A 52,867-nucleotide genomic window follows, 5' to 3' on the forward strand; every position below is an offset into this window, starting at 1 on the left:
ACTTCGTGTCGGGCAGACCCCGTGACCGCCAGCGGGCACTTCTCGTGGCCGCTACCGGGCAGCTATATGGCCGCCTCCGGGCAGTTTCTCGAGACCGCTTTCAATCGCGGACGGCAATTGCCCGCACCCACTCGCCGGCCAGGACGCGGCAGCGGAGCAACCCTTCACGCACGCGAAGGCCGTCGCCGTGACCACGCCGGGGCTGCTCCGCATCGGCGGTGTCCGGATCGACGTTGGTGTCGGCGACGACGTCGTGCTGCTCGGCGACGAGGGTCAGGTCTTGATGACCATGACACGGACCAGCACGCCCACGACCGACTCCGAGCCGGTGGCCGCTCGCCCCGCCACGCCCAACGATCTGATCGGCGACTGGCGCTTGACCTACCTTGCGGCTGAGCCCAAACGCACCTTCGGCGACATCTCGGTGCTGCGGATCAGGGCGGGCGATGGCGGCGACAGCCTCGACTGGACGGTGGCATCGGGCTGCCCAATCCGCCAGGGCACCCTCCGCATCACGACCAGCGGTGACCAACAGCAAGTGGCTCCCGGCCGGTCCGAGACGGCGCCTGCCGCGGCGGCGGTGTGCGACCCCAAGGCCGAGGTGCTGCTGGCGGCGCACTTCATGGCCGGTGCCACGTCATACGGGATGACAGCCGACGGGCGGCTCGTGCTCGAAGGCAGCGGGGCGCCGGTGCTGGCGGTCTTCGAGCGCACCTAAAAGTTGGGGCCAACGGGGTGTCAGTCTGCTCCGTCATACTGACGCTTGCCTTTTCGCACCCGACCCCGGAAGCCGTATGCCTGCCTCCTCCCGTCCCAAGCCCGCCTCGCCGAAGGCGTCCAAACCACCCAAGCGCAAGCGGCGCTGGCTGCGCCGCACGCTGTGGACGCTGTTCACGCTCGGCCTGATCGGCACCGCCGGCCTGGTGATCGCCTATGCCATGACGCCGATCCCCAAGCCCAATGAGAAGGCGCTGCAGCAGTCCTCGACCATCTACTACAGCGACGGAAAGACGGTCATGGACCGCTTCGCCAACGTCAACCGGCAGATCGTCGGCCTCGACAAGGTGCCCAAGGACGTCCAAGAAGCATTTCTGGCGGCCGAGGACCGCAGCTTCTACCAGAACAACGGCATCTCGCCCAAGGGCATCGCCCGCTCGATCTGGGTCGGCCTCAAGGGCGGCCCGCAACAAGGCGGGTCGACGATCACCCAGCAGTACGTCAAGAACTACTACTTGACCCAAGACCGCACGATCACCCGCAAGGCGCGCGAGATCCTCATCTCGATCAAGATCGACCAGCAGGTCTCCAAGGACCAAATCCTGGCCGACTACCTCAACACCATCTACTTCGGCCGCGGGGCCTCGGGCATCCAGACCGCGTCCTTGGCCTACTTCGGCAAGTCCGTCCAGAATCTCGACGTCGCCCAGGGCGCCCTGCTCGCCTCGGTCATCCGCGGCCCGTCCTATTACGACCCGCGCCTGGGCGCCGAGCAGCTCGCCAACGCCAAATCGCGGTGGGCCTACGTGATGGACGGCATGGTCAGCCAGGGCTGGCTGACCCCAGCCGAGCGCGCCGCCGCCAAGTTCCCCGAGACCAAATCGCTGACCAAGTCGAGCACCGCGACCGGCCCGGCCGGCTTCATCTCCGAGATGGTGCGCGCCGAGCTCACCACCAAGCTCCAGCTCACCGACGCCGACCTCGACCGGGGCGGCTACCGCATCGTGACCACGATCGACAAGCGTGCGCAGGATGCCGCCGTTGCCGCCGTCCAGGCCCGTATGCCGCAGGGTGTCGACGACCTGCACGTCGGCCTGGCTGCCATCGCCCCGGGCGACGGCGCCATCCGGGCGATGTACGGCGGCGCGCGCTACGGCTCCGGTGATCTCGGCTATTTCAACACCGCCACCCAGGCGGGCCTTCAGGCCGGGTCGACCTTCAAGGTCTGGACCCTGGTCGCTGCTCTTGAACGCGGACTGCCCCTCTCGACCCGTTTCAACGCCAGCAGCCCGCAATTCTTCGAGCAGTTCAAGTCTGGCGAGGCCGGCGCGAGCGCCGCTGCCGCCGCGGGCGAGGTCCAGAACTTCGGCAACCACAACTACGGCGTGGTCGACATGGCGACCGCCACGGCGTTGTCGGCCAACACCTACTACGCCCAGCTCAATATCGAGGTCACGCCCGAGCGCACCCGCGAGGCCGCGCTCAAGGCCGGGATCATTGCAGCCGCGCCGCAGAAGGAGCTCGGCACCAACTACGCCAATGTCTTCGGCACCGACCTCGTGAGCGTGATCAACCAGGCCAACGCCTACGCAACCATCGCGGCCCAGGGCAAGAAGGCCAACCCCTACCTGATCGCCAGCGTCAAGGCCACCGGCGAGTTCGCCCTCAACTACAAGGCCAAGCCGTCGGTCAAGCAGGTCTTCGACCAGAACGTCATGCGGGACGCCATCCAGGCGATGAGCAAGGTCGTCCAATCCGGCGGCACCGGCGCCGCGGCCGGCGCGCTCGGCCGTCCTGCAGCCGGCAAGACCGGCACGACCACCGACAACTACTCGGCGTGGTTCGACGGCTTTACCCCGGGCCAGCTCGCCGCGGCCGTCGGAATCTACAAGGGTGACGGCTCCCTGACCGAAGCCAACCGGATGAACAGCATCCCGGGTGTGGGCGAGTTGACCGGTGGCACCGTCCCCGTCGGCATCTGGACCGACTTCATGCGCGGCGCCCTCGAGGGTCAGCCCGTTGCGGCTCTGCCGCCGGCCGGCAATGTTTCGGGGGGCACACCGACCATCGCCACCGCGGTGCCCTCCTCGTCCTCCTCCTCGTCTTCGTCCTCGTCGTCCTCCTCGTCCACCGACACGAGTTCGTCCAGCAGCGGCACCGACACGGCGACGACCACCGGCACCGGGACGACGACCGCGCCTCCCACCTCGGAAACGACGTCGGCGCCGCCCACCTCGACGGCACCGACAACCACGCCGCCGCCACAGACGACGGACACCCCGAGCAGTTCGTCGGGCCCGATGCGTCCCGACGAGACCTCGACGTCGACCGGCTGATGCGGATGCTCCCCGACGTCCTGCCCGCGCCCGCGACCGCCCTCATGGGCGGGCCGCCCGGCCGGTATGCCTCGCCGAACGGCTGGTGGCGGCGTATCGCCCTGCGGCTGGTCGCCCTCGTCTCGGTCCCGATGATGCTCGCGGTCCTGCAGCGCGAGCACTGCATCCGCTTCGGCTGGAGCGGGGACGATCAGTTCTTCCGGGAGTGCTTCTCCGACCTGCCGGCGCAGTACTCCATCGGTGGGCTGAACACGGGTTTCGGCGGCTACCTGGCCGGGCAGGCGCACCTGACCGAGCCGGTGCTGTCCGGCTCGGTCATGAGCCTGCTCGGGGGGCTCGCGCCGGGCGGGAGCGCGCTAGAGCAGTCGCGCTTCTACTTCTTCTACTGGGTCGCCCTGATCACGCTGCTTCTGGCCGCGACCGTCTGGTGCGTGATCCAGCTCGCCCCGGACGACCTGCAGGCGGCGGCCCAGACGGCGCTGTCGCCGGTCATCGTGCTGGCCGCCGTGCTGTCCACCGATGCGCTCGCCGTGGCGCTCGTCGCTGGCGCCCTGCTGGCCTGGCGCCGCGACAAGCTCACCCTCACCGGCATCCTGCTCGGGCTCGGGGCGCTGACACGCGGCTATGTGCTCTTCGTGGCGATCGCGCTCTATCTGGCCGCCTGGCGTTCGGACGATCTCGCGCGCGCCTACCGCGCCCTGCTGGCCGCGGCCACGACCATGCTGGTCGTCGGCGCAGCCTTCGCCATCGTCGCCCCGGATGCGCTCGCCGCGTCCTATCTGAGCTGGTGGAGCGGCGGGGCGGGCTATGGCTCGCCCTGGTTGATCCCGGCTATCGCGACCTACACCCTGCCCGCCTGGGGCGTGACGCTGCTGGCACTGGCCGGCTGGGGCATCGCGGGCTTCGTGGGCTGGGTCTTCGTCCGAGACGCCTATCGCCCGCCGACCTGGGCGCAAACCGCCCTCGTCGTCACCGCGATGGGCCTGATGGTCGGCAAGGCGATGCCGGTCCAGGCTTCCCTCGTGCTCGTGGTGCTGGCTGCTGTGTCCGGCATCCGCTGGCGTGACTCGCTGATCTGGGCCGGGGCCGAAGCCCTGCACTTCGTCGCCATCTGGCTCTATGTCGGCGCCCTGACCCATGCCGACCGCGCCCTCCCCGGCCCCTGGTATGCCGCCTTCCTCCTGATCCGGATCGCCGGCATCACCTGGCTGGTGACCCGCGTCTGGGACGCCTCGCACTACCCCTCCCGTCACCACGCCCGTGACGTCCCAGCGCGCAGCGCGGGAACGGCCGACGCGGAGCTCGTCAGCCCCTGACCCGCCCGCCCAGCGTCGCGCGATTGGGACGTATGCCGATCCCTCCGTTACCCTTGGCAGGTTGCCCGCGCGAGTGCGCGGCATACGACCCTCCTGTCACGGACCGACCGTGACCGCTCTCAGACCAGAGGAGGCGGATTCTCCGCATGCGTCAATACGAACTGATGGTCATCGTCGACCCCGAGGTCGACGACCGCCAGGTCGGCACCACCATCGACAAATTCCTACAGGTGGTAAAGAACGACGGTGGCACCGTCGACAAGGTCGACGTCTGGGGACGTCGTCGCTTGGCCTACCCGATCAAGAAGAAGGACGAGGGCAGCTATGTCGTCGCCAACTTCACCTCCGAGCCCGCGACCGCCAAGGAGCTGGACCGTCAGCTCGGGCTGTCCGAGTTGATCATGCGCACTAAGCTGCTGCGCGCCGACGCCTGATCCTCGTTAGGACACCCACATGGCAGGCGAGACCACCATCACCGTCATCGGCAACCTGACCGGTGACCCGGAGTTGCGTTTCACGCCCTCGGGCGCGGCCGTCGCGAACTTCACCGTCGCGTCCACGCCGCGCACCTTCGATCGCCAGAGCAACGAGTGGAAGGACGGGGAGACCCTGTTCATGCGCTGCTCGGTCTGGCGCGAGGTGGCCGAGAATGTCGCGGAGTCCCTGCACCGGGGCACCCGCGTCATCGTCTCCGGTCGTCTGAAGTCGCGGTCCTACGAGACCAAGGAAGGCGAGAAGCGCACCGTCATCGAGATGGACGTCGACGAAGTCGGCCCCTCGCTGCGCTACGCGACGACCAAGGTCAACCGCACCCAGCGCAGTGGTGGCGGCAACTTGGGCGGTGGCGGCGGCCAGCAGGAGGACCCCTGGGCCGGCGGTGGCAACACCGGTGGCCAGGGCGGCAGCTCCGGCGGCGGCTGGGGTAGCAACTCCGGCGGCGGCTCCGGCGGCCAGAGCGCGGGAGGCAACTCCGGTGGCTGGGTCTCTCCTTCCGGTGGCAACTCCGGCAACTCCGGTGGCGGCAATTCCGGGGGCAACTCCGGCGGCTGGGGCAACGCCCCGTCCTACGACGAACCCCCATTTTGATGTTGTTTTGATTTCTCGCCTCATCGGCTCGCGGGATCTGCTCGCTTCGCGTCGCAGTTCCCACTCGCCGATCGTCGAGAAACCGCGAGTCGGTTCGCGTCGTGGTCACCTCGCCGCTGCGCGCTCACCGCTCACCCACGTGTAAGTCACCCATCCCGAGTCAACCGCTCGGGCTCTTCACCTAAGAAGGAGAGCACCACGATGGCAAAGCCCGTTGTGCGTCGGCCCAAGAAGAAGGCCAACCCCCTGAAGTCCGCGAAGATCGAGAACATCGACTACAAGGACGCCGCGCTGCTGCGCAAGTTCATCTCCGACCGCGGCAAGATCCGCGCCCGCCGCGTGACCGGTGTCTCGGTCCAGGAGCAGCGCCTGATCGCCAACGCTGTCAAGAATGCCCGCGAGATGGCGCTGCTGCCCTACAGCAGCTCCTCGCGCTGACGCCCGGATCGAAGGAGAAACCCCAGATGAAGGTCATCCTCACCCACGAGGTCACCGGCCTCGGCGGCGCCGGCGATGTCGTCGACGTCAAGCCCGGGTATGCCCGCAACTTCCTCTTCCGTCGTGGCCTGGCCACCGCGTGGAGCGTGGGCGCGCAGAAGCAGATCGACGCGATCGCCAAGAACCGCGAGACCCGCGCCGTGAAGTCCCTCGAAGAAGCCCAGTCCATCAAGGGCAACCTTGAGGCCAAGACGGTCACCATCAAGGCCCACGCCGGCAAGGAGGGCCGCCTCTTCGGCGCCGTCTCCACCGGTGACATCGTCGCGGCCGTCAAGGCCGCGGGCGGTCCGGACCTCGACCGACGCAAGGTGGAGGTCCCCACCCCCATCAAGGCGACCGGCACGCACAAGGCGACCGTCCGCCTGCACGCCGATGTCCTCGCCAACCTGACCTTGGACGTCGTCGCCGGCTGACCCGGCATACGGCACGTATGCCGTGCACGCGAGGCGCCCCGACAGCGGCTACACCGTTGTCGGGGCGTCGCGCTACTCTCCGACGCATCCCCTACGACGAGGACTGCCCATGGATATCACCGCGGCCGAGCTGATCGCCGAGATCGAGGCATCGCCCGACGGCCCCGGCGTCGGGGCGTTCTTCGACCTCGACGGCACGATCGTCCAGGGCTACACCGCCACCACCTTGTATGCCGATCGCCTCCGCCGCGGCGACGTCGGTCCCCTGGAGTTCGCCAAGACCCTCGTCGCCGCGGTGGACGGCAGCGTGCTCGGGGGTGACCCGCAGATCATGGGCGAGGTCAGCTTCGCCGGTCTCAAGGGCCGCACGGTCGATGAGGTCGCCGAGTTCGGGCAGCGGGTCTTCACCACCAAGATCGCCGGCACCATCCGCCCGGAAGCACGCGACATCGTCCGGGCCCACCTGCGCAAGGGCCACACCATTGCCGTTGCCTCGTCCGCCACGCGGATGCAGATCGAGCCGGTCGCCAACGACCTCGGCATCCCGCACGTCATTTGCACCGAACTCGAGGACGAGGACGGCGTCCTCACCGGCAAGACCACGACGGGCATGCTGTGGGGCGAGAACAAGGCCGGTGGCGTGCGCGCCTTCGCCAAGAAGCACAAGGTCGACCTCGCATCGAGCTTTGCCTATGGCAACGGGCAAGAGGACATCGCCTTCCTCGCCACCGTCGGGCGTCCCCATCCGCTCAACCCGCATCCGGTGCTCCGCAAGGCTGCCGAGCTCGCCCATTGGCCCGTCGTGGTGCTGCGCGACCCCACCTCCGCGGGCCTGCGGTCGTATGCCGGCACGCTCGCCGCGATGGGCGGCATCAACCTCGGCCTCGGCGTCGGTGCAGCCGTCGGCGTCCTTCGGCGCAGCCGGCAGGAGGGCATGAACGCGGGCGTCGCGCTAGCGTCAAAGCTCGGCTTCGGGCTGGCCGGCGTCGAGCTCAACATCCAGGGCGAAAAGAATCTCCTTGCGGCCCGACCGGCCGTCTTCATCGGCAACCACCAGAGCTCGCTCGACCCGCTTGTCGCCGGCGCCCTGTTGGAGAGGGACTTCACCGCGGTCGCCAAGGCCGAGGCCAAGCGCGACCCGCGGATGTTCCTGATGAATCTCATCCTCAACCCGGCCTTCATCGATCGCGGCGACAACGCCAAGGCGGTCGCGACCCTGGCGCAAGTCACCGAGCGAATCCGCTCGGGCACATCGCTGTTGATTTTCCCCGAGGGCACCCGCTCGTCGACCCAGCGGCTCGGGCGCTTCAAGAAGGGCGCCTTCCACATGGCCATGGAGGCGGGGGTGCCGATCGTGCCGATCGTCTTCCGCAACACCGGCGACCTGATGTGGCGCCGCTCCCTGGTCATCAACCCCGGCACCGTGGATGTCGTTGTCCTGGAACCCATTCCGACCGACACGTGGACCAAGGACACGCTCGATCAGCACATCGCCGAGGTGCGTCAACTCTTTGTCGACACCCTGGACAACTGGCCCACCAAGGAGAATGCATGAGCGCGCGCAAGCCCAAGGTCACCGTCCTCGGCGGGGGGTCGTGGGGCACCGCGGTCGCGTCGATCGCGGCCCGCAACACCGAAGTCCTGCAGTGGCTGCGCGACCCCGACATCGCCGAGGCCATCAACACCAAGCACGAGAACCCGCGCTATCTGCCCGGCATGACGCTCACCCGCTCGCTGCGGGCGACCGCTGACCTCGATCAGGCCGTTGCGGCTGCCGACGTCATTGTCGCCGCCGTCCCCTCGCAGCACCTGCGCGGAGTGTTGGAGTCGGTGGGCGAGCATGTGCGCCCGTGGATCCCGGTCGTCTCGCTGGTCAAAGGCCTAGAGCAGGGGACCTCGAAGCGGATGACCGAGATCATCAACGAGGTGCTCCCCGGCCATCCGGCTGGGGTGCTGTCCGGGCCCAATATCGCCAAGGAGGTCGTCGCCGGGTATGCCGCGGCGGCCACCATCGCGATGCCCGACCTGACGACGGCCACGATGCTGCAGGGGCTCTTCCATGTGCCGTGGTATCGGGTCTACACCAGCGAGGACGTCCTCGGCGTCGAGATCGCGGGCGCGCTGAAGAACCCGTTGGCGATCGCGGTCGGCTTTGGCGACGGTCTCGGTGCGGGCGACAACACCCGCGCCATGGTCATCACCCGGGCCCTGCACGAGTTGACCCGGTTGGGCGTCGCGATGGGCGGGCGGCCCGAGACCTTCACCGGCCTGGCCGGCATGGGTGACCTGATCGCCACCTGCACCAGCCCGCTCTCGCGCAATCGCACGGTCGGCTACGAGCTCGGCCGCGGCAAGACCCTGGACGACATCATCGCCGGGATGAATCAAGTGGCGGAGGGTGTCAAGAGCGCGGGCGTCGTCGTGTCCTTGGCGCGCGCACACGGCGTGGACACCCCGATCTTCGACGAGGTCGACGCCGTCATCAACCACGGCAAATCGGTCGAGTCGACCTACCGAGGATTGCTGCGCGAGGCACCCGGGCACGAAGTCCACGGAGAGGGGTGGTGACCATGGCGGGCGAGCGAACGGCATACGACCCGTCGCGGGCGAACGCGGAGGCGTGGGCGCACGCGAGCGAGTGGGGCGCGGCGCGTCGGATGAACGACCTCGAGACGCTGATGTGGCGCAGTGAGCGCCACCCCGCGCATTCGTCGACGACAGCGGCGCTGCTCATGCTCGACACGGCCCCGGACTGGGCGCGGTTCCGGGCCGCGCACGACTGGGCAGGTCGGCTGATCCCGCGGATGCGGCAGCGGGTCCAGGAGTCGGCCCTGCCGATCGGGGCACCCGGGTGGGTGAGCGACGACAACTTCGACCTCGACTACCACCTGCGCCGGGTGCGGGTGCCCGCCCCAGGCGGTATGCCGCAGTTGCTCGCCTTCGCGCAGAGTGCCGCGATGGTGCCCTTCGACCGGAGCCGGCCGCTGTGGGAGGGGACCTTGATCGAAGGCCTGCCGGATGGCAAGGCGGCCTATCTGCTCAAGCTGCACCACTCCCTGACCGATGGCCTCGGCAGCGTGCAGTTGTTGTCCCTCTTGCAGAGCCGCACCCGCGAGCACACGCCCGACAAGCCGGTTGCGCGCTCGGCCGAGGGCGCCGACCCGAGTGCCAACGACCTGGCGATCGACACCATCAACCATCACGTGCGGGCCATGCCGTCGGCGGCGTCGAAGCTGGTGTCTGCCGGGGTCCAGGCGATCACGAATCCGCGCGGCACCACCGACTCCGCCCTGCGTTTTGTCGCGTCCGCGCGGCGCACGGCCATCCCAGCAGCCAAGGGGTCCCCGCTGTTCGAGGGCCGCACGGGTGCGGCCTGGCGCTTCGGGGTGCTCGAATGCGAGCTGGCCGACCTCAAGGCCGCGGCCAAGGCGGCCTCCGGCTCGGTCAACGACGCCTATATCGCCGCGCTCCTGGGCGGGATGCGGATCTACCACGAGCAGCACGGCCTCTCCCTGCGGTCGCTGCCCATGGTGATGCCGGTCAGCCTGCGCCGCGACGACGACCCGATGGGCGGCAACAAGTGGGCGGGCGCGATGTTCGCGGGGCCGATGGGCATCACCGACCCCGCCGAGCGGATCGCCGTGCTGCGCGGGCTCGTGCTCTCCTTGCGGGTCGAGCCGGCCCTGGACTCCTTCTCCTTCCTCGCGCCGATCGCCAATCTGCTGCCCTCGGGGGTCGGGGCAGCCGCCGCCAAGGTGTCGGCGTCAGCCGATATGTCGGCCTCGAATGTGCCCGGCTTGCCCTATCAGACCTATATGGCCGGGGCCAAGGTGGAGCGGGTTTTCCCCTTCGGCCCCCTCCCAGGCGTCGCCGTCATGGCCGCGATGGTCACCCACGGCGGCACGTGCGGCGTCGGCTTCAATATGGACGGCTCGGTCATCCACGACACCGACCGGTTGGTTGAGTGCATGGGCGACGGGTTCGAGGAAGTCCTCGCCCTCGGCGGCTGAGGCCGGCGTCCGGGTACGGTCGGCGGATGCGCATGTTCGTGGCCGTCATCCCGCCTGCGGAGGTGATCGAGGATCTGGAGGAGTTCCTGGAACCGCGCCGCGAGGCGGGCCCCGACCTGCGCTGGACCGATCCCGAGCAGCTGCACCTGACGCTCGCCTTCCTTCCCGAGGTGAGCCCGGCCAGCGTGGACCGGCTGATCTATGCCCTCGGTGAGCGGCTGGCCAGCGTGCCGGCACTTGCCGTCCGCCTGGCCGAGGGCGGCGCCTTCCCCAATCCGTATGCCGCGCGGGTCCTCTTCGCCGGCGTCGCCGGCGCCGAGGGTCGGCTGGAGTCGCTGGCTCGCGCTGCCCGGGGTGGCTGCGTGCGCGCCGGCGCGGGGGTCGACGGTGGCCGCTTCCATCCCCACGTCACGATCGCTCGGTCCAAGCGTCCGCTGGAGGCGACCCGCTGGATCCGTGTGCTGCAGGCCTACGACGGTCCCGGGTGGGTCGCCGACGAGGTCGCGCTGATCGAATCGCATCTCGGCGAGGGCCGCGGCCGGCGCCCACGGTATGAGCGCGTGGCCACCGTCCCGCTCGCATCGGCGTGACCCGCTCCGGCAGGATTGACCCATGACTCGACACGTCGCCGTCGCCGCCACCGGACCCGTTGCCGTCGACGCCGGGCTCACCGCGGTGCGCGCGGGCGGCAACGCGGTCGACGCGGCCATCGCAGCGATGTGCGTGGCGATGACGACCGAGCCGGGGGTGGTCAGCCCGATGGGCGGTGGGTTCGTCACCATTTGGCCGGCCGGCGAGGAGCCCGAAACCATCGACGGCAATGTCGCGATGCCGGGCCGGGGCCTGCCCGAGGACCGCTTCGGCCAGGGCCTGCGTCAGTTCGACCTGGCCTACGGCGGTGGCATAACGATCTTCGGCGGCTGGGGATCCGCGGGCATCCCCGGAGCCTTGTCCGCACTGCAACTCGCGCACGACCGTCATGGCAGCGGCGCTTGGGCGCAAGCCATCGAGCCAGCGGAAACCGCTGCACGCGAAGGATTTCGGCTCGGCTCGGCGGCCGCGAGCTATCTCGCCCTGACCACCGACAACCTCTTCGGCTGGGATCGTGAGACGACAGCGACACTGACGCGCGCCGACGGCACCCACCTGCAGGCCGGTGACAAGATCCGCGATACCGCACTCGCCGACAGCTGGGCGCGCATCGGCGAGCATGGCGCCGGGGATCTCTACACCGGGGAGATCGGCCGACGACTCGCGGACGCTTGCGCCGCCAATGGCGGGCTGATCACTGCGGAGGATCTCGCGGCATACGAGCCGATCGTCCGTCAGCCGCTGCGAATGTCGTTGGGGGACTGGGATATTGCCACCAACCCGCCGCCGAGCATCGGCGGCCCCATGCTCGCCGTGATGCTCTCGGAGTTGGTTCGCCGCGGACGCATCGAGTGGGCTGACATCATCGAGGTCCAGCAGGCCGTGCTCACCTATCGATCCACTGTGCACGACTATTCGCCGGACCTGGAGGAGGACGGCTACCTGATGCTCGAGACGGTGCGCGAGGCCGGGCTGAAGGGCCTCTCGACGTCCCAGTCGACCGCACACGTCAGCGCCGTCGACAGCGACGGGCTCGCCTGCGCCATCACGGCATCGAGCGGATACTCTTCCGGCGCAACGGTTCCCGGCACGGGGTTGCTGCTCAACAACTGCCTCGGCGAGCCCGAGCTCAACCGGCTCGGACTGCACGCCCTCACACCCGGCACGAGGCTCGCCTCGAATATGGCCCCGTCGGTCGGCCGCAGCGCCCGCGGCGACGTGCTCGCGATCGGCAGCCCCGGGGCCGACCGGATCACGACCGCATTGATGCAGGTCCTGGCCCGCCACTGCCTCACCGGCCTGCCGCTCGGCGAAGCGATCGCGGTACCGCGCGTGCACGTGCGGGTCGTCAAGGACGAGCCGACCCGGATCGAGTTCGAGCGCGACCCCGCGGTTGCCGAGGCCGTGGCCAACTTCGGGCTGCCCGGCCACGAGCACGAGCCGCAGGCGATGTTCTTCGGCGGCGTCGGCGGTGCTGCGCGCAGCGCGACCGGAGTGCTGTATGCCGCGGGCGACCCTCGCCGCGAGGCGGCCACGGGCGTGGCCTGATCCGCGTTGAGCCGCGTTGTGGGCAGGCGTGACCCGGCTTGTGCGACGGCCCGGACTCGATGTGGGACCCCGGTGAGCCCGCCGGAGCCGGATCGTTAGCTCGGCCGGATCCGGGTCCGGCTAGCCCCGGCTACCCCGCCGCGACCGCACGCGGCGTGAACGGCCGCCCGCCGAGGATCAGCCGCCGCGCGATCACCCGCAACTCGGCCTCGTCCTGATCGGTCAGCGGCGATTGGTTCTCGGCCTCGATCGCATCGCGCAACTGCCGGAACCCGCTGCCCACGATCTCGCGGAAGACGCCAAATCCTTTCTGCGTCAACACCAGTCCCTCCGGATGGGATTCCACCAGTCCGTCAGAAGCAGCATCCGCAACCGCCGTCTCCAGCACCCGCAGCGGCACCTGCAAGGCGATGGCAACATCGGCCATCGGCGCAAACCCACCAGCCGCCCGCTGCCCCTGCGCGACCGCCCAGACCACCCACCGCCGCATCGCGTCCACCCCGGATCGCGACCCAGCGACTCCAACCACTGATCGGTCAACAGCCGTGCTCCGCTGACCAGTCGCGCCTCCAATTGCTCCGCCGAGGTGCGGGCATCAGGCACGCCAAAGCCGGGACCGACCGCCGCCGCCGAGCGGTCCGTGAGCGGCACCGTTTTGAGCACTAGCCCGACGGCCAAGGCAATGAAGGCGGAGGGCATGGCATACCGGAAGACATCGGAGAGGGTGCTGGCATACGCACCGACGATCACCTCCCGCACAGCCGCTGGCGACCCATTGCCACGACACGTGATCGGTCAAGAACCCGCCGAGCATCGGCCCGATCACGGTCGACACTCCGAAGACCGCGCCGATGGCCCCTTGATGACAAAGATCACGATCGCCGTCAAGAAGACGAGCTTGCGCCCGAAGAGATCGCCGAACTTGCCCGCCAGCGCGGTCGCGACCGTTTGTGTGAGCAGATAGGCCGTCACGACCCCAGCTCATATGCTCCGACCCGCCGAGGTCACCGACGATCGTCGGCAGCGCCGTCGCCACGATCGTGGAGTCGCGCGCCGAGAGCAGCATCCCGCCCGCGACAGCGGCGAACGCCAGGTTGCGGGCGCCAGGCCCGAGCGCAGTGGGTTCGTCGATCGTCAGGTCAATGTCATCGGCTCGCGTCGCAGCGGCGGTCATGTTGGCGCAGTGCTGGCCCGCTGCGTTCGGCCAAGTCGGCGCTCGGCCAAGTCGGCGCTCGGGGCCGCGCTCCCCACCCGGACCTATGCCTGGCGTGCTCGCCTACTCCACGACGCTCGCCAGGCGCTCCAGCGTGCGCGTCATATTGCGTCGTGTCAGGTCCTCGAGGCGGCCCACGACCACCCGGCTCGGCGCAGCCTCGGTCGAGGTGTCCCACGTCTCGGTGACCCGAGTGCCCCCCTCGACCGGCTCCAGGTCATAGCGCCAGGTCCGGCCACCGACCAGGTGACTCAAGACTCCGGAGGCGAGCGTGCGCCACGCGATCACCCGATCCGGCTCAAAGGCGACAACCTGATTCCGGGTCCCATAGCCGACACCCCAGTGCATGTCCATGCCGAAGCTCTCGCCGAGGGCGAGTCGGCGACCTGCCCGCCGGGCGGCGAGCACGGTGCCCGAGCCGTCGAATTCTGGATGCCGCGAGGGGTCGGCGAGCAGGGCAAAGATCGCGTCGGCCGGAGCCTTGATGACGCGATCGACAGTGACACGTTTGGTGAACATGGGGGCCTTCCTGAAGGTCAGACGCTCGGCCCGGTCAGGCTATCCGGCCTGCCGACCAGGGCCGGCCACCCAGCACCCGTCGGCTCGCCACGGCCACTAGGGTGAGGCGGCATGCGCTCGCTCACCATCGTTCCCGTGCCCGGCCAGGGAGCCGAGGATGTGCTTATCGGGGCTGATGGAACGGCATACACCGGCACTGCTGACGGCTCGGTGTTCGCGGTGTCGCCCGATGGCAATCGGATCCGGCGCGTCGGCGCGACCGGCGGGCGCCCGCTCGGACTGGAGTGGCTCCCTGACGGCCGGCTGCTGATCTGCGACGCCAAGGCGGGTTTGCTCACCATGACCCTGGACGACGGGCGTGTCGACGTTCTGGCTGACGCGGTCGACGGGTCGCGGATGCGCTTCTGCAACAACGCCGCCGTGCTGGATGACGGCACGATCTGGTTCACCGACTCCAGCACGAAGTGGGGGATCGATGACTGGAAGTCCGACCTGATCGAGGACACGCGGACCGGACGACTGCTGCGCCTGACGCCCGGTGGCAAGCCCGAGGTTGTGCTGAACGGGTTGAGCTTCGCCAATGGCGTCGCTCGATCCGGCGGCGGTGATTTCGTGGTGGTCGCCGAGACCGGCCATCGCCGGCTGCGCAAGGTGATGACCGATACCGGTGCGGCCAGTCCCTTCGTCGACGACCTGCCCGCCCACCCCGACAACATTGCCCTCGGCACCGACGGCCTGATCTGGGTGACCTATGCATCGCCGGCCGACCCCGCGCTGGCGTTCCTGCAGACCAAGGCCAAGCCGTGGGTCAAGGCCGCGGTGCTGCGCGCACCCGAGGCGCTCAAACCCAAGCCGAAGCGCACGGCGCGCGTGGCGGCATACGGACCGGACGGCACGCTCGCGCACGACATCGAATGCGACGCCACCGGGTGGCACATGGCCACCGGTGTGCGCGAGCATGACGGCCGCGTCTGGCTGGGCAGCCTGGTCGAGCCGGCCCTCGCGTGGTTCGCCCGGTGAGCCTTGGCTCCCCTGATCCTGAGCGACACGCTCGAGCTCAGCGCCGACCTCACTCAGCTCGGCGACGCGGCCTTCGACCGCGAACCGCTGGGCGGCGGCCCGCTCGTGCGGCTCCTGCTCACGCGTCCGGGCCAGGCCCGTCACCTCTCCGTGATCGCCAATGACGGCGGCCGGTTGGCCGGATGGATCATTGGATCGCACTCGGGCACAACGGGTTTCATCGATGCGTTCGCCGTTGGGCCGAGTCATCGGCGGCGCGGCGTCGCCACGGCACTGCTCGCCGAGCTTGAGTCGCGCTTGCGGTCCGTCGGTGCTCACGAGTTCGCGGTGGGTGGCACCGACCGGTTCTAGGCCTGGCCCGGCGTGGACTCCGGCTATGCAGAGGCGCACGCCCTGCTGGCGGCTCGCGGCTACCGCGTCGTGGACCGGATCAGCAATATGGACGTCGCCCTCGACGGCGATTTCCGTATGCCGTCCCTCCCCCTCGCGAGTCCGCTCGGCCCGGTCTCGGCCCGGCGAGCGACCGCAGCCGACGCGGCGGCGCTGGCCGAGTTCGCGGCTCGGGATTTCCCCGACACGCCCTGGCAGCACGAAGTGCTCGTCGCCCTCGCCCACGACCCGCCGGGAGTGCACCTGGGCACGCTGCCGGACGGTCGGGTCGTCGGCTTTGCGTGCCATGGCACCTATCGACCGGATTGGTTCGGGCCGCTGGGCACCATGGGAGACGTTCGCGGCAGTGGTCTCGGGGCGGCCCTGCTGACGCGCTGCCTCGCCGATCTCGCTGCGGCAGGCCACCCCGAGGCCCAGATCTGCTGGATCGGACCGGCCGACTTCTCTACCCGAACGGTCGGGGCGCGGATCCGGGCCAGTTCACCGTCTTTGGGCGCACCCCCCATGGTGGGCCAGCCGGTGCGGCTGAGAGGGTGCCCTCATGACGGCGCTCGCTGTTGTCCCACTGCCACAGAGCGTGACCGAGACCGGCGAGAGCTGGCGGCTCGACAGCGACGTGACCATAACGGCGACCGGTCCCGATGGCCTGGTCGCACCCGTCGCCGAGCTACTCGAAACCTATCTGCGCGGGCCGGGCGTCAACGTCCGCCGCACCAGCCAGACGGGTGCCAGCGGCATACGGATCGTGTTGACGCACAACGGATCAGGCGATGAGTCCTATCGCCTGACGACCGGCTCGGCAGGCTGCGTCATCGCGGCCGGCTCCCCCGCCGGGCTCGGGCACGGCATCCAGACGTTGCGCCAACTCCTGCCCGCTGCCTGGCTCGATGCGGCGGCACCGCGAGGGACGGCAGAGGTCCCGGGCGTCGTGATCGAGGACGCCCCGGCCTATGAGTGGCACCGCATGCCGGCGCGTACACCCGTGCCGAGTTGACCGACCTGGTCGCCTGCGCCGAGGCGCGGGGGATCGTGATCGTCCCCGAGATCGACCTTCCCGGGCATACGACCGCGGCCCTGGCGGCCTATCCGGAGCTCGGCAACACCGACGTCTCCGGGCCGCATGGCGTCTCGTGCGTGTGGGGTGTGCACGACACCTTTCTCAACCTCGATCCCGCGACGCTGGGCTTCTGCGAGGACGTGCTCGCCGAGACGCTCGCGATCTTCCCCTCCCCGTGGATCCACATCGGTGGCGACGAGTGCCCGACCACCGAGTGGGAGCGGAGCGCGGCGGCTCGGGCGCGGTGTCGCGCCTTCGGGATTGACGGCGTCGAGCGGACCCAGGCCTTTGTCACCACGCGCCTGACCGACTGGCTGCGCGCGCGTGGACGGCGAGCCGTCGTCTGGGACGAGGCTGCCGATGACGACCTCGCCCGCGACGTCATCGTCATGGCCTGGCGGCACCGGCGCTTCGGGCTCGGCGCGGCCGCCCGCGGGCACGACGTCGTCATGACCCCTTGTGACGCAACCTATTTCGACTGGTATCAGTCCGACGCGGCGGGTGAACCGCCGGCTCAGCCGGGCGTCACAACGCTTGCCACGGCATACGGCTATGCGCCGCGGCCGGCCGAGGCACCCCGCGAGGTGCGCGAGCGCATCATCGGCGCGCAAGGCGCACTCTGGGGCGAATATCTGCCGACCACCGAACGCCTAGACGACATGGCCTTCCCTCACCTGTCTGCACTCGCCGAACGTGCCTGGCGCGAGCAGCCGACGACGTATGCCGATTTCACCCACCGCGCCCGCGTGCAGTTGGAGCGCCTGGCCGTGCTCGGCATCCGCGGCAGGACGCTCCCCGGTGCATAGCGCCCGGCGCCCGGCGCGCCTGTGGTGGTTGGGGCTGCCCGCGGTGCCCGTGCAGGGGTGGTGGCTGCAACGGACCATTCCGCGCTTCGCCGATGCCGATGCCGATGGCGTGAGCGGCGTGGTCGGCACTGGTCCGCGCCGGATGCGGGTCGTCGCGCTCGGTGACAGCGTCACGGCCGGCTATGCCATTAGGCACCACCGGCTTTCGGTCGCGGGCCAGCTCGCACTGCGGATGTCTACGCGCTTCGACGCGACCGTCGAGTGGCAGTCGTGCGCCGTCAGCGGGGCGACGGCCGGTGAGGCGTTGCGCCTGGTCCGGAGCGAGGCGCTCGGCGACGCCGATCTCGTTTTTGTCTCCGTCGGCGTCAACGATCTGAAGAATCTGCATCGCGCCGCCCGCTTCCGTCGCGAACTCGGGGCACTTCCCGACGCGACGCTGGCGGCCGCTCCGCGCGCGAACGTATGCCTGCTCGGCATCCCCCCGCTCGATCACTTCCCCGCCTTCCCCAGGCCGCTCGCCGACGCCCTCGGCTGGCGGGGCCGGGTCTTCGACGCCATCGGTGTCGAAGAGGTTCGGCGCCGGGACCGGGCCCTGCGCATCCAGGCCGACGGTCCGCTCGGGCCGGAGATGTTCGCGGCCGACGGCTTCCACCCGAGCCCGACCCTGCACGCGGCCTTCGCCGATGCTGTGATGCGGGAGCTGGAGCAATTGGACTAGCGCGGCGGACCGAAACTCGTGGTCCAGTCCGGCCCCGTCCATTGGTCGTAGACCTATGCCATTTCTTAGGTTGAACAGTTAACTTCAGCCCATGGACTCAGTTTTCGACACCATCGCAGGCCTGCCGATTCACCCGCTCGTCGTCCACGCCGTCGTGATGTTGTTGCCGCTGAGTGCGATCGGGCTCATCGCCTGCGTGCTGCGCCCGGCCTGGCGCCAACGCTTCGGCATCCTCGTCGTGCTGGGCGCCCTCGGCGGCGCCGTGGCTGCGTGGGTCGCGGCGCAGTCCGGCGAGCAGTTGGCCGCTCGTGTCGGTGAACCAGCCGATCACGCAAAGTGGGGCGATCGCCTCGTGCCGTTGGCCTTTGCCTTCGGTCTGATCACGCTCTTCTGGTATGTCGCGCAACGGCGCTCGGAATCCGGCACAGGGGCGGGGCGGGTCCTGGGGATTGTCGGCGCGCTGCTCGCCCTCGGCGTCATGGGCGTGACCGTCCTCGTCGGTCACACCGGAGCCACCGCCGCGTGGGCTGGCAAAATCACGTCGACCCCCAGCGGTGCCGGGGCCTCTTCGACGGCCACCTCATCGAGCACACCATCCCCGTCCAGCACGTCGCCGACGAGTTCATCGACCACGTCGGCCCCGTCGTCCTCGTCCAGCTCCGCGCTGACCCTGGCCGTCGTCGCCACGCACAAGACCCAGGCGGACTGCTGGGCCGCGATCAACGACAAGGTCTACAACCTCACCGACTGGATCGGCCAGCACCCGGGCGGCGCCGAGAAAATCATCGGCCTGTGCGGCACGGACGCGACGAGCGCGTTCGCGGCGCAGCACGGGAGTCAGCGAGAGCCTAACGAGCGCCTCGCCCAGTTCCTGGTGGGCACCTTGGCCGGCTGAGCCGCCGGCCGACGCGATTGCCGGCCCCAGGCCGTGGTCGGGGCCAGGTCGTCCAGGGGGCGCTGCAGCCAGAGCACGTCGTGCCAACGGGCCGAACTTCCACCCGATTTGCCGATACACCCCAGCGTCGACAAAGCCCATGCTGCGGTGTCGAGCGACGCTCGCCGGGTTGGGCAGTGCGACCCCCGCGCACGCGGTCCGGAATCCTCGGTCGGCCAACTCCGGCAAAAGCACACGATAGAGTTGCGAGCCCAGCCCGCGTCCACGAGCGTCGCCCGCGAGGTAGACACACGTCGTCGCTGGTCACCAGGCGGTCAGGCTCGACGGCGTGAACTCGATGACCGTGGAGAAGCGCGACGCCATCGCGTCGATCTCCGTGCCGAGCGCGGCGATGCCATCGGCGTACTTCTCGAGATAGGGGTCGCGAATCTGCTCCAACCACTGCGTCGACGTTCGCTCGCTCCTCACCGCGGTGCCACCCAGGATGACGATGCCGTCTCCGGTCGCATCGGCGTGCAGGTGCAGAAGAGCCGACGGCGAGTGCTGCAGATTGCGCAGCTTGACGGCGGACGGCTCGCTCATGATCACGGCGACCCCGTCCAGCCACAAGAACCACACCGGCACGGCGTGCAGTCGGCCGTCGGGGCGCACGGTGGTGAACCAGCCGATGGTGTCGGTGTCGAGCCGCCGGGCGACGGCATGCGCCGGAGCCTGCGAGGAGCCGAGATCGAGGGTGGTCACCGGATAACGGTATGCGGCGTGTAGACCATTCGTCGCGCCAACCGCTCCTCGTCTTTGGCGCCTAGGCTTCCTCCGTGGAGGTGGGGGACGCGGGTGTGGATCGCGCAGCCGTCAGGGCGCGCCTGACCCAAGAGCGGGACGCACTCGGGGCGATGGGCCGCGACCTGGCAGCAAGTTTCGAGGACATCGTCGGCGCCGCGAAGGACAGCAACCTCGATGACGAGCACGATCCGGAGGGCAGCACCATCGCCGCCGAGCGATCGCTCGTCGCCTCGCTCGGACGCTCGGCTGCGGAGGCGCTCATCGAGATCGAGCAAGCCCTCGCCCGCCTCGACGACGGGACGTATGGCGTGTGCCTCAGGTGCGGCGCCGCGATCAGTCCCGGCCGCCTCGACGCCCGCCCCGCCGCCGCGCTGTGCATCACCTGCGCTGGGCGGCCTCGCTGATTGTCCTCGTGAATGCGCTATGCCGCACCTCCCACACACGCGTTGTTCGGGCGCACATCGGGTGGGGAAGCACAGTACGACAGCTGGCCGGGACCCGGCGAAGCGGGTTTGGCCTTCCCGCCGGTCCTCGCCGAATCGCGCGGATCGCGCCGGGTGAGTCCCGGGATCCCGTCGAAGTCACGATCGGTGGAGACGATGGTGTCGAAGCCCGCAGCCAGGGCGGTCGCGGCGTGGACCGCGTCCCGACCGCGAACGTGGCTGCGCGCCATCAGATCCCGAGCCGCACACAGGATGTCGAGGTCGAACGCGTGCCACACGACCAGGCGCTCTACCTGATCAAATTCGCGGATTGCCGACTCTTTGCCGACCATGCGAAGCCGGGAAAGAGGAACTCCTGGCCACCTTCGACGCTCTGGTGAATCTGCGCCCGGCCGGCCGCGCCATCGGCTAGCACGGCACGGCAATCAGCCCGCAGCGGGTGTTTTGCGCCGACCGCCAACACAAGGACGGCCGGGTCGAGAAATACGGGCCTCACGGCGCAGCGAGCTTGCGCTCGATCTCGCGCGTGGACGCCGCCTTGAGGTCGCTCGGGTCTTCACCCGGGGCCGCGCCGGCCGGCCCGGGTCACTGGCGCTCGGCGAGGGTGGCGAGTCGATCGATTGAGGCGCGCAGATCGGCCGATGTCGTCTGCCGGTGACGGGGCCAGCGGGCTTCGTCGGTGACGCCCGTCCAGTCATACGTATGCCGTACCAGCGTGCCGCCGTCGGCGAGCGGCTCGAGATCCCAACGCCAGATGTGGCCGGGCGGCTCGTGGCCGGCGTCGGCGGTGAGCCACGCGACGGTGCGGCCCTCCTCGAAGGCGACGATGCGGTTCTCCTTGGACTTGCCCTTGGTGGTCCGCATCCCGAAAACGTCGCCGACGGCCCGCACCCGCGCGGAGGTCGTGGCGACGTCGAGGTTGTCATTGCCGTCCCACTGGGGCTGGCGCGCCGGGTCGGCGATCAACTCGAAGATGGTCGCCGCCGGCGCGTGCACCTCGCGTTCGGCGATGACGATGCGTTCCTCGGTGTCCATGCGGCCATCCAAGCACGGGTTCACAGGGTGATGCTGACGACGGCCCGGCGCTTCGACGGGCGGTGGACGACTTCGAACCCGGCCGCGAGGTAGACGCTCAGCGGCCCGGGATGTTCCTCGCCCCACGTCGCATCGGGCACCGTGATCGGGTAGGCCTCCAGCCGCCGGGCCCCGCGCTCGCGGGCGAAGTCCACCGCGGCCGCGGCCAGCGCGCGGGCGACGCCCTGACCACGTGCGCCGACTCGGGTCAGGATGCAGGTCACCGCCCAGACGTCGTTGTCGGTGCGGTCTTCGGCGCGTCCACGCCAGGCCGTCTGGTTGGAGTTGCGCACCAGCCCGACGTATGCCGTTCGCGGCGCCACTGCGCACCACCCCACCGGCGCACCGGCGAGCCGGGCGATCAGGCCGCTGGTGCCCGGAGACTCCGGGTCGCCGCATGCGCTCTGGTCGCGCAAGGCGGCGATCCGGGCCTCGACCGGGGTGTTGCCGAAGGCCTCGCCCGGTGCGAGCCGGTAGCGCTGGCACTGGCAGTCGGCGGCGTTGCCGCGCGCGTTGAAGATGGTGGTCAGTTCCTCGCAGCTGGCCTGGTTCGCCGGGGCGATCTCGATCGGCATACGGCAATGATGCGGCACGCAGCCTCAGCCTTCTCCGATCCGCGCGGCCAGTTCATCCGCGGTGAAGCCCACCTGCTCGCGCAACTCGGTGGGCCAGGTCTCGTCGGCATAGGTGCTGGTCAGATACAGGGTGCGCGTGTGGGTAAGAACCCGTGCCGGGGCGCCACGCAGGCGTCGGACCGCCCACGCAGCTGCCGTGTCTTTAGGGAGCAGGCGGCCGGTCTCGGCGGTGTACCAGATGCGGGCGCGACGGCGTCGCCTACCCTCGGTGTGATGAGCAGCGAACTGGCCCGCGCGGCCTACGAGACCTTGGAGCCCTATCACGTGCTCGCCTACTTCAACCCGTATGCCGGCGCCGCTGCCCGGCGCGCCGGGTTGGACGAGCTCGGGCTCTATGTCGGGGCGCGCGGGGCACCGCTGGGCCGGTGCCCGTCGGCGGTGGTGACCGCGACCTTCGCCAACTTCACGCCGGCCTATGTCCACCATGGCTGGAGCGGGGCCCTCAGCGTCGGCCTGTCCGCCGCCGAAGCCGCCCGCACCGAGGCTCTCGACCACGCGCTGCGCGATGCCCTGGGCGAGCGGATCGACGCCCCGGAGCTGCGAACGATCGTCGGCGCCGTGCGCGTCGGCATCGTCGAGGCTCCGTATGCCGGCCGCCCCCTCGCCGCCGCCTGGGCGGCCCACCCGTGGCCGGACGAGCCGCACCTGCAGCTCTGGCACGCCATCTCGGTCGTGCGTGAGCACCGCGGCGACGGACACCTCGCCGCGCTGACGCTCGCAGGCTTGACGCCCGTGGAGACCCTTGTGCTTCACGAAGCCCCTCACCCCAACCCGGCGGTTCGCCGGCGCACGATGGGCAAGAAGGGCTTGTTGCGCACACGCGGATGGACCGAGGACGACTGGGACGCAGCGTCGGAATCCTTGCGGGAGAAGGGGATCCTCGATGCCGAGGGGGCGATGACGGCGGCGGGGAGCGGCCTCTACGACCGCCTCGAGGCACAGACCGACGCCGCGGCCGCGACGCTGTGGGCCGCCGTCCCCGAGGCCGACGAGACGCTGCGCCTGGCGCGTCCCTTCGTCAAGGCCGTCATCGACATCGGCTATCTGCCGGGCACCAAACCGCGCGCCACGACCCCCGACTGACGTCCCGACGGTCGGCCGTCGTCGGCTGGCTGACAGGATGGTCGGGGGCGGACGCCCGTTCGGTAGGGGCCGGCGTGCGGCTGCCGCAAGCTGCCGCCGGGCCCGCTCGATGGCAGCATTTTGTCCTCACGACGTCGGAAACTTGTACCTTCGGCGGACTGTGGGCACCGAGGGGCGGCACCAGAGAGGCGGGATGACGTGGCAGGGATTGGCGGTTTCGCGCGCAATGGCGAGGGCGTGACGATCGGGCGCACGGCGGCCGAGGCCGTCTGGCTGCCGGCGGCCGGCGAGGTGCTGAGCGCGGTGGCGGGCACGGCATACGGGCTGATCACGCAGGCGGATTTCGCAGCGGCGATCCAGGGCCGCACCGGGGTGAGCGCCAACCCGGCGTTGGCCAAGTGGCTCGGGCCGTTCCTCGTGCGCGCCGCGCAGGAGTGCCTCGCCCTCGGCCGGCCGCCGCTCGTGGCGCTCCTCGTCGAGGCCGACAGCGGGCGGGTCGGACTGGCGTATGACGGCGTGGCCGCCGCGCTCGGCCTGCCCGAGCCTGCAGGCGCTCGGGAGCGGGAGAAGCTGGCCGCCGAGCACCGCATCGAGTGCTACCGCTGGGCGGGCGCGCCCGAGCCGGCCGGCGGCTGGTATGCCCGCACATCCCCCTCATCCGGTCGCGCCGCGGCACCCCGGCCCACGCCCTCCGGAACGCGCGCCGCGTCCTCGGCCGCGCCCCGGCGCACGCTCGCGCCAGAGGCGCCGCCGGCGACCTGCCCGCGCTGCTTCATGCAATTGCCCGCGACCGGCGTCTGCGACGACTGCGGCTGACCAGCCCCCCTGCGCGGGCCGGGACCGACTGATGGCCGGCACCGCCCTCGCCGACGCGCTGCGCGGGTCCGGCCAGAGCTCAGTTGTGGGTCACGACGGGCGTGCCCACGGGCGCCCAGTCGAAGACCCACTTCGCCGTCGGAATCGGCAGGTTGACGCAGCCGTGGGAGGCGGCATACCCCCAGGTCTTGCGCCAGTAGGCACCGTGCAGCGCCTCCCCGCCATTGAAGAAGGAGGACCAAGGCACGTCGGGGGTCTCGTAGTCGGTGCCGTCGGCGTTCTGGCCGCGCATCGTCATCATCGGGTTCTTCCAGTAGATGTGGAAGACGCCGATGTCGGTGGGGGTGGCCGGGGCCCCGTTGACCATCTTGATCGGGCCTAGCGCGACCGTAGCCCCGACATAGGCGGTCATCGTGTGCCGTGCGAGGTTGACGTCGATCCACTTCTCGCCCGGGATAGCCGGATAGGCGAGATTCTCCGCGCCGGCGGCGATGGTCTTCTGCGTCCACGTCGCCGGAATTGCCTTGGTGGAGAACGTCTCCGAGGCGCCCTCGCCGCTGCTCAGCGACGCGGTCAGGGCCTTGGCCACGGCCGCGGCGTTGGTCACGGCCCGGCCGTCCTTGGCCGGGGTGATGACGCGCACGAGCTTGCCGGCGGAATTGACATAGCGCAGGCCGTTGCTGGGCGCGGCGTCGGCCGACTTGGCCTGCGCGGTGATCCAGGCGGTGATGCGCTTGCCATCGACGCTCACCTCGCCGGTCGTTCCCGCCGCCGGCAGCGTGACCCAGGACGCCTTCTCGCGCGATGTTGCCCGGAAGACCTGGCTGCCGTCCTCGACCTCGACCTCGGCGTGGGCGATGGCGTTGGCCTTGGCGGCCAGGTCCTTCCCGTCCGCCGTCGTGACGTCGGGCTCCTGCTCGACCACGGTCGTCGACGCGGACGCGGAGGTCAGCGTGCGGGCGGCAGTCGCGGCGATCCCGTCGAGCCCGTCGACCTCGAGGACCTGGCCCGAGGCGCCACGGGTGGCGGCGAATGTGTGCCCGTCCTTGCCCAGGCTGACCACGGCGTTGGTCGGCGTGCGGGCGTAGGTCTTGCCGAGGGACGCGACGAAGGCGTCATACGCGCTCGCGTCCTGGGTGGTCACGACCTCGACCGGGCGCGCCTTGACCAGCGCCTCGGCATACGCCGGCCAGTCCTGATTGGCGGCGAAGACGCGGGCGACGGTCGCGTCGATGTCGATCGTCGTGCCGAGGTCGGTCAGGGCGACCTGGCGGGTGGTGTCGGGGAGCTTGAGGGCGACGGTGACCGCGTCGGCCTTCGCGCGCAGCGCCGCGGCGACCTCGTCGCGGGACATGCCGGCCACGTCGATGCCGACCACGCTGCTGCCCGGCAGGGCGCGATCACGGTAGTGAAAGCCGTATGCCGTGGCTGCCGACCCGATCGCCACAGGCACGGTGACCGCGAGGGCGGTCAGCACCTTTGTGCGCCTCTTCACCTTCGACATTCCTTCCCCGAGTGTTCGCGAGGTGCACTCCCTCCGGCGAACCCCCAGCCAGTATGACGGCGCGTTCCACGGTTCGCACGTCACCACGCGCGCTCGGCCATTGGTGTCCCGCCCGGGTTGCCCGCCCAGGGTGAGCGTGGTGACGTGGTCGGGGGCGGGTCACGGGTTGCCCGCCCAGGGTGAGCGTGGTGACGTGGTCGGGGGCGGGTCAACGGCATACGACCTCGGTAGCGTGGACGCCCTGACCGGCGAGGCGCCCTGAGCGGAGGGGCTGCGCGGACGGCGCCGGTGTGGTAGTCGTGGGACATGGCAGCCGTCATCCTCTATGCCGAGTTCACAGCCAAGCCTGGACAGGAAGAGATCGTGGCCGATCTCATCGCTGGGCTGGCCGACGATGTCCACCAGGAGCCGGGTAATGAGGTGTTCACGGTCTACCGTGAGCGCGACAACCCGGCCAAGTTCTTCGTCTTCGAGCGGTATGCCGATGACGACGCCTTCGCCGCCCACATCGGCGCCCCCTATGGCGCAGTCTTCAACGGCAAGCTGGGGGATCTGATCGAGGAGGACGGCTCCCAACTGACCTTCTTGACCGAGTCGCCGTGACCGGTACTGGTTACCAGACAGTAGGTGCGTCGAATCGGGCGCTATAGCGCCCGATTTGCCTCACCTACCGGCTGGTAGATCCCGGGCCGTCGCCGTTGCTGGCGTGCCAGACTCGATGTGGTGACCACACCCGCCGTCGACTTCGAGTTGACCATGGCCGAGTTGCGCGCCGTGAGCGCGTATGCCGTCGCGTGCGCCGAGCCGGCGCTGGTGATCTTCGCGCGGGGCAACCCCGACGACCCCCGGCCCGAAGCGGCCCTCGCGGCGGGCCGGATCTTCGCCGAGGGAGCGCCCCGCTCACGGCTGCAGCGCACCGCGGCCATCGCTGCACGGGCGGCCGCGCGCGAGGCGAGCACGTCGGCCGCCGCGCACGCGGCGCTGGCGGCATCGGCAGCCAGCGCTGCGGCATACCTCCATCCGTTGGCGAGGGCGACTCAGGTCGGCCACATTCTCGGAGCAGCCGCGCACGCGGCCCGGGCGGCGGAACTGGCGCGCGGGGACGATCCCGTTGTCGCCGAATACGTGCTCACGGCTGCGGCGAGGCGCCCCACCACGCCAGTGCTCGACGTTCTCGGACGCTACCCGCGTGCTCCGCACGGACGCACCCGGGTCGCCGCTCTGACCACGCGGCTGGACAGCCTGCTGCGCGACCCGCCATCAGTGCCCCGGGTTGTCGATGACGTTGGCCCCTTCTTCCACGGCACCCGGGCCGATGTGCGACCCGGCGACCTGCTCACCCCCGGCTGGCGCTCGAACTACGGATCCAGTCGAGTGGCCAAGCACATCTACCTCACCGCCAGCAGCGCGGGCGCGCCACTCGCAGCCGAACTCGCCCGCGGCGAGGGCCCACCCCGCGTCTATCGGGTCGAACCGCTCGGACCGATCGAGGACGACCCGAATGTCACCGACAAGCGCTTCCCCGGCAACCCCACCCGGTCTTATCGCACCACCGAGCCCCTGCGGGTGCTCGCCGAGGTCGAGGACTGGGCCCCGCCGGACGCCGAGTTCGTGCGCCACCTGCGCTCGCGGATGGGTGAGTTGGCCGAGCTCGGCATCGAAGCAATGGACGACTGACCCCGTTCCTAAACCCTGCTAGCAGGGTCTAGGTCACCTCCAGCAGGGTCTACCTTGTTTGAGGACACCTAACCTGTGCTGAGTCGCGTCAGTGGGCGAGCGGCGCCTTGTAAGCCTCCATATAGGCGATCTTGCCGGGCTTGGCGTCCGACAGCGGCTTGGCCAGCTTCGCCAACTCCTTGGTGTTCACCGCGGGAAGCGCGCCGAGGTCGGCGGCGGAGAACCCGCCATACACCTGGCCGTCCTTGGCCAGGGCGACTTGCGCGTATGCCGTTCTGGTCACCGCATCGAGGTAGCTCGCCGCATCGTCGGGGTTCCATCCCGACAGATCGACGGGGGTAGTGGTGCGCAACCAGGCGCCCCAATAGAACTCCTGGAAGGGGACGGTCCCTGCCGAGTAGCCGATGTCGCGGGCGAAATAGAGCAGGCTGCGGCCCGGGTCGTTCGCAAAGTTGGCCAGGCCCACGGTGTTCGGCAGCTTGTTGACCCCGACCGGCTGGCCGGCCGGGTCCTCGAGCCAGACCCACTTGTTCGCCTTCATGGCCGTCCAGAAGTCCTGGCGCGTCAGCCGCGAGAGATTGCCGGCGACGAGTAGGCGGACGTGCGCGTCCATACCGCCGTCGGGCATCTCGGCGAAGGAGGTCAGGGTGTGGTGTCCATCGGTGAGCCAGAGCGATCCGCCGGCCCCGATGACGACGGTCTTCATCAGCGCCCGCGCCGCCGCCGTCTCTTGCCCTGGCTGCAGTGCGCAGGTGAAGCTGCTTGGGTCATCCAGGCGCGCATCGGGCTGCGCCGCAACGGCATCCAGCAGCCCGGAGGCCTCGCACCAGTCCGCAAACTTCTTGTTGATCGTGTCCTTGCTCAGGGTGTAGCGGCCGAGCTTGTAGTTGACCTCGTCGTAACCCAATGACGGCTGCGTCGGGTGGACGTCGCCGATCCGGACATCGACGATGTCACCCGGCTTGGCGCACAGGTAGACCATCGGCGCAGTGCGCTGATCGTGATCACAAAAGTCCGGCTTCGTGCCTGCGTGTGCGGGGCTGGCGCCGGCAACGACGATCCCGAGCAGGCCGCTGGTGGCGGTAGTGAGTAGCAGTGCGCGCCGGGTGGCACGAGCACGGTGACGAGGCGTTCGGGCAGGGGCGGATGACATGGGACTCCTCGGGATGGGCAGGCGGCATACCGACCCTCGCATCCCGTCGACCGCACTCCGCACGAATCGGCAACGTGTTGCGCCGCTGGACACGAAGTGTTCACCCGCGGCTGCCAAACGCGGCGCTACTCGTCAGCCTTCGCGGCCTCGCCCAACGCATCAGCCTGCTCCTTGGCCTGCACCTCGATCGCGTCCATCTCCTCGCGCACGTCAGCGGGCGGTAACACCTTCTCGCGCACCGCCTCGGCCAGCAACGCGGCGACCTGGGCCCGGGACGCACAACCGGCCCGCAGCAACGCATTGCGCTTGGCGGCCCAGGCCGCGCCGAGGTCGTGACGGGTGGCGACCGAGACGTCATCGCGCGCCGGGTTGAGGATGTCGAGTTCTTCTTCGTTGCTGTGATGCCCGACGACCTTGGCGAGTTCCTTGACGGCGTCGTCGTACTTCTTCGTCGTCGTTCCCTTGGCATCGAGGAAGGCGAGGAGTGCTTCGAGGATCTCCGCGTGCTCCTCCTCGCCATGCTCCTCCTTGTGGCTGGAGATGGCCCGCCGCTGGCGCAGGGTGGGGTAGACCTCCGTCTCCTCGGCCTCGGCGTGGGCGACAAGCAACTCGGAAAGTGCGGCGCGAGCGGCCTCGCGGTCGCGGTCATTGCGCCGGCATTCGCGCAGGAGATCCTCGAAGAGTCGGTGATCGGCGAGGATGAGTTCGACGACGTCCCCTTGTGTGGGGTGGATGAGCGGGTAGATAGTCACGGCCTCAGCGTGGCCCAATCTCCCCACCAATTGCCGATTGCTGCCGAACATTCCTTTCCTGCCCCGGCAGAGAACGGGCTGGGCTCCAACGCGGCTAACCCAGCGAGACCGGTGCGCCGCGCGATGTCCTGCCCGAGACCCGCCAGGTCCGGAGTTGGTCAGGCCACGCCGCTGGCTACGCTCGGCCGATGAGCCGCATCTTCACGACCGCTGTCGCCGACGTTTACCCGCACTACGTCACCAAGGTGGAGAGGAAGGGACGGACCACCGGCGAGCTCAACGACGTGATCGAGTGGCTGACCGGTTATGACGAGGTGACGCTGCACAAACACCTGGCCGATCGCACGACCTTCGCAGACTTCTTCGCCGGCGCCGAACTCAACCCCAAGGCCGCGCTTATCACCGGCTCGATCTGTGGCGTGAAGATCCAGGAGATCGAGGACCCGCTGATGCGACAGATCCGCTACCTCGACAAGCTCGTCGACGAGATCGCCAAGGGCCGGCCGATGGCAAAGGTGCTGCGAGCCTGACTGTCATCACTCGGCATAGAGGCGAAGTTCGTTGGCGAAGCGGTCGCTGATCCGCAGCGTCTGGCCGAGATCCATGTGGCGGTAGATGATCATGCCGTCGGAGAGCAGCGTGGCTCGCCAGTCGCGGCGTTGCGCCCCGATCGGCAGCAGGTCGACAACGCAGACGTGCTCGCCCTCCTCGCGCAGCAGCCGCTCCAGGCCCTCGATGTGGGTGATCCGCCCGCGGCCTTCGGCGCGCTTGAACATACTGGCGCAGTTGAACTTGTTTGTCAGCGGCGGCGCTGATCCGGTCGTGATGGCCTGCGCCCAGGTCGCGAAGAGGTCACCATCGGTCGCATAGTTCATCAGGTCGACAGTGCGTGCTCCGGGCGGTCGCGCGCCGATCTCGCCGAAGACGACCTCGCCGTCGGCCTTGCGATACCACTCCATGTGCGTGAAGCCGTCGGTGAATCCGAGCGACTCGATCACGGCGCGCCCCATCGCGATACCGTCGGCGAGCCGTGGATCGGCCAGGTCCGAGAGCACCATCGTCACCGGGCTGATCCACTCGTGGCTGCGCTGTTGGAGCGGGCGCGGGAGATACCAGCACACATTCTCGAAGAGGATCTCGCCGCGACCGCACACGGTGTCATAGGTGAACTCCTCGCCGTCGATGAACTCTTCGACGCTGACGAGCGGCACATGCCCGATCATCGGCTGCACTTGGGCAAGTTGCTCGGCGGAGTCGACGCGGTAGGTGTCCGCTGACCCCGCGCCCGCGATGGGCTTGACGATCAGCGGGTAGCCGATTCGCTCCGCAGCCGCCCAGATCTCGGCCGCATTGCTCGCCGACGTATGCCGTGGCGTCCGGATCCCGGCCGCGTCCAGGACGCGCTTCATCGCCTCCTTGTCGCGGAACCAGGTCGCCTGCTCCACGCTCATCCCGGGTAGTCCGAGGTGCTCGCGAATGCGTGCCGCCAGAACGACATACGGCTCCCAGAGGCATTCGACCCGGTCGATGTGCACATAGGCGGAGAGGCCGTCGAGGGCGGCCAGGACGGCCGACTCGTCGGCGAGTGCGACGTGCTCGTAGTGCGCGAGGTGGGCTTGCGCCTCCCGCGGGAGGGCATGAACGGGCTGGTCACCGACGCCGATGACCTGCGCCCCGGTCTGCGCCAGGGCGCGGGTGAAATAGGCCTGCTCGAGAGGGAAACCCGGCGAGATCATCACGATGTTCACGGCAAAACCCTTCGGTGTCAGTCGGATTCGACGAGTACAACGCGCGCGACCTGGACGATACGCTCCAACGCGGCCTGCACGACTCCCGTGTCTCGGTGGCGCACGGTGACAAAGCCCTCGCCCTCATAGGACGTTGCCGCCGGCTGCCCGGGCTGTGGGAGTTGGGCTCGCACGACAAGCTCGCCGAGCTCACGTTGCAGCTGATCGATGCCGTGGACGGCGCGGACCCGGCCGCGGCCCATTCCGCGCAGATAGGCCGTCCCGCAGGCATACACCCGGTCGGGCCGGTGAAACTCCTCCCGCAGAACGAGATTGGACCACAAGTCGAAGAAGTCCACGTCATGGGCGTAGCCGATCATCGACCCGATCTGCGCGCCCGGCGGGCGCGCGCCGATCTCCGAGACCGCGACCGAGCCATCCGGGCGAGCGAACCATTCCATGTGGCTGAAGGCGTCCTGCACCCCGAGTGCCGCAATCGCTTGTGGTCCGACGCGGTGAATCTCGGCATACTGCGGTGTTGAAATATCCTGCGGGAGAACGACAGTCCACTGCATCCACGGATTGCGGACGACCTCGAGTGGCGGCGGGAGATAGTCGCTGATCGATGCCCAAAGCGTCTGGCCGTGCAGCGTCGCGGCGTCGAAGCTGTGCTCACGGCCGGTGAGGAACTCCTCTAGCAGCCATACCTGCGAGGGGTCGGCCACGGCCATCGTCAGCCAGTTGTCGAAGTCCGCGAGGGTATCGAGCCGGAAGGTCGCCTGGGCTCCCGCTCCATCCGGCGGCTTGGCGACGATCGGGAAGCCGACCACGTCGCGGAAGGCCAGCGCCTCCTCGACACGGTGGACGAGTTGGTGTCTGGCGCAAGGCAATCCGGTGGATCGCAGGACGTCCTTCATCCGCGACTTGTCGCGGACATTGAGCGCCACGGACTCGCTGAGGCCCGGTATGCCCAGAGCGTCACGCACCTGACCGAGCGGCACTTGAAGCTGCTCGAGGATCGCGATCAGCCGCTCGACCGGCCCGATCTGTGGCGTCAGTCCCCGCACGGCGTCGGCGATCTGCTGCGCGTCGAGGCCGTCGCGGACTTGGTAGTGGCCGGCCAGCGTCTGCCGGATCTCCCCCGGGACCTGGTCGAGCGACGCGGTCGTGATCAGGCCGAGGCGCACGCCGGGTGTGCGGGCTGCCGCGAGCAGGAAGTTGTTTGTCGTGTCGGCGAGGAAGGGGGCGACAAAGGCGGCGCTGACCATTTTCGCACCCTAGTGGAGTGGCGATCGGGCCAGGACGCCATGCTCGTCCCACGGGGCCGCCCGCGACGACGGAGGCGGCGAGTTGAGAATGGGCTGTGGAGCACAATCAGGTCAGTCTCTCGACCATCATCGGCGACGAGTCGGGCCAGCATCGTCGGGGAACGCTAAGGTGCCGGGATGACCGACTCGCGTGTCTTTCCCGCCTTGCCCGATGCGTCGTGGGCGCGTGTGCTGTGCGTGGTCGCCCATCCGGACGACATGGAATATGGCACGTCCGCGGCCGTTGCGACCTGGACCGCGCGCGGTGTCGACGTCACCTACCTGCTGCTCACCAAGGGCGAGGCCGGTATGCAGCGCCCCCCCGAGGAGGTCGGCCCGCTGCGCGCAGGCGAGCAGCACCAGGCGTGCGCCAGCGTCGGTGTCCATAACCTGCGCATCCTCGACCACGCTGACGGCATGCTCATGCCGACTCTGGAGTTGCGCCGCGACATCGCGCGGGTGATCCGGCAGGTGCGCCCGGACGCGGTCGTGACGGCGAACTTCGATGTCGAGGCGTACGGCGGTCTCAACCAGGCCGATCATCGCGCCGCCGGCCTCGCGACAGTGGACGCCGTCCGCGACGCCGACAACACCTGGGTCTTCCGCGAGTTGGCCGACGACGAGGGGCTGCCCAAGTGGCATACGTCCGCGTTGTTGGTGGCGGGGCACCCGGTCGCGACCCACGCGGTGGCCGTCGACGAGCAGGCGGTCGCGGCCTCGGTCGCCTCACTCGAGCATCACCAGGCCTACCTCGCCGACCTGCCGGGCCATCCCAAGCCGGCGGACTTCATCCCGCAGATCCTCGCCCAGGGCGGCGCGGCTGCGGGCACCGGGCACGCGGTGCTCTTCCGCGTCTATGACCTCGGCGGCTTCGCCTCCTCGACCGACGACGACGCCTGACGCGTCCTCGACGAACGCCGCAGAGCGATCGCGGGAAGCAGGCCGCCGACCACCATCGGTCCGAGGGCCGTCCCGCCGGCGAGGAAGGCCACGATCAGCACCGCAGCGACGGGCTTGCGCAATCCCATCGCGGTGGCTGCGGCCATACCGGCCACCATCGCTGCGGCCGGGGAGATCGGGAGCACCACGGTGGTCAGGGCGCCGAGGCACGCGCCGGTCAGCATGAGCGGGAAGAACTCGCCGCCGCGCCAGCCGGCCGACAGGCACACGATCATCGCGGGGGGTTTGAGCACGGCCATCGCCGCCAAGGCGAGCCAGCCGTCGTCGGCGACCCACGCGGCGACCTGACCGAACTCGTCGTGCCCGCTGAAGCGCAGGGCCGGCCAGGCCGCGGCCAGCGCGGCGAAGATCGCCGTCCCGACGAGGGTTTGGGCGCGGACACCGCCGACACTGGCAAGGAGTCGCTCAGCCGTGTGGTGCAGTCGTGGCACGAGGTCCGGGTGGCGCTCGATTTCGCGCTCTTCGCCCCACCCTTACCCGTGCGGGTCAATGGCCGTGGCCTTCGGCTGACGGCGACCGATCTCGATTGGTCGGCCGGCTCCGGGCCCGAGGTCCGGGGCACCCGTGAGGCCCTGCTGACGGCGGTGGCAGGGCGAGCAGATTTGCTGCCCGAACTGAGTGGCCCGGGACTGACGACCTTCGCGAGCAGAGTTCAGAGCTGACCACCTCTCGTTCCGGCGGTTCAGAGCCTCGCGGGCGCCCGGCGTTCAGGGCTTGGCGCCGGGGATGGAGGTATTCGACGATCCAGGCGTTCTCGAGTTTGATCGTCATTCAGATGACGCTATCCGTGGCGGGGAATGAAATAGGCTCCCTCATGGCCACCGAAACGGCATACACAATCGCGCCGCTCAGCCCGCAGACCTGGCCTGCGTTCGACGCCTTGGTCCAGCGGCACAACGGCATCTTCGGTGGGTGCTGGTGCATTTGGTTCCACCCGGATGGGCCCGAGCGCGGCCAGGGCGCCGAGGCGAACCGGGAGTTGAAGAAGGCGTATGTCGAGTCGGGCCAGGCGCACGCCGCGCTGGTCATGGACGGCGAGGAGGCCATCGCCTGGGCCGAATTCGGCACGCCGGCCGAGTTGCCGACGATCCATCATCGCAAGCAGTACGACGCGACCAAGAGCGCCGACCCGGACTACCGGATCACGTGCGTTTTCGTCGACAAGCGTTACCGCCGGCAGGGGGTGACAGAGCTGGCGATCAGCGGCGCGCTGGGGATGATCGCCCAGGCCGGCGGCGGCGTGGTCGAGAGCTACCCGCACGACCTGACCGAGCAGACGAAGAAGACGTCCTCCTCCTTCCTCTACAACGGCACCCGCCGGCTGTATGAACGTCTCGGCTTCACCTATGACCGCCCCAAAGGCCTGAGGAACTGCGTGATGGTCAAGACCGTCGACCCGGCCTGAGGCTTGGCGCCGGTCGGTCCGTCACTGGTCCATGAGGATCGTGAGCCTCTCGCGGACCTCACGACGTCTGCGGCGGATCACGGTTGGTGGTCGTGCACGGGCGCCGGCAGGTCGAGCGGCTCGGGCGTGCCGGCCCGGGGATAGAACACCTCGGTGAGGGCGGCACCGAGGGCCGCGCCAAGAAGTTGCGCCACGATGAACCCGGGGACATCACCCGGGGCGATGCCGGAGAAGCTGTCGGTGATGGCGCGGCCGATGGTGACGGCCGGGTTGGCGAAGGATGTGCTCGAGGTGAAGAAGTAGGCGGCGCCGATCCACGCCGGGACCAGCGCTGGCCCGAGGCGACCGAGGCCGGTCCGGGTCAGGGCGCCGATCAGGGCGAGCAAGCCGGCTGTCGCGACGATCTCGCCGAGCCATTGACCCAGCCCGGTGCGCTGCTTCGTGGCGAGGGTGACCGCGGGGAGCTCGAACATCACGTGGGCCACCACGGCACCAAGCAGCGCCCCGAGGATCTGCGCCGCGATATAGAGCCCCGCCTCGGACCGGCGCATCTCCGCGCGGGCCGTGGCCACGAGTGTGACCGCGGGATTGAAATGGGCGCCGGAGATCGGACCGAGCGACCAGATGAGCACGGCCAGCGCGCCGACGGTGGCGACCGCATTGATGAGCAACTGGAGGCCGACGTCCGCAGTCAGCCTCGTGGCCATGATCCCGGAACCGACGACGGCGGCCACGAGTGTGGCCGTACCGATTCCTTCGGCGGTGGCCCGCCGTGCGGCGGGGTGCACGGGGGAACTCATTGTGCGGGTGGTCCTGAGGCCAGGTCGGATCGGTCGCTCAGCAGCACGCGCTGGCCGCGGGCTCGGGCAGGTCGAGGAAGGACCGCACGCCAGTGAGGGATTCGAGGCGCACGGTCCAGTGCACCCAGCGGCCCCGTTGTTCGCGGGTGACCAGACCGGCGTCGAGCAACTTGCGCATATGGAAGGACAGTGTCGGCTGGGTGATGCCCAAGGCGTCAGGCAAATGGCAGGCGCAGGCGGTGCCGGCCTCGGACTGAGCCAGATAGCGCAGGAGCCGGATGCGGGTGGGATCCGCCAATGCCTTGAACACGTCAGCGAGGACGGCGGCGTCGGTGGCCGGGAGTAACTCGCAGTCGGCTCCCGGGCAACAGACATCGGAATCCAGGTAGGCCGTATGGGAGTGCGTCGCCGTCATGGGGCGACTCTAGCCGCTCGTATTGACAAACGTCCATACGACCGTTTGACTTCATTCATAGAGAAGTCTCTATACATGGAGGAGCTGGTATGTCGAGTTCGGTGCTGCCGGGGCCGGTGATTCGGGTGTTCGAGCCGGCATTGTGTTGCAACACCGGGGTGTGCGGACCGGAGTTGGACGAGCGCCTGGTCGCGTTCACCGCCGACCTGGACTACCTGCGCGGGCTCGGGGTGGACATCGATCGCCACAACCTGGCCAATGACCCGGGTGCGTTCGCCGCCGATGTCAACGTGTCGGCCTTCTTGCGCGTGGCTGGCTCGGCGGGGCTGCCGGTGGTGCTCGTCAACGGGATCAGCGTTGCGACGGGACGCTACCCGGCCCGATCCGAGCTGTCCCGGTATGCCGGTATCGCCGCCGAAGACCAGGCCGCAGGAGCTCATCGAGACCTGGGCCTGTCCCCGGTCACCCCCGGCGTCACCGAGTGTTGCGTCAGCGACCACGCATACACCGCCGCTGGGCCGGGGTGCTGCTGAGTGATGGCGTCATCCCCGGCGTTCCTTGCGGATTCCCGGCGCTTCCTCTTCTTCACCGGCAAGGGCGGGGTGGGCAAGACCTCGTTGGCGTGCGCGAGCGCAGTGGCGTTGGCGCGTGTCGGCAAAAGCGTGCTTCTGGTCTCGACCGACCCGGCCTCAAATGTGGCGCAGGTGTTCGGGCAGGTCGTCGGCCACGAGATCACTCCGATCACGGGTGTCGCGGGGTTGGCTGCGATCGAGATCGATCCGCAGGCCGCGGCCGCGGCATACCGGGAGAAGATCATCGGCCCGGTGCGAGGCCTGCTTCCGGACGCGGAGATCGCCGCGATCACCGAGCAACTCTCCGGGTCGTGCACCACGGAGGTGGCCTCGTTCAACGAATTCACCGACCTCCTCGCCGACGACTCACTCACCGGGGCGTATGACCACATCGTTTTCGACACCGCCCCGACCGGGCATACGATCCGGCTGCTGCAGCTGCCGGGCGCGTGGACGAGCTTCCTGGACGCCGGTCAGGGTGACGCCTCCTGTCTGGGCCCCATGGCGGGCCTGGACAAGGCGCGTCGCACGTATGCCGCAGCCCTGGCGCGGCTGGCCGATCCGGCCCTGACCCGGCTGGTGTTAGTGGCACGCGCTCAGCACTCCGCGTTGACCGAGGCGGCCCGGACCGCCGGAGAGCTCTCCCGCGTCGGGATCAGCAGGCAACACCTGGTGCTCAACGCCCTATTGCCCGACCCCGGCCCGACGGGAGACCCACTCGCGGTCGCCATCCATCAACGCGAGGCGGCCTGCCTGGCCGACCTGCCCACGGCACTGAATCTCTTGCCGCGCACCCTTATCCACATGCGGCCAGCCGCGATCCTCGGCGTGGGAGCCCTAAAGGACCTGCTGACCGAGACCGCACCTCGGGCGTGCGCGTCTCCCGTCCTGCCGCCCATGCCGCGATCGCTACCGGGCATGGACACTCTGGTGGACGAGCTGGTCGCGGCGGATCACGGCCTGATCCTGTGCATGGGCAAGGGCGGGGTCGGCAAGTCGACGATCGCGGCCGCGATCGCCGTGGCTCTGGCCGAGTGCGGCAAGCAGGTGCACCTGTCGACCACTGATCCAGCGGCACGCCTCGATGACGTCCTCGCGGGCACGGCCGACGCGCACCTGGAGGTCTCGCGAATAGACCCTCAGGCGGCGACCACGGCCTACCGGGAAAAGGTGTTGGCGACCAAGGGCGCCGCGCTGGACGATGCCGGCCGCGCCCGGCTTCGCGAGGACCTGCTGTCCCCGTGCACCGAGGAGGTCGCTGTCTTCCGTGAGTTCTCCCATCTCGTCTCGCAGGCCCGGCGTCAGTTCGTCGTCATCGACACTGCCCCAACCGGCCACACCTTGCTGCTGCTGGATGCGACGGGGTCTTACCACCGCGATATCGTCCGCAACCTCGGGGCCACCAAAGGCGTAGCTACCCCGCTGATGCGGCTGCAGGATCCGGCCCTGACCAAGGTCGTCCTCGTGACCCTGCCCGAGGCCACTCCCGTGCAGGAGGCCTCCGATCTCCAAGACGACTTGGCCCGGGCCGGCATCACCCCGTGGGGGTGGGTGGTCAACCAGTCCCTCGCGGCCACCTCGACCACCGACCCATTGTTAGCCGCGCGCGCGGGGGCCGAGGCTCCCCATCTCGATCGCGTTCGCGAGCTCGCAGCCCGTCTCGCGGTCGTCCCGCTCCTGGCCTCACCACCCACGGGTGTCACCGGCCTGCACTCGGTTATCCCGCAACCCGTTTGACCATCCCACGACGACTTGAGGAGCCTGAACGCAATGGAGATCGACGGCGACACCCTTACCCGACAGCTCATCGACGACCTGTCCTACTCCTACGGCGGCGTGTTCGACAGCCAAACCATCGAGGCCGCCGTGACGGGCGCGTGGGATCTGCTGGCCCCGCGCTCGACGATCCGTTCGTTCTTGCCGATCCTTGTCGCCCGGCAGGCGCGCGAGCAGTTGATGTCCACCGCGCAGGCCCAGGGCAAAGTCGCCAAGAAGGTGCCGGAACTGCTGTTTGTCTGCGTGCACAACGCGGGCCGATCACAGATGGCTGCGGCACTGGCCGAGCACCTCTCTGCGCGACGAGTCCACGTGCGCTCGGCCGGGTCCGCCCCGACTGGCGAAATTAACCCGATGGTGGTCGAGGTCCTCAAGGAGCGCGGCATCGCGCTGGGAACGGCCTATCCAAAACCACTCTCGGACAGCGTGGTTCGGGCCGCCGACGTCATCATCACAATGGGTTGTGGAGACTCCTGCCCGATCTTCCCGGGGAAGCGGTATGAGGATTGGCAGGTCGCTGACCCGGCCGGCGCACCGATCGAGGCCGTCCGGGAGATCCGCGACGACATCCAGGCGCGCGTCACCACCCTGCTGCGGCAGATCCTCGACTGACGCCTTCACCGACCACCATCCGCGACACCCCGTCCCGAAAGGCTTGATCCTCATGTCTGACCAGCCCACGCCCCGCCCGTCGGTGCTCTTTGTCTGTGTCCACAACGCCGGCCGCTCCCAGATGGGGGCCGCCTACACCCACCATCTCTCCGGCGGTCAGGTCGAGGTCCGGTCTGCTGGGTCGGCGCCGGCCGACACCATCAACCCAGCCGTCCGCGACGCGATGCTCGAAGATGGCATCGACATCTCCGCGGAGAGCCCGAAGGTCCTCACCACCGAGGCCGTCCAGGCCTCCGACGTGGTCATCACGATGGGCTGCGGCGACACCTGCCCGATCTTTCCCGGCAAGCGATATGAGGACTGGGCACTGCCGGATCCGGCCGGCCAAGGCGCGGCCGCGGTGCGCCCGATCCGGGACGAGATCAAGGCCCGCGTGCAGAGCCTGCTCACCGAGCTAGGTGTCGGCCCCATTGTCCACGCGCTCCCCGACTGACCGCGGGCGGCCAGGCACCATCAACCACGCGAGTCCCTTCTCGATCGCGCCTGCGCCGCTTGCGCCGACCTCACCGGCCGACGGGTCACTGGCTGCGACTCGTCGGGACATAGGTCGTCGCGATGATGCCGTCACCGAGGTCGAGGCTCGTGGTCTTCTGCAGGTCGAGCAGGTGCGGCAGCCCGGCGAGCAGAGTAGGTCCGTGCCCGGCGATCCGGGGATGCACGACGAACTCGTACTCATCGATGAGGCCCGCAGCGGCGAGGGTCAGGGGGACCGAGACGCCGCCGAGGAAGAGTCCCTCACCCGGTTGCTCCTTCAGCGCGCGGACGGCCTCGACGAGATCGCCCTGGATGAGTTCGGCATTCCAGTCCACCGCTGTGAGCGTCCGGGACGCCACGTGCTTATGAATGGCACTGATGGTGGCGGCGAACGGGGCCGTCCACGCCGGCATACCGGACTCCTCGACCGGCGGGCGCCACGCGGACTCCATCATCTGATAAGTCACCCGGCCGAAGATCAGGGCGTCGGCACGGGCGATGTTCTCGGCCGCGTGCTGGTGCAACGCCTCGCTGGGGATGCCGACGCGGTGGTCGACGCAGCCGTCGAGGGTGACATTGATGGAGTAGCGCAGGGGTCGCATCTTTCGACGCTACGGCAAATTTCGCACCGACCAGACGTTGTCGAGCAGGGACTCGACGCGCGCTCGAAGCGTGGCCGCATGCGTGGCGACGACGCCCCAGACGAGGTCGTCGTCGACGGCGTCATCGTCGTGCGCGAGTCGGTGGCGCATCCCGATCGCGCGTCGCCAGACCGGGTCGCCTCGTCGCTCGTCGAGGAAGGCCGCGGGGAGGCGACGGACGGCCACCCCGAGTTTCAGGACGAGCGAGCCGGCGGCGAGTTTGGGGACCTCCAACTCGGGATCGGAGTCGTACCACTCCCGGCCCCGGGCAGCGAGTAGCTCGGCGCGAGCACACAGTCGCGCCACATCGCGCAGCCGAGCGCTCGTGCCAGGCCCGAAGGTCGCGTCGAGGTCGCTCACAAGGGCACCGCGGTGCGGGCGATCTCGTGGTCGGCGGTGATCGAGCCGGAGGTGACGATGTCGACGGGGATGCCGAGGAGTTCCTCCAGGGCGTCGGCGCCATCGATCAGGTCGAGCAGGTCGCCGTCGTCGGCGAGATCGACGAGGAGGTCGAGATCGCTCCCCGGCCCGTCGGTTCCCCGCTCGGCTGACCCGAAGACGCGCGGCGCCGACATCCGATGCTCGGCCAGGACAGCGAGCACCTGGGCGCGCTTGGTCGCAACCGCCTCGCTCGGGCGCGGTCGAAGTGCCGCACGCGGGCGCTCGATCATCTCCGGTGACGGCCGGCGACGCCCGGTCTCATAGGCGGCGATATTCGGTTGCGCCACTTCGCTGCGGGCCGCCAACGCGGCCTGGCTGCAGCCCGCGGCTTGTCGCATTGCGAGCACCTCCTTCATCACGCCACGATATCGCCGTGATATGGCCGGTTTTGGCGGTGCGCTTCATCCCGGCGCATTCAGCGCAGGAGCGCGAGATCCCGGCGGATGTAGCGAAGGTGGGCCCACTCCTCCTCGAGGATCACCCGCACGCAGTCGCCCACGGTCGGGCGCCACTCCGCGTTGCCCCACGGGTCCGGTCGCTCCGCGGCGAGCACCTCCGGCGTGACCGTGGCGAGGAACTCGGTCACCAGCTGTTGCCGCTCGGCGCGCACCCTGAGGATCTCGTCGTAGGCCGGCGGCTCGGCCCGGAAGGGGGAGGTGTCGACACCCATCTGCTCGGCGCCGGTGAAGAGCAGGCCGATCTCGTGGAAGGGCTGCTCGACCCGCTGGATGGCGCCGCGCAGCCACGTGTCCGTAGCCAGGATGAGATGGCGAAGCGTCTGCGCGAGCGACCACTCGTCCTCGACATGGGCGTCCACCAACTCGGCGGGCGTGTCGGCGACCGCCTCGCGCCAGGCCGCCTGCACGCCCACCCAGCCCTCGCGCAGACCCTCAGGTGTCGTCGATTTCCGCAGCGCGCGGCCGGGGAAGCGCCGGTCCAACTCGGCCTCGACGAGCGGCACCACGTCGACGCCGTTGACGAGAAGTGTGCCCATCGCGAGGTCGTGGCTGTCGATGTCGAGGCCCGCGACGTCGACGCTGCGCATGGTCACGCCGCGGACGTCGGAGAAGCGCAGCGTCGCTCCTTTGAAGCTCGACCTGACGAAGGTCGCGCCCTCGAACTCATCGGTAGGGGAGTGGGCCACCATCGCCCCATCATGGCCGACCCCACCGACAGCCCCTCTCAGCCGCCCAACCCATCCAGGAACGCCGTCAGCTCCGGCGCTGGGTCGCCCGCAGTCGAGATATTGGCGCTCGCCACGACCAGCGCGAACAACGCGGCCGCTGCAATAGGCGCGGACAGTGTTGTCAGCAAAAGCTTTTCGCGACGTGGCGTCGAGACGTCGTGTCGAGCCCGTAGGCGCCGACGCAACAGCCGGAACGAGCCGATGCCGAGACCGATCGCCAGCAGCCACGCCAGCGCCGCCAGCACCAGGTGGAAGAACGCGAAGTCCGTGAGCACCGCGCCCGCCGCACCCGTGGGGCGCCCCGCGGACACCTGCGCCGACAGGCGCGCGAGCGTCGCGGCATACGACGCGTCGCCGTCGGCGGACGGCAGCAGCGAGACCGCGGACGCCAGCGGCGCCAGCGCCCCCTGGAGGTTCGCCAGCACAACGAGGGCGGCGAAGAACGCCAAGCCGCTGGCCACCACCAATGTGACCGCCTGGCCGTATGCCCGGCCGCCCACCACCCAGCGCCGCCTCGCCTCGCGCGCCACGCGCCAAAGCGCCAGACCTGCGGCCGCAGCGAGCGCCGCCTTGACGACGTGGTAGTCGCGCCAGCCCTCGACGAAGTCCCGAAGGGCGGCGGGGCGTTCGGCGCTGCCCTCGGCGACCCAGGCCGTGATCACGCCTTGTGCCCGCGACGACAGGTCGACCCCACCCCGAGCGACCGGCACGGCCAGCGGCGGGACGACGACGAAGGCGACGACGAGGATCGCCGAAAGAAGAAGGGGGACAATGGCATACGATCGATTTGAGCGTGACAGAGGCGTCATGGCTGACTCACCTCCGGCGCGCGCAGCCCGCGGAATGCCAGCGTGGCGGCCAGCGAAATCTCCCACGCGAAGAGCGGCGCGGCGAGCGCCGGAACGACCTCGGTGCGCCCGAACATCACCAGCAGGTTCATGCCGAGAACGATCGCTGACCCGGCGAGCCCGAGCGCGGGGATGAATCGCGGCACCAACCGCGTGCGCCACAGAAGGACGGCGAGGACGGTGGCGTTGGCCGGGTTGATCAGGCCCGGCCCGACCAGAAAGGTCCAGTCGTGCAGCAGGTGCAGCCCCGCGACGACGTCCGGTGACAGGTCACTCGCCGCTGTGGTCGCCGGCCGCGCAACAACCGGCAGCATCGCCACGACGCCGACGAGGATGACCGCGGCCTCCAAGGTGCGTAGGGCGAGATAGCCGATGGCGCTGCCGACGCCGTGCCGGCGCAGGAGCGGATAGAGCGCCATCGCCGTCCCCACCACCGTGACGGCGAGGAGGACTTCGAGCAATGAGCCGAGCAGCACCGAGGTGCGCCCGGCCGGCGCGGCGCCGGAGTCGAAGGTCGAACCGCCATACAACGGGACGGCGGCCACCGACGTGATCCACGTCGTCAGATAACAGAGAGCAGCGGCCCGCCCGAGGCGCCGCTGGGTGGTCGGGGTGAGTTCGGACATCGGTTGTTTCCTCGATCGACTGGAAGTGTACGGTGTACACCTGATGGTGTGTCGAGAGTAGGTGTACGATGTACACCACGTCAAGACGAGAGGATTTCCGTATGCCGCGCACCGCACTCCGGCGGGATCCGCTCAGTCGCGAGGCCGTTCTGCGAGCGGCGGTCGCCGTCGCCGACGAGCGGGGCTTGGAGGCGCTCAGCATGCGGCACCTCGCCGAGCGGCTCGGGGTGGTGCCGATGGCGCTCTACAAGCACGTGGCCGACAAAGAAGACCTGATCGACGGCATGATCGAGATCCTGCTGGCTGACCTCCCGCGACCCGCCGCCGACCGGCGTCCCCAGTGGCGGGAGGCTGTTGTCGCGAGCATCGCCGCGGTGCGTCGGCTGCACGGGGACCACCCGTGGCTGCGCCGGGCTCTGGAGACCCGCACCCTGCGCACGCCCGCGGTGCTCGGGCACATGGAGCACCTGAGCAGCCTGTTCCTGGCCGGCGGGTTCAGTGCCGACCTGACGCACCACCTGATGCACCTGCTCGGAAACCGCATCTGGGGATTCAGCCCGGAGCTCTTCAACGAGGCGCCGGGCCGGGCGGCCCCCCGGCGCAGCACGGCGGCCATACCGGATCCGGGCGACTATCCCGGCATCCTCGCGATCGCGACGGACGCCCGGGCGCGCCGGCCGGACGCGACCGGGTGCGACGAGGACTTCGAGTTCGACTTCGCCCTCGGGGTCATCCTCGATGCGGCCGAGCGCCTGCGTCGCGGACGCTGGTCATCTCCGCACTGAGGCAGACGGGTCAGGCCTCAGCTGGAAGCGTGGGATGGTCAGTCGGATAGATGCCCACGGCGAAGCCATAGGTGGTCTCGCCCGAGCGCGGCAGCGCGTCGAACTCGGCGACGAGTGCGGACATCCGGTCCCAGAACTGCCCGGCCTGCTCCGCGGATATCCCGGCATGGCGGATGAAGCCCCAGAACGTGCCGTCCATAAACGCCCCCGCGGACTCGCGAGCTGCAACCTCGAAATCGTTGAAGTCGCGCGGCATCTCGCCGAACTCTTCGTCTACCCGGGCGAGCAGCACCTCTTCGCTGACTCCTCGCTCGACAACTACGACCCCGAGGCCGCCGCCCTCCTCATGGAGCGCGTCGGGGCCTTCCTCGCCGCAGTCTGACGCATGTCGTCATCCGTGGTCAGCGAACGGATTGTGGATGGTGACGCCACGAATGGGCGCCCATGGCACAGGTCTTCAGTCAGGACCGTGCCGTACCCGGCCAGGCGGACTCGATGACTATGGCGTCCAAGATCGAGAGTTGGTGCGTGGTGGAGATCTCTGCTGCCTGGATCACCAGCTCCGCATCGGACATCCGACGTGATCGGGGTTAACCCGTCGGCGCTCTGCCGCCGGGCTGGCTACTCGGGACGGGCCCAGTGCAGCCCGGCGAATCGGGCGAAGTCGGCGTCGAACGAGATGACCGTCGCATTGTGCTCCCTGGCCAGGGCGGCCAGGTGGGCGTCGGTCGTGAGGTTGCCGGAGGTTCCAGCGTCGGTGAGCATGCTGGCGAGCAGATCGACGTGCCGGCTCCCGGGATGGAGGACGACTGACGACGGGGCGCTCAACCAGCCTCGCACCAGCTTGGTTGCCTCATCGGCGGTGAGCGGGCGGGGAAAGAGGCCCGGGCGCGTAGCGAGTCGGAGCACCGCGAGCAGCACCACCCAGGCGAAGCCGACCGGCGTCGCCCCGCTCAGTGCCGCATCGAGCCATCGCTTGGCCACCGCATGATCGGGCGCGGACCGGTTGACGGCGTTGAGCAGGACGTTGGCGTCGACGAGCGTCACGCGCCGCGCCTGAGGGAGGCGAGGAGGTGCTCGTCCTCGAGCTCGCCCGCGATGCGCAGCGCCTTCGTCAGATCCACGGTCGGGACCCCCATGTCGAAGATCGGCGTCTCGTATGGTGCCTGCTCACGACCGGCGAGGCCCGCCCGGATGGCGTCGTTGAGGGCGCGCTTGAACGACACGCCCTTCTCGCTCATCCGCCGGCGGAGCAGGTGCTCGGTATCCGGGTCAAGTGTGACGGTCGTCCGCATCTGGACAGCATGCCATCAAGACTTCTGATGTCATGCTGTCAGCCGTGAGGTATGCGGTCGTTCTCCGTTGAGGACGACGGACCACGCGCGGTGGTGGCGTTGGGGACAACCGGCCTGCTGGACACCTCGGTGGTCATCGACTGGCAGGACCCCACGATCCTCGGCGCCCTACCGGACACCTTCGCCATCTCGGTGATCACATCCGCTGAACTCGCGGCCGGCCCACTGCTTGCGCCTACCGCGCCCGAGGCGGCCCGTCGGCAGGCGCGCCTCCAAGAGGTCGAGTCCCGACTCGCTCCCCTCCCCTTCGATGCCGCGGCCGCCCGCAGCTACGGGCTCGTCGTCGCAGCCGTCATCGCTCACGGGTGGCGCCCACGCAGCCGCCTGGCCGATTTGCTCCTCGCTGCCACGGCGCACGCCAACGGACTGGATCTCTATACGCGCAATGGCGAGGATTTCCGGGGCCTCGATGACCTGGTGCGGGTCGTCGCGATCTGACGTCAGGGCCCGTTGTCGTGCTCCAGATCGGTTCGGTGCCCGGGCGGGCCGCGCTCAGAGTGTGAGCCGGGCGAGCGCCTCGCCGTCCTCGAACTCACCAGTCGGCACGAAGCCCGTCGCCAGGTGGAACGCCTCGGGCGACCCCTTGCCCTGCCCCCAGCTCGTCTCGACTTCCGTATGCCCGCGCGCCCGCATCTCATCGAGCCAGAGCGTCATCGCGCGGCGCCCGATGCCGCGGCCCTGGTGGCGACGGTCGATGAGGAAGCGCCACAGGTAGGGTCCGGCCTCGGAATACATCAGGAAGCCCGCCGGCTCGCCGTCCGCCTCGATGCCCCGGAGCACCGGGACCAATGGCACGCCATAGCGCTCCCCGGGGAAGAGGGCATCAGCATACGAATCGTGGACGGTGGCGCAGAATTGCTCCTGCGAGCGGTGGGTGCGCACGCGGGCATACGTCCAGCGGTTGTCCTCGGTGATCTCGACGAGCCGCACGATCTGCGGCGGGGTGCGCGGGCGGTCGCGCCAGGCGCGCCACTGCTCGGCCGACATGGCGTAGTAGAGGTTGTCGTCCCATACGCCGCGCCACCAAAAGGACTGGCGGCTGAAGGACTCGAAAGTCATCCCGAGCCGCTCCAGCAGCCGAATCGACGGGCCGTTGTCCTTGGAGAGTTCGGCGACGATCCGGTGCACCCCGAGTCGCTCGACGAGGTCGGCGATGAGGGCGCTCACCGCCTCGAAGGCGATACCCCGCCCTTGCGCCGACGGTATGAGGCTGTAGCCGATGTCGGCGATGCCGCCGTGCTCGTGCAGCCCGATGTAGACGTCACCGACCAACTCGCCGGCCAGCTCGATCGCGATCTGGTGGCCTCGGCCGGGCTCATAGTCGGTGCGGCCGGCCTGGCGCTCGGCGAGCGCGACGGCCTGCTCGCGAGGGTAGGGCAGCTCCCAGTCCTGCAGCGCCGCTACCGCCGGGTCATTGCGGTATGCCGTGAGCGCCGCCACGTCCTCGGCGCCGACGAAGCGCAGCGTCAATCGCTCGGTTCGCATGGGAAAGGGCGCCTGGCTCATGAGGCCAGAATCCACCAGCCCGTATGCCGGCGCAATCGGTTTGCGTGACGCGCCGGGCCCCATTCCTCGCCACCGCGTGTCGCCCGGGAGTGTGCGTTACCGCAGGGCGACGCGGCGCGCGATCAGCCAGGTGGCGGTTGCGCCGAGGGCCGTGACGGTCAGGGGGATACCGACCCAGAGCAGCGCCCAAGGTTGGCCCGCGAGGGCCGTGATCGCGCGCCCCCAGCCACCCGTGGCGGCGACGCCAGCGACGGCAGCACCACCCGCCACGCCCAGTCCGGCCACGAGCCACCACAGGCCGGTCGATCCCCAGCGCACGAGCACAGCGCCCAGGATCGCGCCGACTGCGCTGACCGCGAGCATGGCCGCGGTCAGCACCGCGAACTTGCCCGGCGCCGCGAGGGCATCAAGAACGGGCGTCCGGAAGAAGCGGATCTGCATCCACCATCCGCCGCTTCGCGACTCGATCGCGGCGAGAGCGGTGAGCAGCCCGCCGGCCACGACCGACTGGGCCAGCACGAAGAGCCCCATCCCCGTGACAAACCCGCGCCGGGTGCCGCTCAGACCCAGGCTGAAGGGCAGCACGTGGGACCACGACTGCTGGTTGGCCGCGACCGCCGTCAGGAACAGCGACAGGATGCCGCCGCTTTGCCGGGCGACGGCCGGGTCGTCGCCAGCCGCGGCGTAGAACGCCACATTGACCCCGAAAGAGATGGCGAGAATCAGCCACGGCCACAGCGTCGCCAGGCCGCCCCGGACCAGGATGCGCAGCATCGTCAGTGCCTCAGTCACGACGCCACCGCCGCGATCGGCTCGACGGGCGCCCCTGGATGCGGGGTGGACAGCGCGACGAGGACGTCCTGCAAGGGCAGGGCGCGCACCGTCAACCCGCACGCCGCGGCACGGTGGGCTGATGCGCCACGCACGGTCACCCGAGAGACGCCCCCGAGATCGGCGCGGGCAAGGATCGGCAAGTCGGCGGCATACGCATCGACGAGGACGCGCGGCCCACTGACCTCAACCACGCTCTCGCGCACCTCGTCGGTAGGAGCGTCGAGGATCACCCGACCCCGGTCCAGGAGGACGAGATGGTCCAAGAGATGGGCGATCTCGTCGATCAAGTGGGAGGAGAAGATCACCGTTCTCGGCTCGGCCACGACCTCCTCGAGCAGCCGGTCGTAGAAGAGCCGACGGGCGACGGCGTCCAGGCCGACATACGGCTCGTCGAGGATGGTGACCGGTGCCCGTGATGCCAGCGCGATAACGACGCCGAGCGAACTGCGCTGTCCGCGAGAGAGTTTGCCCACCGTCTGCCGCCGACGCAGCGCGAAGAGGTCGACCAGGTCGTCGGCCAGCCGGCGGTCCCAGCGCGGTTGGAGCAGGCGCGCACCGAAGAGCACGGCGTCGACCGAGAACCGCGCTGGGAAGGGCTGGCTCTCGGTCACCGCGCACACATCCGCGAGGACGCGTCGATTCTCGAAAGGCTCGTGGCCGAGCACCCGGATCGTGCCCTTGGTGACGTGGCTCCGGCCGGCGGCCAGGTCCAGCAAGGTCGACTTGCCAGCCCCATTGCGGCCGACCAAGCCGGTGATCAGGTGCGCCCCGAAACCGAGGCTCACGTCATCGAGCGCAACGACGTCGCCGAAGCGTTTGGTCACGCCGGCGAGGGTGATGGCGTCCACGCGGCCTCCTTCGCCGCTGCGGTCACGTGGTCGCTGACGAGCGCGATGACGCGCTGCGCGGGCAAGCCGAGCAGATCGGCTTCGGCGGCCAAGGGTGCGACGAAGCGTTCGACAAACTTCTCTTCGCGCCGGGCCAACAGCCGGGCCCGCGCTCCGTGGGCGACGAACATCCCGATGCCACGCCGCTTGAAGATCGTCCCGTCGGCGACCAGATGCCCGACCCCCTTGGCGGCGGTTGCGGGATTGATCCGGTGGAAGACGGCCAGCTCATTGGTCGACGGCACCTGGGCGCCTTCGGGGAGCGAGCCGTCCAGGATGGCGGCCTCCAGGCTCTCCGCGATGACGCGGAAGATCGGCGTGGTCGCCCCGTCGAGCTCTGTTGGTACATTACTCATGTAGCTAACCATGGCACCAAGTTGCAGGATCGTCAAGCACGCTTCTGAGCGATAGGGCTAGGACCCTCCGGTCGAGGACGGTCACCCAGCGGGACCGGCCGACTATCCTCGCGCAGGTGGCTGAGCAGGAGCGGGTGAGCGACGTCTGGGCCGATCCTTCGGTCACCTGGCCGCGACTCGACATCCTCACCGCCGCTCTGTTCGCCCTCGTCTGTGTGCCCCTGCACGCCAGCGTGGGCCTAGCGGCCGAGCTGGCCATCGTGGTGTTGGCCCTCGCCCTCGCGGTGCGTCGCCGGTCCTGGCGGCTGATGAGTGCACTGGCCGTGGCCGCCGGCGCCATCCAGCTCGTGGCCGGCCAGACCGCCTACTTCGCGGACCTCGCCTATGCCCCCCTCTTTTTTACGATCGGCCGGCATGCCGACCGGCGGGTGCGCCTCGCCGGGCTGGTCGTTGCCGCCCTCGCGTCGGTGACGGGCGCACTCAATGTTGTCTTCAACCCCGACCGCGCCGTCCAGGCGGGGACCGGTCTCACCCTCGCCGTGAGCATCCTTGCGACGACCGCGCTCGCCGCTGTGATCTGCATGGGTGGCTGGGCGGCGGGCTTCATCCGCTGGCAGAATCAGCAGGCGATCCAGGCGCGGATCGACGCCCAACTGGATGCGGTCGAGCGGCGTCGCCTTGCCGAGCTCTATGACCTCGAGCAGGAGCGTCGTCGGATCGCCACCGACATGCATGACGTCGTCGCACACTCCTGGGCGGTGGTCGCGGCCCAGGCCGACGGTGCGCGCTACTCCCTCGCCCAGAACCCGCAGCGGGTCGAGCAGTCGCTCGACATCATCGCCGCCACCGCTCGCACCGCCATCGGCGATCTGCGTGCTCTCGTCGCCCGGTTGCGCGACCCGGCGGCGACGACGGCGCACGCGGGGGAGGGCACGGCATACGGGCTGCCGAGCGCGGGCACCCTGCGCCAGGCGGACCTTGTCGCGCAAATGCGCGCCTCGGGGATGTCGCTCGACATGACTGAGCTCGGGGAGCCGGCCAGCTCCGCGCTGCTGACACTCACCGCGCACCGCCTGCTGGCAGAGTCGCTGACGAACGCCCTCAAGCACGGTGACCTCTCCGAAACGGTTGTCGTGCAACAAGATTGGCGGGACGGGTATCGTCTTCGCGTGATCAACACGGTGGGTGAACGCAGCGACCTCGGCACCGGGCACGGGCTGCTGGGCATGGCCGAGCGGGCCGCTGTGGCGGGCGGGCGGGCGACCTCGCGTCGCGATGGCGACCACTGGATCGTCGACGTCGACATCCCGCGGGACCCATCGTGACCGGCGACGACAAGCCGGTCCGCGTCGTTCTCGTCGACGACCAGGCCCTCTTCCGTGCCGGCATCTCCATGGTGATCGACAGCCAGCCCGATCTGGCGGTCGTGGGCGAGGCCGGCGACGGCGCCGAAGCCGCAGAGCTGGTCGACACGCTGCGCCCCGACGTCGTGCTCATGGATGTCCGTATGCCGCGGCTCGACGGCGTGTCCGCGACGCGCCGCATCACCCAGCGACTGGGCGACAAAGCGCCGCGCATCCTCGTGCTGACGACCTTCGACCAGGACGAGCTGGCCGCCGACGCCATCGAGGCCGGAGCCAGCGGATTCGTGCTCAAGGAGGCACAACCGGAGTTCTTGCTGGCCGCAATCCGTGCCGTCGCCGACGGCAGCCAGGTCGTCGCGGCCGGCGCGACCCGGGCGATCTTCGAGCGCTTCCGGCGACGCTCGACCCGGGCCCCGGGCGCGGAATACGACCGGCTCACCGGACGTGAACGCGAGATCCTGCTCCGGGCCGCGCAGGGCCTGTCCAATGCCGAGATCGCCGAGGCCGAGTTCTTGTCGGAGGCAACCGTCAAGACGCACATCTCGCGCATTCTCACCAAACTCGCGCTCCGTGACCGGGTACAGCTCGTCGTCTATGCCTACGAGCACGACCTGATCTGACCGATGGTGCGCCACGGCATACATCGCCGGATGTAGGCGAGTTCAGACTCGCGCCGGATGTGCTTCGCGGCAGCGATTTCTAGCGTTGTGGGTATGCCTTCGATCCAGCACGCCCAGCCCGTCGTGAGTCTGCGCGAGGTCACCCGCACCTATGGTCAGGTGCACGCGCTCGACGGGGTCACCCTCGATGTCCACCGCGGCGCCTTCACCGCCATCATGGGGCCGTCCGGCTCGGGCAAGTCGACCTTGATGAATGTCGCGGCCGGCCTCGACGACGCAACATCCGGTCAGGTCTTCCTCGCCGGGGCCGATCTGCGCGCCCTCGATGACGACGGGCGCACGCGGGTGCGCCGGGAGCAGGTCGGCTTCGTCTTCCAGGCCTTCAATCTGGTCCCGACCCTGTCCGCGGCCGAGAACATCGCCCTGCCCTTCGACCTCGCCGGCCGCCGCATCGACGGCGAGACCCGCGCCTGGATCGATCACCTGGTCGCCGTCCTCGGCCTGACCAACCGGCTCTCCCACCGCCCGGGCGAACTCTCCGGTGGCCAGCAGCAACGCGTGGCGATCGCTCGCGCCCTGGCGTCGCGCCCAGCGATCATCTTCGCCGACGAGCCGACCGGCAATCTCGACTCGCGATCGTCGCGCGAGGTGCTCACCCTCCTGCGCACGGCCGCCCAGGAGTACGGCCAGACGATTGCGATGGTCAGCCACGACCCGGTGGCAGCGTCATACGCCGATCGCGTCCTGATCATCGCGGACGGTCGCGTTGTGGGCGACCACGGCCGGTTGAGCCCGCAGCAGATCTCCGATCTGCTCATCGGCTTCGAGGTCGGTGCGGCATGAGCCGGTCGAACCTCGTCCTCGGCTCGCTGCGCGAGCTCGGCACGGTCGCCCTGGTCGCCGGGCTGTGCGGGACGTATGCCGCGGTGCTGATGACGACCAGCAGCATCCTCGCCGCGACCAGCGCGCAGACCGGGGGGTCGGAGGGCTTCGTCTTGTCCATCGCCGCCGGGGTCTTCGTGCTCATCGCGCTCTATGTCGGCGTCGTGGTGATCATCAACTGCGTCGACACCGTCATCGCCGGCCGGCTGCGGCAGATCGCCCTCCTGCGCCTGCTCGGCTCGCGCGGCGCCGACCTGCGCCGTGCCGTGATGCGCGGCACCGCCGCGGTCGGGTCGCTCGGTGCGGCGATCGGTCTGGTGGTGGGCGTGGTCTTGACCCACGGCATACGGCTGGTTCTGGTGGCGCACGGGACCTTGCCACACGCGCACTATCCCCTGCTGTCCGGTGGTCTGCTCTGGGCGTTCGCCTCGATCGCGGCTGCGGCGACGCTCGCCGGCTGGCTGGGGTCACGGCCCGTTCTGGGCGTCTCGCCGGCCGCGGCTCTGTCGGGCGCTGCGGTTGCCGCACCGCGCCGGCGCCAGGCCTCGGTGCTGCGCGCGACCCTCGCTGCGCTCGGGATACTCGGTGGTGGAGTGATGCTCGGCGGTGCCGCCTGGCTCGGCGAGACCCACCCCGACCTGGGCTTCCCGCTCGCCTTCGCCGGCTCGGTGGCCTCGGGGACGGGCCTGCTCATCGGCGCGCGGTTCGTCATCCCGGCGGCTGTTGCCGGACTGTCCCGGCTGCTGGGGCGCGATCCGGCGAGTGTGGTGGCTCGGCGCAATGCCGTCCTCGATCCGCTGCGCACCACGCGATCCACGATGGGTCTGGTCATCGGGGTGACGCTGGTGACGACTTTTGCCACGGGCATGGACGCACTGCGCCGGTCGGTTTCCTCGTGGGATCTGCCGGCGGACACTCAGGCGGAAGCCGAGCGGGTGCTCGCGATGACCTCGACGATCCTGATCTGCATCATCGTCATCTCCGCGATCATCGCCGCTGTGGGTTTCGTCAGCACTATGTCGCTCTCGGTCGTCCAGCGGCATCGCGAGATCGGCATGCTGCGCGCGCTCGGGTTCACCAGGAGTCAGGTCCGCACGATGATCACCAAGGAGTCGGTCGCGCTCTCGACCACGGCGGTGCTCCTCGGACTGGTGCTCGGCCTGCTCTATGGCACGCTCGGCGCGCAGTCGCTCGTCGGCGGGATGTCGCCCGGCCTGATCTGGGGGGCGCCGCCCGAAGCGATTGCGGCGATCGGCGTCGGCGGCCTGGTGCTCGTGATCGTGGCCTCGCGCGGTCCGGCGCGCCGGGCGCTGCGGGTTGCTCCCATCGAGGCGCTGCGGATCGACTCCTGACCGGACTCGCGCTTCGTCCTGAG

General features: G+C 69.5%; 67 protein-coding genes and 2 pseudogenes. 39 read left to right on the forward strand and 30 right to left on the reverse strand.

The genetic code is table 11. From position 1 onward, the window contains the following. Positions 1-187: 187 nt before the first annotated feature. The 12 genes from ABD209_RS17765 to ABD209_RS17820 all read left to right on the forward strand — a co-directional run bounded on the left by ABD209_RS17765 (position 188) and on the right by ABD209_RS17820 (position 12,515). A complete protein-coding gene (locus ABD209_RS17765; RefSeq protein ID WP_344068850.1) occupies positions 188-718 on the forward strand; it encodes a hypothetical protein in 531 nt (176 codons plus the stop codon). 76 nt (positions 719-794) lie between these two features. Next, positions 795-3,053 (forward strand): transglycosylase domain-containing protein, encoded by a 2,259-nt coding sequence (locus ABD209_RS17770; protein WP_344068852.1) that lies wholly within the window; start codon positions 795-797, stop codon positions 3,051-3,053. A gap of 5 nt (positions 3,054-3,058) precedes the next feature. Further along, positions 3,059-4,369 carry a hypothetical protein gene (locus ABD209_RS17775; protein WP_344068854.1) on the forward strand — a complete coding sequence of 437 codons (1,311 nt, stop codon included), beginning with the start codon at positions 3,059-3,061 and terminating at the stop codon, positions 4,367-4,369. 146 nt (positions 4,370-4,515) lie between these two features. Continuing rightward, on the forward strand, positions 4,516-4,803 hold the full coding sequence (rpsF, locus tag ABD209_RS17780; RefSeq protein ID WP_324386369.1) for a 30S ribosomal protein S6: 288 nt from the start codon (positions 4,516-4,518) through the stop codon (positions 4,801-4,803). Positions 4,804-4,822: 19 nt separating this feature from the next. Then, positions 4,823-5,455 (forward strand): single-stranded DNA-binding protein, encoded by a 633-nt coding sequence (locus ABD209_RS17785; RefSeq protein ID WP_344068856.1) that lies wholly within the window; start codon positions 4,823-4,825, stop codon positions 5,453-5,455. 201 nt (positions 5,456-5,656) lie between these two features. Beyond that, positions 5,657-5,893, forward strand: coding sequence for a 30S ribosomal protein S18 (gene rpsR, locus ABD209_RS17790; RefSeq protein WP_324386367.1), 237 nt, complete (start codon positions 5,657-5,659; stop codon positions 5,891-5,893). Between the two features lie 26 nt (positions 5,894-5,919). Continuing rightward, positions 5,920-6,366 carry a 50S ribosomal protein L9 gene (gene rplI, locus ABD209_RS17795; RefSeq protein WP_344068859.1) on the forward strand — a complete coding sequence of 149 codons (447 nt, stop codon included), beginning with the start codon at positions 5,920-5,922 and terminating at the stop codon, positions 6,364-6,366. A gap of 109 nt (positions 6,367-6,475) precedes the next feature. Continuing rightward, positions 6,476-7,921 carry an HAD-IB family hydrolase gene (locus ABD209_RS17800; protein ID WP_344068862.1) on the forward strand — a complete coding sequence of 482 codons (1,446 nt, stop codon included), beginning with the start codon at positions 6,476-6,478 and terminating at the stop codon, positions 7,919-7,921. Continuing rightward, positions 7,918-8,934 (forward strand): NAD(P)H-dependent glycerol-3-phosphate dehydrogenase, encoded by a 1,017-nt coding sequence (locus ABD209_RS17805; RefSeq protein ID WP_324386364.1) that lies wholly within the window; start codon positions 7,918-7,920, stop codon positions 8,932-8,934. Before ABD209_RS17800 ends, ABD209_RS17805 begins: the two co-directional genes overlap by 4 nt. Before the next feature lie 2 nt (positions 8,935-8,936). After that, positions 8,937-10,376: a wax ester/triacylglycerol synthase domain-containing protein gene (locus ABD209_RS17810; protein WP_344069065.1), complete on the forward strand. Its 1,440-nt coding sequence runs from the start codon at positions 8,937-8,939 to the stop codon at positions 10,374-10,376. Positions 10,377-10,402: 26 nt separating this feature from the next. Beyond that, the gene (thpR, locus tag ABD209_RS17815) at positions 10,403-10,966 is read left to right on the forward strand and encodes an RNA 2',3'-cyclic phosphodiesterase (RefSeq protein WP_344068865.1); all 564 of its coding nucleotides are present in this window, start codon (positions 10,403-10,405) and stop codon (positions 10,964-10,966) included. 22 nt (positions 10,967-10,988) lie between these two features. Then, a complete protein-coding gene (locus tag ABD209_RS17820) occupies positions 10,989-12,515 on the forward strand; it encodes a gamma-glutamyltransferase (protein WP_344068868.1) in 1,527 nt (508 codons plus the stop codon). A gap of 130 nt (positions 12,516-12,645) precedes the next feature. Here the strand turns inward: ABD209_RS17820 and ABD209_RS17825 are convergent, their stop codons facing one another. From ABD209_RS17825 to ABD209_RS17835, 3 genes are all read right to left on the reverse strand, one after another. Then, the gene (locus ABD209_RS17825; protein ID WP_344068870.1) at positions 12,646-13,005 is read right to left on the reverse strand and encodes a hypothetical protein; all 360 of its coding nucleotides are present in this window, start codon (positions 13,003-13,005) and stop codon (positions 12,646-12,648) included. A 332-nt stretch (positions 13,006-13,337) separates the two neighbouring features. Then, a complete protein-coding gene (locus ABD209_RS17830; RefSeq protein WP_324386985.1) occupies positions 13,338-13,487 on the reverse strand; it encodes a hypothetical protein in 150 nt (49 codons plus the stop codon). A gap of 304 nt (positions 13,488-13,791) precedes the next feature. Beyond that, complete coding sequence (locus tag ABD209_RS17835; RefSeq protein ID WP_344068873.1) at positions 13,792-14,247, reverse strand: SRPBCC family protein; 456 nt, start codon at positions 14,245-14,247, stop codon at positions 13,792-13,794. 111 nt (positions 14,248-14,358) lie between these two features. Here ABD209_RS17835 and ABD209_RS17840 point away from each other — a divergent pair, with 111 nt between their 5' ends. The 7 genes and pseudogenes from ABD209_RS17840 to ABD209_RS17865 all read left to right on the forward strand — a co-directional run bounded on the left by ABD209_RS17840 (position 14,359) and on the right by ABD209_RS17865 (position 19,133). Beyond that, positions 14,359-15,267, forward strand: coding sequence for an SMP-30/gluconolactonase/LRE family protein (locus ABD209_RS17840; protein WP_324386987.1), 909 nt, complete (start codon positions 14,359-14,361; stop codon positions 15,265-15,267). A 3-nt stretch (positions 15,268-15,270) separates the two neighbouring features. Next, positions 15,271-15,618: a GNAT family N-acetyltransferase gene (locus tag ABD209_RS17845; RefSeq protein WP_344068876.1), complete on the forward strand. Its 348-nt coding sequence runs from the start codon at positions 15,271-15,273 to the stop codon at positions 15,616-15,618. Positions 15,619-15,735: 117 nt separating this feature from the next. Then, positions 15,736-16,050, forward strand: a pseudogene (locus ABD209_RS19915) (GNAT family N-acetyltransferase); the annotation flags it as partial. 148 nt (positions 16,051-16,198) lie between these two features. Beyond that, positions 16,199-16,651 (forward strand): glycoside hydrolase family 20 zincin-like fold domain-containing protein, encoded by a 453-nt coding sequence (locus tag ABD209_RS17850; RefSeq protein ID WP_344068879.1) that lies wholly within the window; start codon positions 16,199-16,201, stop codon positions 16,649-16,651. Next, positions 16,612-17,520, forward strand: a complete 909-nt coding sequence (locus ABD209_RS17855; RefSeq protein ID WP_344068882.1) for a family 20 glycosylhydrolase — start codon at positions 16,612-16,614, stop codon at positions 17,518-17,520. The genes ABD209_RS17850 and ABD209_RS17855 overlap by 40 nt, the downstream gene beginning before the upstream one ends. Next, positions 17,513-18,238: an SGNH/GDSL hydrolase family protein gene (locus tag ABD209_RS17860; protein ID WP_344068885.1), complete on the forward strand. Its 726-nt coding sequence runs from the start codon at positions 17,513-17,515 to the stop codon at positions 18,236-18,238. Before ABD209_RS17855 ends, ABD209_RS17860 begins: the two co-directional genes overlap by 8 nt. A 91-nt stretch (positions 18,239-18,329) precedes the next feature. Beyond that, entirely contained in the window at positions 18,330-19,133 is an 804-nt protein-coding gene (locus ABD209_RS17865; protein ID WP_344068888.1) for a cytochrome b5 domain-containing protein, read from the forward strand. 144 nt (positions 19,134-19,277) lie between these two features. Here the strand turns inward: ABD209_RS17865 and ABD209_RS19920 are convergent. Together ABD209_RS19920 and ABD209_RS17870 are read right to left on the reverse strand one after the other, a co-directional pair. Next, a pseudogene (locus ABD209_RS19920) lies at positions 19,278-19,412 on the reverse strand (GNAT family N-acetyltransferase); the annotation flags it as partial. 24 nt (positions 19,413-19,436) lie between these two features. Further along, positions 19,437-19,874: a pyridoxamine 5'-phosphate oxidase family protein gene (locus ABD209_RS17870; RefSeq protein WP_344068891.1), complete on the reverse strand. Its 438-nt coding sequence runs from the start codon at positions 19,872-19,874 to the stop codon at positions 19,437-19,439. A gap of 74 nt (positions 19,875-19,948) precedes the next feature. Between ABD209_RS17870 and ABD209_RS17875 the strand changes: the two genes are divergently transcribed. Then, positions 19,949-20,320: a TraR/DksA family transcriptional regulator gene (locus tag ABD209_RS17875; protein WP_344068894.1), complete on the forward strand. Its 372-nt coding sequence runs from the start codon at positions 19,949-19,951 to the stop codon at positions 20,318-20,320. A 17-nt stretch (positions 20,321-20,337) separates the two neighbouring features. Here the strand turns inward: ABD209_RS17875 and ABD209_RS17880 are convergent, their stop codons facing one another. The 4 genes from ABD209_RS17880 to ABD209_RS19925 all read right to left on the reverse strand — a co-directional run bounded on the left by ABD209_RS17880 (position 20,338) and on the right by ABD209_RS19925 (position 22,332). Further along, positions 20,338-20,637, reverse strand: coding sequence for a PIN domain-containing protein (locus ABD209_RS17880; protein WP_344068897.1), 300 nt, complete (start codon positions 20,635-20,637; stop codon positions 20,338-20,340). Positions 20,638-20,944: 307 nt separating this feature from the next. Then, the gene (locus ABD209_RS17885; RefSeq protein ID WP_344068899.1) at positions 20,945-21,394 is read right to left on the reverse strand and encodes an SRPBCC family protein; all 450 of its coding nucleotides are present in this window, start codon (positions 21,392-21,394) and stop codon (positions 20,945-20,947) included. 20 nt (positions 21,395-21,414) lie between these two features. Next, on the reverse strand, positions 21,415-22,008 hold the full coding sequence (locus ABD209_RS17890; RefSeq protein WP_344068903.1) for a GNAT family N-acetyltransferase: 594 nt from the start codon (positions 22,006-22,008) through the stop codon (positions 21,415-21,417). A 24-nt stretch (positions 22,009-22,032) separates the two neighbouring features. Next, a complete protein-coding gene (locus ABD209_RS19925) occupies positions 22,033-22,332 on the reverse strand; it encodes an aminoglycoside adenylyltransferase domain-containing protein (RefSeq protein ID WP_425564721.1) in 300 nt (99 codons plus the stop codon). On the opposite strand from ABD209_RS19925, the gene ABD209_RS17895 reads away from it, so the two are divergent. Beyond that, positions 22,282-23,151, forward strand: a complete 870-nt coding sequence (locus tag ABD209_RS17895; protein WP_344068906.1) for an SCO6745 family protein — start codon at positions 22,282-22,284, stop codon at positions 23,149-23,151. The two genes, ABD209_RS19925 and ABD209_RS17895, sit on opposite strands and share 51 nt — an antisense overlap. A 198-nt stretch (positions 23,152-23,349) precedes the next feature. After that, positions 23,350-23,967 carry a hypothetical protein gene (locus tag ABD209_RS17900; protein ID WP_344068909.1) on the forward strand — a complete coding sequence of 206 codons (618 nt, stop codon included), beginning with the start codon at positions 23,350-23,352 and terminating at the stop codon, positions 23,965-23,967. Between the two features lie 79 nt (positions 23,968-24,046). Here the strand turns inward: ABD209_RS17900 and ABD209_RS17905 are convergent, their stop codons facing one another. Then, a complete protein-coding gene (locus ABD209_RS17905; protein WP_344068911.1) occupies positions 24,047-25,462 on the reverse strand; it encodes a L,D-transpeptidase family protein in 1,416 nt (471 codons plus the stop codon). A 148-nt stretch (positions 25,463-25,610) separates the two neighbouring features. Here ABD209_RS17905 and ABD209_RS17910 point away from each other — a divergent pair, with 148 nt between their 5' ends. From ABD209_RS17910 to arr, 3 genes are all read left to right on the forward strand, one after another. Next, positions 25,611-25,733 carry a hypothetical protein gene (locus tag ABD209_RS17910; protein WP_344068914.1) on the forward strand — a complete coding sequence of 41 codons (123 nt, stop codon included), beginning with the start codon at positions 25,611-25,613 and terminating at the stop codon, positions 25,731-25,733. Positions 25,734-25,777: 44 nt separating this feature from the next. Next, the gene (locus ABD209_RS17915) at positions 25,778-26,074 is read left to right on the forward strand and encodes a putative quinol monooxygenase (RefSeq protein ID WP_344068917.1); all 297 of its coding nucleotides are present in this window, start codon (positions 25,778-25,780) and stop codon (positions 26,072-26,074) included. A gap of 120 nt (positions 26,075-26,194) precedes the next feature. After that, complete coding sequence (arr, locus tag ABD209_RS19930) at positions 26,195-27,148, forward strand: NAD(+)--rifampin ADP-ribosyltransferase (protein ID WP_425564722.1); 954 nt, start codon at positions 26,195-26,197, stop codon at positions 27,146-27,148. A gap of 88 nt (positions 27,149-27,236) precedes the next feature. On the opposite strand, the gene ABD209_RS17930 is transcribed toward arr, so the two are convergent. Further along, entirely contained in the window at positions 27,237-28,301 is a 1,065-nt protein-coding gene (locus ABD209_RS17930) for a ParB/Srx family N-terminal domain-containing protein (RefSeq protein ID WP_344068919.1), read from the reverse strand. 125 nt (positions 28,302-28,426) lie between these two features. Further along, entirely contained in the window at positions 28,427-29,053 is a 627-nt protein-coding gene (locus tag ABD209_RS17935; RefSeq protein ID WP_344068921.1) for a hemerythrin domain-containing protein, read from the reverse strand. A gap of 188 nt (positions 29,054-29,241) precedes the next feature. Here ABD209_RS17935 and ABD209_RS17940 point away from each other — a divergent pair, with 188 nt between their 5' ends. Beyond that, the gene (locus ABD209_RS17940) at positions 29,242-29,583 is read left to right on the forward strand and encodes a DUF2200 domain-containing protein (protein WP_324387403.1); all 342 of its coding nucleotides are present in this window, start codon (positions 29,242-29,244) and stop codon (positions 29,581-29,583) included. A gap of 6 nt (positions 29,584-29,589) precedes the next feature. Here the strand turns inward: ABD209_RS17940 and ABD209_RS17945 are convergent, their stop codons facing one another. Next, on the reverse strand, positions 29,590-30,801 hold the full coding sequence (locus ABD209_RS17945) for an ATP-grasp domain-containing protein (protein WP_344068924.1): 1,212 nt from the start codon (positions 30,799-30,801) through the stop codon (positions 29,590-29,592). 17 nt (positions 30,802-30,818) lie between these two features. Then, the gene (locus ABD209_RS17950) at positions 30,819-32,048 is read right to left on the reverse strand and encodes an ATP-grasp domain-containing protein (protein WP_344068927.1); all 1,230 of its coding nucleotides are present in this window, start codon (positions 32,046-32,048) and stop codon (positions 30,819-30,821) included. A gap of 177 nt (positions 32,049-32,225) precedes the next feature. Here ABD209_RS17950 and ABD209_RS17955 point away from each other — a divergent pair, with 177 nt between their 5' ends. Next, on the forward strand, positions 32,226-32,987 hold the full coding sequence (locus ABD209_RS17955) for a PIG-L deacetylase family protein (RefSeq protein WP_344068930.1): 762 nt from the start codon (positions 32,226-32,228) through the stop codon (positions 32,985-32,987). Here the strand turns inward: ABD209_RS17955 and ABD209_RS17960 are convergent. Then, positions 32,942-33,478 carry a chloride channel protein gene (locus ABD209_RS17960; RefSeq protein WP_344068933.1) on the reverse strand — a complete coding sequence of 179 codons (537 nt, stop codon included), beginning with the start codon at positions 33,476-33,478 and terminating at the stop codon, positions 32,942-32,944. The two genes, ABD209_RS17955 and ABD209_RS17960, sit on opposite strands and share 46 nt — an antisense overlap. On the opposite strand from ABD209_RS17960, the gene ABD209_RS17965 reads away from it, so the two are divergent. Beyond that, entirely contained in the window at positions 33,461-33,709 is a 249-nt protein-coding gene (locus ABD209_RS17965; protein WP_344068936.1) for a hypothetical protein, read from the forward strand. The genes ABD209_RS17960 and ABD209_RS17965 overlap by 18 nt on opposite strands. Positions 33,710-33,861: 152 nt before the next feature. Then, the gene (locus ABD209_RS17970; RefSeq protein ID WP_344068939.1) at positions 33,862-34,452 is read left to right on the forward strand and encodes a GNAT family N-acetyltransferase; all 591 of its coding nucleotides are present in this window, start codon (positions 33,862-33,864) and stop codon (positions 34,450-34,452) included. A gap of 77 nt (positions 34,453-34,529) precedes the next feature. On the opposite strand, the gene ABD209_RS17975 is transcribed toward ABD209_RS17970, so the two are convergent. Together ABD209_RS17975 and ABD209_RS17980 are read right to left on the reverse strand one after the other, a co-directional pair. Next, positions 34,530-35,240: an aquaporin gene (locus ABD209_RS17975; protein WP_344068942.1), complete on the reverse strand. Its 711-nt coding sequence runs from the start codon at positions 35,238-35,240 to the stop codon at positions 34,530-34,532. Between the two features lie 49 nt (positions 35,241-35,289). After that, positions 35,290-35,667 carry an ArsR/SmtB family transcription factor gene (locus ABD209_RS17980; protein ID WP_344068945.1) on the reverse strand — a complete coding sequence of 126 codons (378 nt, stop codon included), beginning with the start codon at positions 35,665-35,667 and terminating at the stop codon, positions 35,290-35,292. An 89-nt stretch (positions 35,668-35,756) separates the two neighbouring features. Here ABD209_RS17980 and arsD point away from each other — a divergent pair, with 89 nt between their 5' ends. Genes arsD through ABD209_RS18000 form a run of 4 tightly spaced genes read left to right on the forward strand, consistent with a single transcriptional unit; the run spans position 35,757 to position 39,120 of the window. Beyond that, positions 35,757-36,200, forward strand: coding sequence for an arsenite efflux transporter metallochaperone ArsD (arsD, locus tag ABD209_RS17985; RefSeq protein WP_344068948.1), 444 nt, complete (start codon positions 35,757-35,759; stop codon positions 36,198-36,200). A 3-nt stretch (positions 36,201-36,203) separates the two neighbouring features. Beyond that, entirely contained in the window at positions 36,204-37,976 is a 1,773-nt protein-coding gene (gene arsA / locus ABD209_RS17990; RefSeq protein WP_344068951.1) for an arsenical pump-driving ATPase, read from the forward strand. A gap of 33 nt (positions 37,977-38,009) precedes the next feature. Further along, on the forward strand, positions 38,010-38,627 hold the full coding sequence (locus tag ABD209_RS17995; RefSeq protein ID WP_344068953.1) for an arsenate reductase ArsC: 618 nt from the start codon (positions 38,010-38,012) through the stop codon (positions 38,625-38,627). 52 nt (positions 38,628-38,679) lie between these two features. Beyond that, the gene (locus tag ABD209_RS18000; protein WP_344068955.1) at positions 38,680-39,120 is read left to right on the forward strand and encodes an arsenate reductase ArsC; all 441 of its coding nucleotides are present in this window, start codon (positions 38,680-38,682) and stop codon (positions 39,118-39,120) included. 85 nt (positions 39,121-39,205) lie between these two features. On the opposite strand, the gene ABD209_RS18005 is transcribed toward ABD209_RS18000, so the two are convergent. The 6 genes from ABD209_RS18005 to ABD209_RS18030 are packed head-to-tail and all read right to left on the reverse strand — an operon-like array spanning position 39,206 to position 42,903. Next, on the reverse strand, positions 39,206-39,763 hold the full coding sequence (locus ABD209_RS18005) for a dihydrofolate reductase family protein (RefSeq protein WP_344068957.1): 558 nt from the start codon (positions 39,761-39,763) through the stop codon (positions 39,206-39,208). Between the two features lie 9 nt (positions 39,764-39,772). After that, on the reverse strand, positions 39,773-40,162 hold the full coding sequence (locus tag ABD209_RS18010) for a HepT-like ribonuclease domain-containing protein (RefSeq protein WP_344068959.1): 390 nt from the start codon (positions 40,160-40,162) through the stop codon (positions 39,773-39,775). Continuing rightward, on the reverse strand, positions 40,159-40,599 hold the full coding sequence (locus tag ABD209_RS18015; protein ID WP_344068961.1) for an XRE family transcriptional regulator: 441 nt from the start codon (positions 40,597-40,599) through the stop codon (positions 40,159-40,161). The genes ABD209_RS18010 and ABD209_RS18015 overlap by 4 nt, the downstream gene beginning before the upstream one ends. Positions 40,600-40,658: 59 nt before the next feature. Beyond that, the gene (locus ABD209_RS18020; RefSeq protein ID WP_344068963.1) at positions 40,659-41,390 is read right to left on the reverse strand and encodes a DinB family protein; all 732 of its coding nucleotides are present in this window, start codon (positions 41,388-41,390) and stop codon (positions 40,659-40,661) included. A gap of 35 nt (positions 41,391-41,425) precedes the next feature. Further along, the gene (locus tag ABD209_RS18025; protein ID WP_344068965.1) at positions 41,426-42,238 is read right to left on the reverse strand and encodes a hypothetical protein; all 813 of its coding nucleotides are present in this window, start codon (positions 42,236-42,238) and stop codon (positions 41,426-41,428) included. Next, positions 42,235-42,903, reverse strand: a complete 669-nt coding sequence (locus tag ABD209_RS18030; protein ID WP_344068967.1) for a DUF4386 domain-containing protein — start codon at positions 42,901-42,903, stop codon at positions 42,235-42,237. The genes ABD209_RS18025 and ABD209_RS18030 overlap by 4 nt, the downstream gene beginning before the upstream one ends. A 101-nt stretch (positions 42,904-43,004) precedes the next feature. Here ABD209_RS18030 and ABD209_RS18035 point away from each other — a divergent pair, with 101 nt between their 5' ends. Beyond that, positions 43,005-43,688 (forward strand): TetR/AcrR family transcriptional regulator, encoded by a 684-nt coding sequence (locus ABD209_RS18035; protein WP_344068968.1) that lies wholly within the window; start codon positions 43,005-43,007, stop codon positions 43,686-43,688. 10 nt (positions 43,689-43,698) lie between these two features. Here ABD209_RS18035 and ABD209_RS18040 read toward each other — a convergent pair whose 3' ends face one another. From ABD209_RS18040 to ABD209_RS18050, 3 genes are all read right to left on the reverse strand, one after another. Further along, on the reverse strand, positions 43,699-43,980 hold the full coding sequence (locus ABD209_RS18040; protein WP_344068969.1) for a hypothetical protein: 282 nt from the start codon (positions 43,978-43,980) through the stop codon (positions 43,699-43,701). A 329-nt stretch (positions 43,981-44,309) separates the two neighbouring features. Further along, complete coding sequence (locus tag ABD209_RS18045) at positions 44,310-44,735, reverse strand: type II toxin-antitoxin system VapC family toxin (protein WP_344068971.1); 426 nt, start codon at positions 44,733-44,735, stop codon at positions 44,310-44,312. After that, positions 44,732-44,983: an antitoxin gene (locus ABD209_RS18050; RefSeq protein ID WP_344068973.1), complete on the reverse strand. Its 252-nt coding sequence runs from the start codon at positions 44,981-44,983 to the stop codon at positions 44,732-44,734. The genes ABD209_RS18045 and ABD209_RS18050 overlap by 4 nt, the downstream gene beginning before the upstream one ends. A gap of 51 nt (positions 44,984-45,034) precedes the next feature. Here ABD209_RS18050 and ABD209_RS18055 point away from each other — a divergent pair, with 51 nt between their 5' ends. Beyond that, positions 45,035-45,481 (forward strand): PIN domain-containing protein, encoded by a 447-nt coding sequence (locus tag ABD209_RS18055; RefSeq protein ID WP_344068975.1) that lies wholly within the window; start codon positions 45,035-45,037, stop codon positions 45,479-45,481. 54 nt (positions 45,482-45,535) lie between these two features. Here the strand turns inward: ABD209_RS18055 and ABD209_RS18060 are convergent, their stop codons facing one another. The 4 genes from ABD209_RS18060 to ABD209_RS18075 form a co-directional block, all read right to left on the reverse strand. Beyond that, positions 45,536-46,549, reverse strand: a complete 1,014-nt coding sequence (locus tag ABD209_RS18060) for a GNAT family N-acetyltransferase (protein WP_344068977.1) — start codon at positions 46,547-46,549, stop codon at positions 45,536-45,538. Positions 46,550-46,645: 96 nt separating this feature from the next. Then, positions 46,646-47,341 (reverse strand): hypothetical protein, encoded by a 696-nt coding sequence (locus ABD209_RS18065; RefSeq protein WP_324388258.1) that lies wholly within the window; start codon positions 47,339-47,341, stop codon positions 46,646-46,648. Then, entirely contained in the window at positions 47,338-48,231 is an 894-nt protein-coding gene (locus tag ABD209_RS18070) for an ATP-binding cassette domain-containing protein (protein ID WP_344068979.1), read from the reverse strand. Before ABD209_RS18070 ends, ABD209_RS18065 begins: the two co-directional genes overlap by 4 nt. Then, entirely contained in the window at positions 48,204-48,626 is a 423-nt protein-coding gene (locus ABD209_RS18075) for a GntR family transcriptional regulator (RefSeq protein WP_344068981.1), read from the reverse strand. Before ABD209_RS18075 ends, ABD209_RS18070 begins: the two co-directional genes overlap by 28 nt. Before the next feature lie 116 nt (positions 48,627-48,742). Here ABD209_RS18075 and ABD209_RS18080 point away from each other — a divergent pair, with 116 nt between their 5' ends. From ABD209_RS18080 to ABD209_RS18095, 4 genes are all read left to right on the forward strand, one after another. Next, positions 48,743-49,951, forward strand: a complete 1,209-nt coding sequence (locus ABD209_RS18080) for a sensor histidine kinase (protein ID WP_344068983.1) — start codon at positions 48,743-48,745, stop codon at positions 49,949-49,951. Beyond that, on the forward strand, positions 49,948-50,610 hold the full coding sequence (locus ABD209_RS18085) for a response regulator (RefSeq protein WP_344068985.1): 663 nt from the start codon (positions 49,948-49,950) through the stop codon (positions 50,608-50,610). The genes ABD209_RS18080 and ABD209_RS18085 overlap by 4 nt, the downstream gene beginning before the upstream one ends. Positions 50,611-50,703: 93 nt before the next feature. Beyond that, positions 50,704-51,453 (forward strand): ABC transporter ATP-binding protein, encoded by a 750-nt coding sequence (locus ABD209_RS18090; RefSeq protein WP_344068987.1) that lies wholly within the window; start codon positions 50,704-50,706, stop codon positions 51,451-51,453. Next, positions 51,450-52,844: an ABC transporter permease gene (locus tag ABD209_RS18095; RefSeq protein WP_344068989.1), complete on the forward strand. Its 1,395-nt coding sequence runs from the start codon at positions 51,450-51,452 to the stop codon at positions 52,842-52,844. Before ABD209_RS18090 ends, ABD209_RS18095 begins: the two co-directional genes overlap by 4 nt. Positions 52,845-52,867 lie beyond the last annotated feature (23 nt).

Source organism: Nostocoides vanveenii, from assembly GCF_039531165.1.
GTDB classification, from domain to species: domain Bacteria; phylum Actinomycetota; class Actinomycetes; order Actinomycetales; family Dermatophilaceae; genus Nostocoides_A; species Nostocoides_A vanveenii.

What these genes read in the sequence shown, in the direction of transcription:
- ABD209_RS17820 (WP_344068868.1), top strand. Translation starts at nt 10,989, where the DNA reads ATGACTCGACACGTCGCCGTCGCCGCCACCGGACCCGTTGCCGTCGAC.
- ABD209_RS17995 (WP_344068953.1), top strand. Translation starts at nt 38,010, where the DNA reads ATGGAGATCGACGGCGACACCCTTACCCGACAGCTCATCGACGACCTG.
- ABD209_RS17775 (WP_344068854.1), top strand. Translation starts at nt 3,059, where the DNA reads ATGCTCCCCGACGTCCTGCCCGCGCCCGCGACCGCCCTCATGGGCGGG.
- thpR (WP_344068865.1), top strand. Translation starts at nt 10,403, where the DNA reads ATGCGCATGTTCGTGGCCGTCATCCCGCCTGCGGAGGTGATCGAGGAT.
- ABD209_RS18060 (WP_344068977.1), bottom strand. Translation starts at nt 46,549, where the DNA reads ATGAGCCAGGCGCCCTTTCCCATGCGAACCGAGCGATTGACGCTGCGC.
- ABD209_RS17810 (WP_344069065.1), top strand. Translation starts at nt 8,937, where the DNA reads ATGGCGGGCGAGCGAACGGCATACGACCCGTCGCGGGCGAACGCGGAG.
- ABD209_RS18050 (WP_344068973.1), bottom strand. Translation starts at nt 44,983, where the DNA reads ATGCGGACGACCGTCACACTTGACCCGGATACCGAGCACCTGCTCCGC.
- ABD209_RS17895 (WP_344068906.1), top strand. Translation starts at nt 22,282, where the DNA reads ATGAGCAGCGAACTGGCCCGCGCGGCCTACGAGACCTTGGAGCCCTAT.
- ABD209_RS18030 (WP_344068967.1), bottom strand. Translation starts at nt 42,903, where the DNA reads ATGTCCGAACTCACCCCGACCACCCAGCGGCGCCTCGGGCGGGCCGCT.
- ABD209_RS17970 (WP_344068939.1), top strand. Translation starts at nt 33,862, where the DNA reads ATGGCCACCGAAACGGCATACACAATCGCGCCGCTCAGCCCGCAGACC.
- ABD209_RS17840 (WP_324386987.1), top strand. Translation starts at nt 14,359, where the DNA reads ATGCGCTCGCTCACCATCGTTCCCGTGCCCGGCCAGGGAGCCGAGGAT.
- ABD209_RS17835 (WP_344068873.1), bottom strand. Translation starts at nt 14,247, where the DNA reads ATGTTCACCAAACGTGTCACTGTCGATCGCGTCATCAAGGCTCCGGCC.
- ABD209_RS18090 (WP_344068987.1), top strand. Translation starts at nt 50,704, where the DNA reads ATGCCTTCGATCCAGCACGCCCAGCCCGTCGTGAGTCTGCGCGAGGTC.
- ABD209_RS18055 (WP_344068975.1), top strand. Translation starts at nt 45,035, where the DNA reads ATGCGGTCGTTCTCCGTTGAGGACGACGGACCACGCGCGGTGGTGGCG.
- ABD209_RS18005 (WP_344068957.1), bottom strand. Translation starts at nt 39,763, where the DNA reads ATGCGACCCCTGCGCTACTCCATCAATGTCACCCTCGACGGCTGCGTC.
- rplI (WP_344068859.1), top strand. Translation starts at nt 5,920, where the DNA reads ATGAAGGTCATCCTCACCCACGAGGTCACCGGCCTCGGCGGCGCCGGC.
- ABD209_RS17915 (WP_344068917.1), top strand. Translation starts at nt 25,778, where the DNA reads ATGGCAGCCGTCATCCTCTATGCCGAGTTCACAGCCAAGCCTGGACAG.
- ABD209_RS18095 (WP_344068989.1), top strand. Translation starts at nt 51,450, where the DNA reads ATGAGCCGGTCGAACCTCGTCCTCGGCTCGCTGCGCGAGCTCGGCACG.
- arsD (WP_344068948.1), top strand. Translation starts at nt 35,757, where the DNA reads ATGTCGAGTTCGGTGCTGCCGGGGCCGGTGATTCGGGTGTTCGAGCCG.
- ABD209_RS18000 (WP_344068955.1), top strand. Translation starts at nt 38,680, where the DNA reads ATGTCTGACCAGCCCACGCCCCGCCCGTCGGTGCTCTTTGTCTGTGTC.
- ABD209_RS17930 (WP_344068919.1), bottom strand. Translation starts at nt 28,301, where the DNA reads ATGTCATCCGCCCCTGCCCGAACGCCTCGTCACCGTGCTCGTGCCACC.
- rpsR (WP_324386367.1), top strand. Translation starts at nt 5,657, where the DNA reads ATGGCAAAGCCCGTTGTGCGTCGGCCCAAGAAGAAGGCCAACCCCCTG.
- ABD209_RS17955 (WP_344068930.1), top strand. Translation starts at nt 32,226, where the DNA reads ATGACCGACTCGCGTGTCTTTCCCGCCTTGCCCGATGCGTCGTGGGCG.
- ABD209_RS17800 (WP_344068862.1), top strand. Translation starts at nt 6,476, where the DNA reads ATGGATATCACCGCGGCCGAGCTGATCGCCGAGATCGAGGCATCGCCC.
- ABD209_RS17770 (WP_344068852.1), top strand. Translation starts at nt 795, where the DNA reads ATGCCTGCCTCCTCCCGTCCCAAGCCCGCCTCGCCGAAGGCGTCCAAA.
- ABD209_RS17885 (WP_344068899.1), bottom strand. Translation starts at nt 21,394, where the DNA reads ATGGACACCGAGGAACGCATCGTCATCGCCGAACGCGAGGTGCACGCG.
- ABD209_RS18025 (WP_344068965.1), bottom strand. Translation starts at nt 42,238, where the DNA reads ATGACGCCTCTGTCACGCTCAAATCGATCGTATGCCATTGTCCCCCTT.
- ABD209_RS17950 (WP_344068927.1), bottom strand. Translation starts at nt 32,048, where the DNA reads ATGGTCAGCGCCGCCTTTGTCGCCCCCTTCCTCGCCGACACGACAAAC.
- ABD209_RS18020 (WP_344068963.1), bottom strand. Translation starts at nt 41,390, where the DNA reads ATGGTGGCCCACTCCCCTACCGATGAGTTCGAGGGCGCGACCTTCGTC.
- ABD209_RS18075 (WP_344068981.1), bottom strand. Translation starts at nt 48,626, where the DNA reads ATGAGTAATGTACCAACAGAGCTCGACGGGGCGACCACGCCGATCTTC.
- ABD209_RS17865 (WP_344068888.1), top strand. Translation starts at nt 18,330, where the DNA reads ATGGACTCAGTTTTCGACACCATCGCAGGCCTGCCGATTCACCCGCTC.
- ABD209_RS17980 (WP_344068945.1), bottom strand. Translation starts at nt 35,667, where the DNA reads ATGACGGCGACGCACTCCCATACGGCCTACCTGGATTCCGATGTCTGT.
- ABD209_RS17785 (WP_344068856.1), top strand. Translation starts at nt 4,823, where the DNA reads ATGGCAGGCGAGACCACCATCACCGTCATCGGCAACCTGACCGGTGAC.
- ABD209_RS17940 (WP_324387403.1), top strand. Translation starts at nt 29,242, where the DNA reads ATGAGCCGCATCTTCACGACCGCTGTCGCCGACGTTTACCCGCACTAC.
- ABD209_RS17890 (WP_344068903.1), bottom strand. Translation starts at nt 22,008, where the DNA reads ATGCCGATCGAGATCGCCCCGGCGAACCAGGCCAGCTGCGAGGAACTG.
- ABD209_RS18035 (WP_344068968.1), top strand. Translation starts at nt 43,005, where the DNA reads ATGCCGCGCACCGCACTCCGGCGGGATCCGCTCAGTCGCGAGGCCGTT.
- ABD209_RS17805 (WP_324386364.1), top strand. Translation starts at nt 7,918, where the DNA reads ATGAGCGCGCGCAAGCCCAAGGTCACCGTCCTCGGCGGGGGGTCGTGG.
- ABD209_RS17850 (WP_344068879.1), top strand. Translation starts at nt 16,199, where the DNA reads ATGACGGCGCTCGCTGTTGTCCCACTGCCACAGAGCGTGACCGAGACC.
- ABD209_RS17825 (WP_344068870.1), bottom strand. Translation starts at nt 13,005, where the DNA reads ATGCGGCGGTGGGTGGTCTGGGCGGTCGCGCAGGGGCAGCGGGCGGCT.
- arsA (WP_344068951.1), top strand. Translation starts at nt 36,204, where the DNA reads ATGGCGTCATCCCCGGCGTTCCTTGCGGATTCCCGGCGCTTCCTCTTC.
- ABD209_RS18015 (WP_344068961.1), bottom strand. Translation starts at nt 40,599, where the DNA reads ATGAAGGAGGTGCTCGCAATGCGACAAGCCGCGGGCTGCAGCCAGGCC.
- rpsF (WP_324386369.1), top strand. Translation starts at nt 4,516, where the DNA reads ATGCGTCAATACGAACTGATGGTCATCGTCGACCCCGAGGTCGACGAC.